Source organism: Enterobacter sp. EC_50 (genome assembly GCF_019584525.1).
In the GTDB taxonomy this organism is placed as follows: domain Bacteria; phylum Pseudomonadota; class Gammaproteobacteria; order Enterobacterales; family Enterobacteriaceae; genus Enterobacter; species Enterobacter roggenkampii.
This window is the reverse complement of record NZ_VDAF01000001.1, coordinates 287217-343040: the sequence shown is the minus strand read 5'-3', so window position 1 is coordinate 343040 and position 55824 is coordinate 287217. Positions and strand designations below refer to the sequence as shown.

Annotated in this window: 58 protein-coding genes and 1 other annotated feature (2 of these 59 running past the window's edge); of the genes, 23 read left to right on the top strand and 35 right to left on the bottom strand. The window is 54.7% G+C overall.

All coding sequences use genetic code 11. The features are described from left to right. On the bottom strand, positions 1-229 hold the 5' portion of the coding sequence (locus tag FHC48_RS01590; RefSeq protein ID WP_008502794.1) for a YciI family protein. 68 nt of this gene lie to the left of the window's left edge; 229 of the gene's 297 nt are visible here — the first part of the coding sequence; its start codon is at positions 227-229; its stop codon lies off the left edge, out of view. A 220-nt stretch (positions 230-449) separates the two neighbouring features. On the opposite strand from FHC48_RS01590, the gene tonB reads away from it, so the two are divergent. Next, positions 450-1172, top strand: coding sequence for a TonB system transport protein TonB (gene tonB, locus FHC48_RS01585; protein WP_059365068.1), 723 nt, complete (start codon positions 450-452; stop codon positions 1170-1172). Between the two features lie 38 nt (positions 1173-1210). Here the strand turns inward: tonB and yciA are convergent, their stop codons facing one another. From yciA to FHC48_RS01565, 4 genes are all read right to left on the bottom strand, one after another. Further along, on the bottom strand, positions 1211-1606 hold the full coding sequence (gene yciA / locus FHC48_RS01580) for an acyl-CoA thioester hydrolase YciA (protein WP_008502796.1): 396 nt from the start codon (positions 1604-1606) through the stop codon (positions 1211-1213). A 104-nt stretch (positions 1607-1710) separates the two neighbouring features. Continuing rightward, positions 1711-2250 (bottom strand): septation protein A, encoded by a 540-nt coding sequence (locus tag FHC48_RS01575; protein WP_059365069.1) that lies wholly within the window; start codon positions 2248-2250, stop codon positions 1711-1713. Between the two features lie 56 nt (positions 2251-2306). After that, positions 2307-3050 (bottom strand): YciC family protein, encoded by a 744-nt coding sequence (locus tag FHC48_RS01570; protein ID WP_059365070.1) that lies wholly within the window; start codon positions 3048-3050, stop codon positions 2307-2309. A 25-nt stretch (positions 3051-3075) separates the two neighbouring features. Further along, entirely contained in the window at positions 3076-3480 is a 405-nt protein-coding gene (locus FHC48_RS01565) for a YkgJ family cysteine cluster protein (RefSeq protein ID WP_021240310.1), read from the bottom strand. Positions 3481-3762: 282 nt separating this feature from the next. On the opposite strand from FHC48_RS01565, the gene ompW reads away from it, so the two are divergent. Beyond that, complete coding sequence (gene ompW / locus FHC48_RS01560) at positions 3763-4395, top strand: outer membrane protein OmpW (protein ID WP_059365071.1); 633 nt, start codon at positions 3763-3765, stop codon at positions 4393-4395. Between the two features lie 46 nt (positions 4396-4441). Here ompW and FHC48_RS01555 read toward each other — a convergent pair whose 3' ends face one another. The 9 genes from FHC48_RS01555 to trpL all read right to left on the bottom strand — a co-directional run bounded on the left by FHC48_RS01555 (position 4442) and on the right by trpL (position 13202). Further along, on the bottom strand, positions 4442-4780 hold the full coding sequence (locus FHC48_RS01555) for a hypothetical protein (RefSeq protein WP_071787681.1): 339 nt from the start codon (positions 4778-4780) through the stop codon (positions 4442-4444). A gap of 126 nt (positions 4781-4906) precedes the next feature. Then, the gene (yedF, locus tag FHC48_RS01550) at positions 4907-5140 is read right to left on the bottom strand and encodes a sulfurtransferase-like selenium metabolism protein YedF (protein WP_003856774.1); all 234 of its coding nucleotides are present in this window, start codon (positions 5138-5140) and stop codon (positions 4907-4909) included. After that, the gene (gene yedE / locus FHC48_RS01545; RefSeq protein ID WP_059365072.1) at positions 5137-6348 is read right to left on the bottom strand and encodes a selenium metabolism membrane protein YedE/FdhT; all 1212 of its coding nucleotides are present in this window, start codon (positions 6346-6348) and stop codon (positions 5137-5139) included. The genes yedF and yedE overlap by 4 nt, the downstream gene beginning before the upstream one ends. A 181-nt stretch (positions 6349-6529) precedes the next feature. Beyond that, positions 6530-7339, bottom strand: a complete 810-nt coding sequence (gene trpA / locus FHC48_RS01540) for a tryptophan synthase subunit alpha (RefSeq protein WP_023344339.1) — start codon at positions 7337-7339, stop codon at positions 6530-6532. Next, positions 7339-8532, bottom strand: coding sequence for a tryptophan synthase subunit beta (trpB, locus tag FHC48_RS01535; protein WP_008502804.1), 1194 nt, complete (start codon positions 8530-8532; stop codon positions 7339-7341). Before trpB ends, trpA begins: the two co-directional genes overlap by 1 nt. 10 nt (positions 8533-8542) lie before the next feature. Then, positions 8543-9901: a bifunctional indole-3-glycerol-phosphate synthase TrpC/phosphoribosylanthranilate isomerase TrpF gene (gene trpCF, locus FHC48_RS01530; protein ID WP_059365073.1), complete on the bottom strand. Its 1359-nt coding sequence runs from the start codon at positions 9899-9901 to the stop codon at positions 8543-8545. A gap of 3 nt (positions 9902-9904) precedes the next feature. Further along, the gene (gene trpD / locus FHC48_RS01525; RefSeq protein WP_008502806.1) at positions 9905-11500 is read right to left on the bottom strand and encodes a bifunctional anthranilate synthase glutamate amidotransferase component TrpG/anthranilate phosphoribosyltransferase TrpD; all 1596 of its coding nucleotides are present in this window, start codon (positions 11498-11500) and stop codon (positions 9905-9907) included. Continuing rightward, positions 11500-13062 (bottom strand): anthranilate synthase component 1, encoded by a 1563-nt coding sequence (locus FHC48_RS01520; RefSeq protein ID WP_008502807.1) that lies wholly within the window; start codon positions 13060-13062, stop codon positions 11500-11502. The genes trpD and FHC48_RS01520 overlap by 1 nt, the downstream gene beginning before the upstream one ends. Positions 13063-13087: 25 nt before the next feature. Next, positions 13088-13181: a sequence feature (Trp leader region), on the bottom strand. Continuing rightward, positions 13158-13202, bottom strand: coding sequence for a trp operon leader peptide (gene trpL, locus FHC48_RS23770; RefSeq protein WP_106993556.1), 45 nt, complete (start codon positions 13200-13202; stop codon positions 13158-13160). Its footprint overlaps the feature before it by 24 nt. A gap of 139 nt (positions 13203-13341) precedes the next feature. Between trpL and rnm the strand changes: the two genes are divergently transcribed. From rnm to rluB, 3 genes are all read left to right on the top strand, one after another. Then, positions 13342-14223, top strand: a complete 882-nt coding sequence (gene rnm, locus FHC48_RS01510) for an RNase RNM (RefSeq protein ID WP_025913082.1) — start codon at positions 13342-13344, stop codon at positions 14221-14223. Beyond that, entirely contained in the window at positions 14220-14840 is a 621-nt protein-coding gene (locus tag FHC48_RS01505; RefSeq protein ID WP_003856793.1) for an L-threonylcarbamoyladenylate synthase, read from the top strand. Before rnm ends, FHC48_RS01505 begins: the two co-directional genes overlap by 4 nt. Before the next feature lie 96 nt (positions 14841-14936). Continuing rightward, positions 14937-15812: a 23S rRNA pseudouridine(2605) synthase RluB gene (rluB, locus tag FHC48_RS01500; protein WP_008502809.1), complete on the top strand. Its 876-nt coding sequence runs from the start codon at positions 14937-14939 to the stop codon at positions 15810-15812. 35 nt (positions 15813-15847) lie between these two features. Here rluB and cobO read toward each other — a convergent pair whose 3' ends face one another. Together cobO and FHC48_RS01490 are read right to left on the bottom strand one after the other, a co-directional pair. Continuing rightward, positions 15848-16438, bottom strand: a complete 591-nt coding sequence (gene cobO, locus FHC48_RS01495; RefSeq protein WP_059365075.1) for a cob(I)yrinic acid a,c-diamide adenosyltransferase — start codon at positions 16436-16438, stop codon at positions 15848-15850. Next, on the bottom strand, positions 16435-17196 hold the full coding sequence (locus FHC48_RS01490; protein WP_008502811.1) for a YciK family oxidoreductase: 762 nt from the start codon (positions 17194-17196) through the stop codon (positions 16435-16437). Before FHC48_RS01490 ends, cobO begins: the two co-directional genes overlap by 4 nt. 252 nt (positions 17197-17448) lie before the next feature. Here FHC48_RS01490 and sohB point away from each other — a divergent pair, with 252 nt between their 5' ends. After that, positions 17449-18495 (top strand): protease SohB, encoded by a 1047-nt coding sequence (gene sohB / locus FHC48_RS01485; RefSeq protein ID WP_008502812.1) that lies wholly within the window; start codon positions 17449-17451, stop codon positions 18493-18495. A gap of 34 nt (positions 18496-18529) precedes the next feature. On the opposite strand, the gene FHC48_RS01480 is transcribed toward sohB, so the two are convergent. After that, positions 18530-18781, bottom strand: coding sequence for a YciN family protein (locus FHC48_RS01480; protein ID WP_003856804.1), 252 nt, complete (start codon positions 18779-18781; stop codon positions 18530-18532). A gap of 399 nt (positions 18782-19180) precedes the next feature. Here FHC48_RS01480 and topA point away from each other — a divergent pair, with 399 nt between their 5' ends. The 6 genes from topA (at position 19181) to acnA (ending at position 26663) form a co-directional block, all read left to right on the top strand. Continuing rightward, positions 19181-21778 (top strand): type I DNA topoisomerase, encoded by a 2598-nt coding sequence (gene topA / locus FHC48_RS01475; protein WP_059365098.1) that lies wholly within the window; start codon positions 19181-19183, stop codon positions 21776-21778. Between the two features lie 187 nt (positions 21779-21965). Further along, positions 21966-22940 carry an HTH-type transcriptional regulator CysB gene (gene cysB, locus FHC48_RS01470; RefSeq protein WP_008502814.1) on the top strand — a complete coding sequence of 325 codons (975 nt, stop codon included), beginning with the start codon at positions 21966-21968 and terminating at the stop codon, positions 22938-22940. A gap of 336 nt (positions 22941-23276) precedes the next feature. Then, entirely contained in the window at positions 23277-23417 is a 141-nt protein-coding gene (locus FHC48_RS01465) for a YmiA family putative membrane protein (RefSeq protein ID WP_213374860.1), read from the top strand. 2 nt (positions 23418-23419) lie between these two features. Then, entirely contained in the window at positions 23420-23590 is a 171-nt protein-coding gene (locus tag FHC48_RS01460; RefSeq protein ID WP_021240301.1) for a hypothetical protein, read from the top strand. Positions 23591-23727: 137 nt separating this feature from the next. Then, entirely contained in the window at positions 23728-23826 is a 99-nt protein-coding gene (ymiC, locus tag FHC48_RS23430; RefSeq protein ID WP_032623144.1) for a small membrane protein YmiC, read from the top strand. Positions 23827-23987: 161 nt separating this feature from the next. Further along, a complete protein-coding gene (acnA, locus tag FHC48_RS01455; RefSeq protein WP_023327633.1) occupies positions 23988-26663 on the top strand; it encodes an aconitate hydratase AcnA in 2676 nt (891 codons plus the stop codon). A 36-nt stretch (positions 26664-26699) separates the two neighbouring features. On the opposite strand, the gene ribA is transcribed toward acnA, so the two are convergent. Further along, positions 26700-27290, bottom strand: a complete 591-nt coding sequence (ribA, locus tag FHC48_RS01450) for a GTP cyclohydrolase II (RefSeq protein WP_059365097.1) — start codon at positions 27288-27290, stop codon at positions 26700-26702. 196 nt (positions 27291-27486) lie between these two features. On the opposite strand from ribA, the gene pgpB reads away from it, so the two are divergent. From pgpB to yciH, 5 genes are all read left to right on the top strand, one after another. After that, on the top strand, positions 27487-28254 hold the full coding sequence (pgpB, locus tag FHC48_RS01445; RefSeq protein ID WP_021240298.1) for a phosphatidylglycerophosphatase B: 768 nt from the start codon (positions 27487-27489) through the stop codon (positions 28252-28254). A gap of 148 nt (positions 28255-28402) precedes the next feature. Continuing rightward, the gene (locus tag FHC48_RS01440; RefSeq protein ID WP_008501212.1) at positions 28403-28711 is read left to right on the top strand and encodes a LapA family protein; all 309 of its coding nucleotides are present in this window, start codon (positions 28403-28405) and stop codon (positions 28709-28711) included. 6 nt (positions 28712-28717) lie between these two features. Next, the gene (gene lapB, locus FHC48_RS01435; protein WP_023617208.1) at positions 28718-29887 is read left to right on the top strand and encodes a lipopolysaccharide assembly protein LapB; all 1170 of its coding nucleotides are present in this window, start codon (positions 28718-28720) and stop codon (positions 29885-29887) included. A gap of 185 nt (positions 29888-30072) precedes the next feature. After that, the gene (gene pyrF / locus FHC48_RS01430) at positions 30073-30810 is read left to right on the top strand and encodes an orotidine-5'-phosphate decarboxylase (protein WP_025913077.1); all 738 of its coding nucleotides are present in this window, start codon (positions 30073-30075) and stop codon (positions 30808-30810) included. After that, positions 30810-31136, top strand: a complete 327-nt coding sequence (yciH, locus tag FHC48_RS01425) for a stress response translation initiation inhibitor YciH (RefSeq protein ID WP_023344329.1) — start codon at positions 30810-30812, stop codon at positions 31134-31136. Before pyrF ends, yciH begins: the two co-directional genes overlap by 1 nt. Positions 31137-31241: 105 nt before the next feature. Here the strand turns inward: yciH and osmB are convergent, their stop codons facing one another. From osmB to FHC48_RS01410, 3 genes are all read right to left on the bottom strand, one after another. Then, positions 31242-31460 (bottom strand): osmotically-inducible lipoprotein OsmB, encoded by a 219-nt coding sequence (osmB, locus tag FHC48_RS01420; RefSeq protein WP_008501216.1) that lies wholly within the window; start codon positions 31458-31460, stop codon positions 31242-31244. 259 nt (positions 31461-31719) lie between these two features. Next, positions 31720-32472: a DNA-binding transcriptional regulator YciT gene (locus FHC48_RS01415; protein WP_021240295.1), complete on the bottom strand. Its 753-nt coding sequence runs from the start codon at positions 32470-32472 to the stop codon at positions 31720-31722. 44 nt (positions 32473-32516) lie between these two features. Further along, on the bottom strand, positions 32517-32699 hold the full coding sequence (locus tag FHC48_RS01410; protein WP_021240294.1) for a hypothetical protein: 183 nt from the start codon (positions 32697-32699) through the stop codon (positions 32517-32519). 193 nt (positions 32700-32892) lie between these two features. Between FHC48_RS01410 and FHC48_RS01405 the strand changes: the two genes are divergently transcribed. Then, entirely contained in the window at positions 32893-33762 is an 870-nt protein-coding gene (locus FHC48_RS01405) for a crotonase/enoyl-CoA hydratase family protein (protein WP_008501218.1), read from the top strand. Here FHC48_RS01405 and pdeR read toward each other — a convergent pair. The 6 genes from pdeR to FHC48_RS01375 all read right to left on the bottom strand — a co-directional run bounded on the left by pdeR (position 33759) and on the right by FHC48_RS01375 (position 43875). After that, complete coding sequence (gene pdeR, locus FHC48_RS01400) at positions 33759-35750, bottom strand: cyclic di-GMP phosphodiesterase (RefSeq protein WP_059365096.1); 1992 nt, start codon at positions 35748-35750, stop codon at positions 33759-33761. The two genes, FHC48_RS01405 and pdeR, sit on opposite strands and share 4 nt — an antisense overlap. 323 nt (positions 35751-36073) lie before the next feature. Next, positions 36074-38008, bottom strand: coding sequence for an exoribonuclease II (locus FHC48_RS01395; RefSeq protein WP_008501220.1), 1935 nt, complete (start codon positions 38006-38008; stop codon positions 36074-36076). Positions 38009-38096: 88 nt separating this feature from the next. Then, positions 38097-39083 carry a CMD domain-containing protein gene (locus tag FHC48_RS01390; RefSeq protein WP_220418908.1) on the bottom strand — a complete coding sequence of 329 codons (987 nt, stop codon included), beginning with the start codon at positions 39081-39083 and terminating at the stop codon, positions 38097-38099. Between the two features lie 155 nt (positions 39084-39238). Then, positions 39239-40027, bottom strand: coding sequence for an enoyl-ACP reductase FabI (fabI, locus tag FHC48_RS01385; protein WP_003856831.1), 789 nt, complete (start codon positions 40025-40027; stop codon positions 39239-39241). Positions 40028-40297: 270 nt separating this feature from the next. Further along, a complete protein-coding gene (locus FHC48_RS01380; RefSeq protein ID WP_220418909.1) occupies positions 40298-43393 on the bottom strand; it encodes a multidrug efflux RND transporter permease subunit in 3096 nt (1031 codons plus the stop codon). Positions 43394-43488: 95 nt separating this feature from the next. Further along, the gene (locus tag FHC48_RS01375; RefSeq protein ID WP_059363023.1) at positions 43489-43875 is read right to left on the bottom strand and encodes a hypothetical protein; all 387 of its coding nucleotides are present in this window, start codon (positions 43873-43875) and stop codon (positions 43489-43491) included. A gap of 271 nt (positions 43876-44146) precedes the next feature. Between FHC48_RS01375 and FHC48_RS01370 the strand changes: the two genes are divergently transcribed. Both FHC48_RS01370 and FHC48_RS01365 read left to right on the top strand, forming a co-directional pair. Continuing rightward, positions 44147-44851, top strand: coding sequence for a response regulator (locus FHC48_RS01370; RefSeq protein WP_008501224.1), 705 nt, complete (start codon positions 44147-44149; stop codon positions 44849-44851). Continuing rightward, a complete protein-coding gene (locus tag FHC48_RS01365; RefSeq protein ID WP_059363021.1) occupies positions 44848-45912 on the top strand; it encodes an ATP-binding protein in 1065 nt (354 codons plus the stop codon). The genes FHC48_RS01370 and FHC48_RS01365 overlap by 4 nt, the downstream gene beginning before the upstream one ends. On the opposite strand, the gene FHC48_RS01360 is transcribed toward FHC48_RS01365, so the two are convergent. The 8 genes from FHC48_RS01360 to pspF form a co-directional block, all read right to left on the bottom strand. Next, the gene (locus FHC48_RS01360) at positions 45893-46834 is read right to left on the bottom strand and encodes an ATP-grasp fold amidoligase family protein (RefSeq protein ID WP_059363018.1); all 942 of its coding nucleotides are present in this window, start codon (positions 46832-46834) and stop codon (positions 45893-45895) included. The two genes, FHC48_RS01365 and FHC48_RS01360, sit on opposite strands and share 20 nt — an antisense overlap. A gap of 148 nt (positions 46835-46982) precedes the next feature. Beyond that, positions 46983-47789: a putrescine export ABC transporter ATP-binding protein SapF gene (gene sapF, locus FHC48_RS01355; protein WP_008501227.1), complete on the bottom strand. Its 807-nt coding sequence runs from the start codon at positions 47787-47789 to the stop codon at positions 46983-46985. Between the two features lies 1 nt (position 47790). After that, positions 47791-48783, bottom strand: coding sequence for a putrescine export ABC transporter ATP-binding protein SapD (gene sapD / locus FHC48_RS01350; protein ID WP_008501228.1), 993 nt, complete (start codon positions 48781-48783; stop codon positions 47791-47793). After that, entirely contained in the window at positions 48783-49673 is an 891-nt protein-coding gene (gene sapC, locus FHC48_RS01345; RefSeq protein ID WP_008501229.1) for a putrescine export ABC transporter permease SapC, read from the bottom strand. Before sapC ends, sapD begins: the two co-directional genes overlap by 1 nt. Continuing rightward, positions 49660-50625, bottom strand: a complete 966-nt coding sequence (sapB, locus tag FHC48_RS01340; RefSeq protein ID WP_008501230.1) for a putrescine export ABC transporter permease SapB — start codon at positions 50623-50625, stop codon at positions 49660-49662. The genes sapC and sapB overlap by 14 nt, the downstream gene beginning before the upstream one ends. Then, entirely contained in the window at positions 50622-52262 is a 1641-nt protein-coding gene (sapA, locus tag FHC48_RS01335; protein ID WP_023292256.1) for an ABC transporter substrate-binding protein SapA, read from the bottom strand. Before sapA ends, sapB begins: the two co-directional genes overlap by 4 nt. Before the next feature lie 986 nt (positions 52263-53248). Then, a complete protein-coding gene (locus FHC48_RS01330) occupies positions 53249-53524 on the bottom strand; it encodes a hypothetical protein (protein ID WP_008501233.1) in 276 nt (91 codons plus the stop codon). Positions 53525-53604: 80 nt separating this feature from the next. Further along, positions 53605-54579: a phage shock protein operon transcriptional activator gene (gene pspF / locus FHC48_RS01325; RefSeq protein WP_059362797.1), complete on the bottom strand. Its 975-nt coding sequence runs from the start codon at positions 54577-54579 to the stop codon at positions 53605-53607. 166 nt (positions 54580-54745) lie between these two features. Here pspF and pspA point away from each other — a divergent pair, with 166 nt between their 5' ends. The 3 genes in view from pspA to pspC are tightly spaced (at most 49 nt apart) and all read left to right on the top strand, a layout consistent with a single transcriptional unit that may run on beyond the window. Then, positions 54746-55414 carry a phage shock protein PspA gene (gene pspA, locus FHC48_RS01320; RefSeq protein WP_021240283.1) on the top strand — a complete coding sequence of 223 codons (669 nt, stop codon included), beginning with the start codon at positions 54746-54748 and terminating at the stop codon, positions 55412-55414. A 49-nt stretch (positions 55415-55463) separates the two neighbouring features. Continuing rightward, positions 55464-55688 carry an envelope stress response membrane protein PspB gene (pspB, locus tag FHC48_RS01315; RefSeq protein ID WP_008501236.1) on the top strand — a complete coding sequence of 75 codons (225 nt, stop codon included), beginning with the start codon at positions 55464-55466 and terminating at the stop codon, positions 55686-55688. Beyond that, positions 55688-55824 carry the 5' portion of an envelope stress response membrane protein PspC gene (pspC, locus tag FHC48_RS01310; protein WP_059362794.1) on the top strand. The gene runs 223 nt beyond the window's last position, so the window shows 137 of its 360 coding nt (coding positions 1-137); its start codon is at positions 55688-55690; its stop codon lies off the right edge, out of view. Before pspB ends, pspC begins: the two co-directional genes overlap by 1 nt.

Below are 55824 nucleotides of genomic sequence, written 5' to 3'. Positions count from 1 at the left end.
CGTCAGCCCAGGCCTGAGCGGCTTCCTGGGATTCAAACTCAGCAATGACCGTGGAGCCGGAGAAACCGGCAGCACCCGGATCGTTGCTGTCTACTGCAGGCATGGGGCCAGCGGTCAGTAATCGGCCTTCATCCTGAAGCAACTGCAAACGTGCCAGATGCGCAGGGCGCACAGACTGGCGTTTTTCGAGCGAATCAGCAACATCTTCAGAGTAAATCACGTAAAACACGGCGAAGCTCCTTAACCGGTAAAAGTGTCAGTTACGTTATGTGAAAGGGCAAACGACTGCAATGTAAAATAAAAACAATGTTAATACCCTGATCTGTATGCGCCTTTTTTGGCCTCTTGGGCGCTAAAATTGCGTCAGAGCAAAGTGTCTTATTGAATATGATTGCTATTTGCATTTAAAATCAGGGTTCGGTTTTTTAACGTTGATGACTATGACTTCGATGACCCTTGATTTACCTCGCCGCTTTCCCTGGCCGACGCTGCTTTCTGTCGTGATTCACGGTGCCGTTGTGGCGGGTCTGCTGTATACCTCGGTTCATCAGGTTATTGAAATGCCCGCGCCCGCGCAGCCGATCTCGGTGACGATGGTCTCGCCAGCGGATCTTGAACCGCCGCAGGTTGCCCCTCCGTCGCCACAGCCGGTGGCTGAACCGGAGCCAGAACCCGAGCCCGTTCCGGAGCCACCGAAGGAAGCCCCGGTGGTGATCCACAAACCTGAACCGAAGCCAAAACCTAAGCCGAAGCCAAAGCCGGTGAAGAAGGTCGAGGAGCGTCCGAAACGCGAGGAACGTCCGGTTGAACCGCCCGCGACCCAGCCAGTCGAAAATGCAGCGCCTTCACGTCCGGTGATGAACAATACGGCAACGACGTCAAAGCCAACCGTAACCGCACCAGCGGGCCCGCGCGCCGTAAGCCGCAATCAGCCTCAGTATCCGGCGCGAGCTCAGGCCTTGCGTATTGAAGGCCGCGTACGGGTGAAATTTGACGTCACTGCGGATGGCCGCGTGGATAATGTGGAAATCTTGTCTGCGCAACCTTCTAATATGTTTGAGCGCGAAGTGAAATCTGCCATGCGCAGATGGCGCTATGAGCCAGGCAAGCCGGGCAGCGGATTGATCGTCAATATTGTTTTCCGCCTGAACGGCGGGGCGCAGATGGAATAAAAAAAGCCTCCGAAAGGAGGCTTTTTTTTGCCTGTCGATCAGGCCTGTGGAAGTTGACGAGGTTTACCCTCGCTGTCCACCGCGACATAAATAAACAACGCTTCAGTGGCCTTATAGCGTTGCCCAATCGGCTCAGAAGAGACTTTCTTCACCCAGACTTCGATGTTGATGGAAATGGAGGTATTACCGCGCTTCACGCAGCGCGCGTAGCAGCAAACCACATCACCCACCGCAACCGGGCGCAGGAAGGTCATGCCGTCCACCCTCACGGTGACCACGCGCCCGTGGGCAATCTCTTTTGCCAGAATTGCGCCGCCCATATCCATCTGCGACATCAGCCAGCCGCCAAAAATATCGCCATTGGCATTGGTGTCAGCGGGCATTGCCAGTGTGCGTAAAACCAGTTCGCCCTGAGGGGCGTTAGTTGTTGTCATTGTTTTAACTCGTAACGGAAGACTTCAGGCGGGATGCTACTATGATTCGCGTGCGGAGAGAATAGACCAGAACGCCCGTCGTTGACGTTCTGGTCAGTCAGTAATCAGTGGTTGTCGTCCTGCGGCATATGACGATAGATGTATACGCCGCTTAACAGCGTGAAGATAAGCGTCAGCGCGGTCAGGCCAAAGACCTTAAAGTTGACCCAGATATCCTGCGGCAGCCAGAAGGCAATATAGATGTTAGCGAGACCGCAAAGAATAAAGAAGATTGCCCAGGCGGTATTCAGACGCGACCAGACTGCCTGCGGCAGCGTTAGTTCTTTACCTAACATGCTCTGGATAAGGGGCTTTTTCATGAACCATTGACTGAACAACAGCGCTGCTGCAAACAACGCATAAATAACAGTCACCTTCCACTTAATAAATTCAACATCATGCAAGGCAATGGTCAATCCACCGAACACCGCTACTAAAACGAACGTGATAAGCGCCATTTTTTCGACTTTGCGATAGCGAATCCAGCTGTAGATCAGCACAACGGCGGTCACAACGATTAATGCTTTTGTTGCAGCAAAAATGTCGTACAACTTATAGACAGCGAAAAACACCGCGAGCGGTAAAAAATCAAGAAACTGCTTCATTCTGTGATTCCATCTTCTGAGCGGGGCGGGAGACCAGAATGTCCCCCGCCTCGGGATTACTGACGAATTAACATATACAGGCGGAACAGATAGACGAGCAGTACCGCTGAAATGAGATTGCTCAGCGTATTCGCCACCACGGCGCCGACGTTAGGCGTTAATACCGCAAAATTCGGCGCAAACAATAACAGCAGCGTTTTGGCCAGCAGCCAGCCGATCACGGCGGGGGCCACCAGACGCATATTAGCCCATGCCAGTCTGATGCTGCTGCGCATCGCGGTAAAAATTCCCATCTTATCCTGCACAACCATCACCGGCGCAAATGCGAGCACGATAGCCAGTAAAACGCCCGGCACCACGACCAGCATAATCCCCATTTGCACCAGCAACGTGGTTAAAAAGATCAGGATAAACAGCTTAGGTAAGACCGGTGCACTCGCACCAATCGCGCGTAAGGCGCTGACGCGGTGACCCGCCGATACCAGCTGAATCATCAGCAAAACGCCGCCCGCCAGAATTGCATTACCAATCAGGCCTGAGAACGTGGACGCGGCAGAGGCGCGCAGCAGGATTTGCTGCTGCTCCGGCGTCATATTTTGCACCAGCTCAAACAACCCCACGCTACCCGCAAGATGGTCGCCCTGGCTCAGGCTGGCAATCTGTTCTTCACTCGGTGAGAAGGCATGGCCCAGCACCACCGTGATAAAGGCACAAAGCAACGCGATCAGTAAAAAGGTAATGAACTGATTGCGGAAAAAGTTTCCCGTGTCACGGTAGACAGACTTCGCCGTGATAGACATGCACTCTCCTTGAGTATTGCAGGTGTTAATTAGCCGGCAATTGTACACCGGATGCACCTGCTGTGGCAGCATCAAGGCTTGTATGGAAAAGCATATCTTTGTAAAGCGGCGGTAATCCAACCCGCGCGCGGGCGCGGTTACAGGCTTCGTTGACCTGGCCATCTTCCCCCGACATGGCAAATTCCCGGCACGGGCTGGGGCGATCCTCATAGATGGAACATCGGGTCGAGACCCCAGGCTCACCCTGTAGCGCCACACAGCGGGCCTGCTTTTGGTTCGTGCCGCTCATGCAGCGCAAAAAGGGGGTTAACGGCTCGGTAAGATGAACCGGAACGGTACCACCGCCATCGCTGGCTTCGGCCCAGTAGAAAGAGACTCGAAAATACGCACAACAGGCTCCGCACGTCATGCACGGGTTGATATCACTCATGGCACACCTGCAAAAGAAGAACGCATCAAATCAATTTGTGAGAGCGATAAATTATCCAGCCGCCAGAGGAAGAGCAAGAGGGGGAAAAGGGAAAATTTTGTAACCGCGAAATGCCAAAAATTGACATGGAAACAACTTATTGGTTTTGAGTGCGTAACAAAAAATTAATCCAGATCAATGAATGTTAAGTTACTGGTTTTAATGTGATCTGTGGCAGATCACTTATTACTCTTTTGTGAGTATATTCTCATCCGCGATTAAAACCACAACGATGGAGCGGATATGAAAAAATTAGCGGTGGCAGCCCTTGTATTAAGCAGTCTCTCTGGCGGCGCGTATGCGCATGAAGCAGGCGAATTCTTTATTCGTGCCGGTTCGGCTACGGCTCGCCCAACTGAAGGTTCGGATAACGTGCTGGGAATGGGCGGTTTTAACGTCAGTAATAACACCCAGTTAGGTTTAACCTTCACCTATATGGCGACGGATAACGTGGGCGTTGAGCTTCTGGCCGCAACGCCGTTCCGTCATCGCGTGGGCCTCGGGCCAACCGGTGATATCGCCACGGTTCACCATTTACCGCCAACGCTGATGGCGCAGTGGTACTTCGGCGACTCAAGCAGCAAGGTGCGTCCATATATTGGCGCCGGTGTGAACTACACCACCTTCTTTGATGAGAAATTCAACGATACCGGTAAAGAGGCGGGTCTGACGGATCTCAGCCTGAAAGATTCGTGGGGCATGGCGGGGCAGGTTGGCCTGGATTATCTGATTAACTGCGACTGGCTGATCAACGCCTCGGTCTGGTATATGGATATTGATACGGACGTACGCTTCAAGGCGGGCGGTCAGCAGCAAAGTATCAGCACTCGCCTGGATCCGTGGGTGTTTATGTTCTCTGCGGGTTATCGTTTCTGATTCCCCGTCAAACTGGCCACAGGGTGGCCAGTTTGCTTTGCTCACGTCAAAACGACGGATAAACCGGCCGCTCATCGAGCTTTACGCAGTGCCTCAGGATCGTTTCCCCATCATATAAGTAGCTGAAAGCGTCGCTGGACAAGGAATGGAAGAGAATATCGCCGTTGGCAAACGGGATCATTTCGGTATCACCCGCACGTTTATGCCCCGCACCGGTTTCAAAATGGCCGCGCCACCGTTCCTGAGTGTGGTCATAAACGTGCAGAATAACCTCGACAAGTCCTCTTTGCGGACAATTAAGACGCAGGAAAGTAGAAGAGAAATTCAGGGACAGCGCGTGGAAGGGAATCAATAAGGCGAAGACCAGTAAAGCTCGTAAATACATCAAACCGCGAAAACCTCCTTCAAAAGGGAAATGAGATTTTACTTAAGTCATAAATAACGTTTTTGCCGTGGATCAAGATGTCTTATAATTCAATACGATAAAGGCCCCTGACGAGGCCCTTAGCGATCATTTTTGAATCAGATAGCGAATGGTTGGGCCATCCTGCTGGATATCCAGCACCGTATACCCGTGGTTTTTCGCATCCAGCGGTATGTTGTTGATGGACTGCGGGCAGTCGCTGACCACCTCCAGAATTTCACCTTTCTTAAGCTGCGGCAGCGCTTCAAGCGTAGCCACCGCCGGATATGGACAGGGCTCGCCAACCATATCCAGACGATAATCAGGCACGATCTCTTTCATGCTGCATTCTCCTGCGTTTCTGTTTTAACGCCCGCACGGCGGAAGAAACGTCTCTCCTGTGCGACGACCAGTAAAAAAGCGACCAACAACAGGGCGTAGGTGACGAGCAGGCCGCCGAGAGGCCCGAAGGTATTCAGCAGATTAACCTTATCCCACCGGGTAGCCAGGACGGGTGACACGTCATCCCAGCAGTACGCCAGGATCGTCGAGCCAATCACATTTCCCAGACCCACCCACCAGTAGTGCACCTGGCCTTCCACGGCGCGATACATCCAGCCGGTTTCACACCCGCCAGCCAGCACGATCCCGAAGCCGAACAGCAGACCGCCAATGACCGCGTTAGGACCGGCCCACATGATTTTCGGTTCGACGCCCAGTTGGACATAGCTGAAGATGCCGATGGCGCTGACCGCCATCCCGGCGATAATCGCTTTCGCCATCATCGTGCGCCCGGTGATCCACATATCGCGAAACGCGGAGGTAAAGCAGATCTGCGCGCGTTCAATGAGCAGACCAAAACCCACACCGAACAGCATCGCCAGACCGAGCTTAGGCTGGTTCAGGGCGGTGCAGAGCGCCCATGCCGCCATGGCGAAAAAGACCAGCATTCCGAGGCGGAAACGGCGGCGGGCCTGAGAGGGCTTCTGGGTCAACGGAGACGCTGCGCTGACTTTTGTCATTTTCACTGGAATACGAAACAGCGGCAGCAGGGTGAATTTTGCGCCAAAGTAAGAGCCGATGGCCGTGGCGACGGCAAAGAACCAGGCGTGAAGCGAAAACTGCGGGATCCCGGTAAAGAAGGCGGCAAGGTTACACCCCATCGCCAGACGCGCGCCGAAACCGGCAATCATGCCGCCGACAACCGCCTGCAAAATGCGGATCCGGCTTTTGGGCATACGCAACTTAACGTTATTTGCCCACAGCGCGGCCGCGAAACAGCCGCCGAACATGCCGATAATCATCATCCCGTCGATGCGGGTAAGCGGGGTGCCGTCCAGATGAATGAGTTTAAAGTAACCCCACTCTTCGGCATGCACGCCAGCGAGTTGCAGCAATTGACCACCCCAGCGGGTGAACTCGCCGGTCACGGCCCAGAAGGTGCCGGTTATGCCAAAATAATAAGTAGAGAGAATGCCTGCCGCGATAACGGCCGGAACGGGTGACCAGAACTTAACCAGGTAAGCCTGTTTGAAGGATTGCCATGACATGAATAAGCCTCTGAACTCAGAAGGATTAAAGATAAAAAAGAAACCAGATCATACGCTTACACGACAGTTTGAAAAGCCATTCACACCGAAAATATCGATAGGATCAATTTTGATGTCATTCTTTGTTGAAGACGGGGAAGAAAAGGTAACCGTCTGGCAAGGGTGCCAGACGGTGGAGGGGTCAGGCTTTACGCGTTGCCGCCTTCATGGCGGTCACAAACGCCTTCAGCTCGGCCAGCATCTGCTCGGGCTTGTCCACGTTCTTCTCGATGATCTTCACAATCGCAGAGCCGGAAATGGCACCCGCAGCCTTCGCGTCAATCGCCGCGGTGACCTGATCCGGAGAGGAGATCCCGAAGCCCTGCAGCGGCGGCGCGGCATGGTACTCGGCCAGCTTTTCCACCAGATGATGCAGCGGCAGGGCCGCTTTATTCTCGGCACCGGTCACGCCTGCGCGGGAGAGCAGATACGTGTAACCGCGCCCGTAAGAGGCTATCTGGCGCAGCAGTGTGTCATCGGCGTTCGGCGGGCAGATGAAAATCGGGGCGACGTTGTGACGCATCGCCGCCTGGCGGAACGGCGCGGACTCCTCGACCGGCACGTCGGCGACCAGAACAGAGTCGACGCCCACGCGGGCGCACTCGGCGTAAAATTCATCGATACCGCGGTTGAACACCAGATTGGCGTACATCAGCAGGCCAATCGGGATAGTGGGGTGCTTCTGACGGATCGCTGCCAGCATTTCGAAGCACTGGGTTGGCGTCACGCCCGAAGCAAACGCGCGCAGCGTCGCATTCTGGATAGTCGGGCCATCCGCCAGCGGGTCAGAGAACGGGATCCCCAGCTCCAGCGCATCGGCACCGGATTCAATCAGGGTGTCGATGATCTTCAGCGACTGTTCAGGGCCCGGATCGCCCAGGGTGACGAAGGGAACGAACGCGCCTTCCTGGCGGGATTTCAGTTCTGCAAATACGTTATCGTAGCGTTCCATCAGATTTCCCCTCGTGCTTTCAGAATATCGTGAACGGTGAAGATATCTTTGTCACCGCGTCCGGAAAGGTTGACCACCAGCAGCTGCTCTTTTTCCGGATTGTCTTTCATCATTTTCAGCGCATGGGCCAGAGCGTGTGAAGATTCCAGCGCCGGGATGATCCCTTCGCTGCGGCACAGCGTTTTGAACGCTTCCAGCGCTTCGTCATCGGTAATGGAGACATAGTCCGCACGACCGGTGCTGTTCAGATAGGCGTGCTGCGGTCCGACGGACGGGAAGTCGAGGCCAGCGGAGATAGAGTAAGACTCTTCAATCTGGCCTTCATCGGTCTGCATCATCGGGGATTTCATGCCGAAGTAGATCCCCACGCGGCCATGCTTCAGCGGCGCGCCGTGTTCACCCGATTCAATGCCGTGACCCGCAGGCTCGACGCCAATCAGACCCACGCGGGTGTCGTCGATAAAGTCTGCGAACATGCCGATGGCGTTAGATCCGCCGCCGACGCAGGCGATGACCGCATCCGGCAGACGACCCTCTTTTTCGAGGATCTGCGCTTTGGTCTCTTCCCCGATCATGCGCTGGAATTCACGCACGATGGTCGGGAACGGGTGCGGGCCCGCCGCGGTACCGAGCATATAGTGCGCGGTTTCGTAGCTGCCAGACCAGTCGCGCAGCGCTTCGTTACAGGCATCCTTCAGCGTCGCGGAGCCGCTGTGCACCGGGATCACTTCTGCACCCATCAGACGCATACGGAAGACGTTCGGAGACTGACGCTCAACGTCTTTCGCCCCCATATAGATGCGGCATTTCAGACCGAGCAGGGCGCTGGCGAGCGCCGAGGCCACGCCGTGCTGGCCTGCGCCGGTTTCGGCGATGATTTCGGTTTTGCCCATACGCTTCGCAAGCAGCGCCTGGCCCAGCACCTGGTTAGTCTTGTGCGCGCCGCCGTGCAGCAGGTCTTCACGCTTAAGATACAGCGTGGTTTTCGTGCCTTCCGTCAGATTGCGGCATTTGGTCAGGGCCGTTGGGCGGCCTGCATAGTTTTTCAGCAGGTCGGTAAATTCCGCCTGAAATGCCGGATCCTTCTGCGCGCTCACAAACGCTTCTTCCAGCTGGCGCAGCGCGGGCATCAGGATTTGCGGGACGTACATCCCACCGAACTCACCAAAATACGGGTTAAGTAATGTCGTCATCTTCTCTTCCTTAATATGCACGCAGAGTTTTAAAAACCGAGGCCAGTTTGCTGGCATCTTTACTACCCGGCTGGGACTCTACGCCTGAATTGAAATCGAGGCCTGCGCAGCCGGTTTTCGCGGCTTCTACACAGTTGTCCGGGCTTAATCCGCCCGCCAGCAGGACGTTGTCCAGTTTTTCGCCGTTCAGCAGAGACCAGTCAAAACGCTGGCCGGTTCCGCCCTGACCGTTATCGAGGACGTATTTATCCACGTGGTTCAGGTTACGCGGGGGCAACGTATCGTCAACGCGTTGCGCTTTCCAGATCTGTACCTGCGGTGCCAGCGTGGCGCGCAGGGCATCGATATAGGCCTGATCTTCATCGCCGTGAAGCTGCACTGCGCTCAGGGATAACGCGTCGGCTTTTTCAACCACCTCGGCGATATCCGCATTGCGGAACACGCCAACATAGCTGAGTGGTGCCGCGGCGATGACCTTACGCGCCTGCTCTTCGCTGACCGCGCGAGGAGAGGAATCCACAAAAATCAGCCCGCCATAAATCGCTCCGGCTTCATACGCGGCCTGGGCGTCCTGTTCGCGGGTTAAGCCGCAGACTTTGTTTTCACCCAGCAGCACGCGACGTACTGCCGCATTGAGATCGTCATGTTCCATCATGGCGGAGCCAATCAGGAAACCGTTGGCGAAGTGGCTCAGCTCGCGCACCTGGGCGTAGCTGTTAATGCCGGATTCGCTGATCACCGTGACGCCAGAGCCCAGATGCGGCGCCAGCTGGCGCGTGCGGTTCAGGTCAATGGACAGGTCACGCAGATCGCGGTTGTTAATGCCGACCACTTTGGCTTCCAGCGCAATCGCGCGCTCCAGCTCCTCTTCATTACTCACTTCGGTCAGCACGCCCATTTTCAGGCTGTGCGCGACGGCAGAAAGCTGGCGATACTGCTCATCGTCAAGCACCGAGAGCATCAGCAGGCAGGCGTCGGCCTGGTAAAAGCGCGCCAGCCAGATCTGATACGGGTCGATAATAAAGTCTTTGCACAGGATCGGCTGCGGCGCGATGCCGCTGACGATCGGCAGAAAATCGAAGCTGCCCTGAAAATATTTCTCATCCGTCAGCACGGAGATGGCTGAGGCATGATGCTTATAAATGCCGGCAATGCGTGCCGGGTCGAAATCGTCACGGATAACGCCTTTAGACGGAGACGCTTTTTTGCACTCAAGAATAAACGCGGTGCGCGCACCCTGCAGGGCGTCATAGAAACGACGGCTGCTCGGGACGACGTCGTTCTGGAAACTGGCAAGCGGCTGCTGTTGCTTGCGGGCTTCCACCCAGATGGCCTTATCGGCAACGATTTTCGCTAAAACGGTCTGCATTCTTTACCCTCTTGCCGCAAGTGCGGTAACGCGATCGTAAGCTGCACCGGAGCGCAGTACATCCAGAACTTTTTGAACGTTGGCCTTAAGGTCTTCCTCACCGTGCAAACGCATCAGCATGGCGACGTTGGCGGCCACGGCGGCCTCATGGGCGACCTCTCCCTTACCTTGTAATAAGCGCGTCAGAATGTCACGGTTTTCTTCCGGGGTACCGCCTGCCAGCGCTTCCTGGTGATACGGAGTTAAACCAAAGTCAGCGGCTTCGAGCTGGTAGCTCAGGATTTCACCGTCGCGCAGTTCGGCTACCAGCGTCGGCGCATGCAGTGACACTTCGTCCATTCCGCCGCTGTGCACCACGGCGGCACGCTGGTAACCCAGCACGCGCAAGGTCTCGGCAATCGGCAGGACCAGTTCCGGACTGTAGACACCGATTAGCGCCAGCGGCGGATGGGCCGGGTTGATCAGCGGGCCGAGCACGTTAAACAGCGTGCGGGTTTTCAGCTGCTGACGAACCGGCATTGCGTGGCGGAAACCGGTGTGATACTTCGGCGCAAACAGGAAGCAGACGCCCAGGTCATCCAGCGCTTCACGGGAACGTTCGGCGTTCATATCGAGATTAATGCCGAAAGCCGCGAGCAAATCAGACGAGCCCGACCGGCTGGACACGCTGCGGTTACCGTGCTTCGCCACCTTCAGGCCACACGCTGCGGCCACAAAGGCGCTGGCGGTTGAAATATTGATACTGTTGCTGCCGTCACCGCCGGTGCCGACGATATCGGCAAACGGATAGTCCGGGCGCGGGAACGGGGCGGCATTTTCCAGCAGTGCCGTGGCGGCACCGGCGATCTCCTGCGGGCTTTCACCGCGGACCTTCATGCTCACCAGCGCGGCTGCGAGCTGTTCTGGCTTCAGCTCACCTCGAACCACGGCGGAGAAGAGCTGGTGGCTCTCCTGCTGGCTCAGGGTTTGTGCCTGGTACAGTTTTTCCAGAATCGGCTGCAGGGTGTTGGTCTGCTCCAGCTTCTGTAACGCCCAGTCCAGGGTTTGTTCCAGCAGGCGGGCGCCGTGGGAGGTCAGGATGGATTCCGGATGGAACTGCATCCCGCAGACGCGATCCGCGTCGTGACGTACCGCCATCACCATCCCTTCAAACGAGGCGTTGATCGTCAGCCCGGCGGGAATGTTGCTGCCGACCAGCGAGTGGTAGCGCGCGACCGGAAGCGGATTCGGCAGCCCGGCAAACATTGCCTGGCCGTCATGTTCAATGCTGGAGGCTTTACCGTGCAGGATCTCGCCCGCCTGGCCGACGTAACCGCCGTAGGCTTCCACGATTGCCTGGTGACCAAGGCAGATACCGATAATCGGCAGCTTGCCGCGCATGCGGGTTAGCAGTTCGGGCATACAGCCCGCTTCGCTCGGCGCGCCCGGCCCCGGGGAGAGCATCAGCACCGGGTTTTGCATGGTCGCCAGACGGTCAATCAGGGTCTGCGCCGGGACGTGGTTGCGGTAGATAACGACGTTGTGACCATTCGCACGCAGCTGATCTGCCAGGTTATAGGTAAAGGAGTCGATGTTATCGAGCAGCAGAATGTCAGCCATCAGAAAATCTCCTGTGCGTGGTGTGCGGTAGCGATGGCGCGCAATACCGCGCGTGCTTTACTGCGGGTTTCGTCAGCTTCAGACTGCGGAACAGAGTCAAGAACAATCCCGGCGCCGGCCTGAACGGTGGCAATACCGTCTTCGACATAGGCGGAGCGGATCACGATGCAGGTATCGAGGTCACCGTGGGCCGTAAAATAGCCCACCGCGCCGCCGTAGCTGCCGCGACGGCGTCCTTCGGCGGCGGCAATCAGCTGCATGGCGCGCACTTTCGGCGCACCGCTCAGGGTGCCCATGTTCATGCAGGCGCGGTAGGCGTGCAGCACGTCGAGGTCGTGGCGCAGCTCGCCCACCACGCGGGAGACCAGGTGCATCACGAACGAATAGCGGTCGACTTTAGTCAGGTCCGCCACGTAGCGGCTGCCCGGGGTGCAAATACGGGCCAGATCGTTACGCGCCAGGTCAACCAGCATCAGGTGCTCGGAGAGCTCTTTATGGTCGGTGCGCATTTCCAGCTCGATGCGGCTGTCGAGATCGCGATCCAGCGAGCCGTCGGCGCGACGTCCGCGCGGACGGGTTCCGGCGATCGGGTAGATCTCAATCTGGCGGCTGGTGGCGTCATATTTCAGCGAGCTTTCCGGCGAGGCGCCGAACAGCGTGAAGTCGTTGTCCTGCATAAAGAACATGTACGGGCTTGGGTTGCTCTTTTTCAGCACGTCGTAAGCGGCCAGCGGGGACGGGCAGGGCAGAGAGAAGCGACGGGACGGTACAACCTGGAAAATTTCCCCGGCGCGAATCGCCTTTTGCATCTGGCGAACCACGGCACCGTATTGATCGTCGGTCTGGTTCACATCGCAGGTCATCTTCTCGACGCGCTGCACCGGTAGCGCAGGCGGTGCTTCCGTCATTTGCTGCTGCAGTTGGGCAATGCGGTGCTCCAGACGGGTTTTCTCAGCGCCAGAAGGCGTGAACAGGCTGGCCTGGATACGGGTGTACTGTTTCTGATGGTCGATCACCAGCAGGGTTTCGGCCAGATAGAAACAGTAGTCCGGGCAGCGATTGCCCTGCTCGGTTTCCGGCAAATCTTCAAATCCCGCGACCAGGTCGTAAGCAAACAGCCCGCCAAAGAACATCGCTTCACGCTCATCGTGCGGAACGGTGACCAGGTTTTGCAGCAGGCGGAAGGCATCAAAGACGGACAGGGAACAGAGGCGCGCGTCTTCATCTAACAGTTGGCTAACCGGCGGGAAATGCAGAATGCGCATTTCTGGATGACGTTCGTTTTCGATGCCTGAAGGCAGGGCGGCATCAAGCAGCGGCAGAAGCGATGCGCCATTGTCTGACAAAGCCTTAATAGTGACAGTGTCACCTAAGGCGGTAATGCGCAACGCGCTGTCGACCAGCAGAAGGCTTTTCAGATCGTCCTTGCTGTCGATGTCCGCAGATTCCAGCAGCAGCGTTGCCGGGCGTGCCCCGCACACCTGATGAAACAGCGCGGTCGGGTTGTGGCGATAGGCCGCCTCGCAGGTCAGCAATTCGAGATGGGGTTTGGCTGTTTGCATGTTGGTGTTCTCATTTATTCTGTTCAAAAAAAAGCCCGCTGAGTAGCGGGCGGGTATCTGTTTGCATTTCGCAGACGCGTGACACTGCCCGAAGATCAGGAAGTACGCCACCAGCCGTGCAGAGTGAAATGTGCTGTCATTTTCAGATACCTTTCTCGTGTGAACTTGCGTACTAGTTAACTAGTTCGATGGCGTGTTGTCAACCCTTGATTTCAGAATTTCACGTTAAGTCGGTATCATGGCGGTTTCGGATGTCTTCAACCTGTTATGGGAAGTGCTTTGAGCGATACCACCTACGCGATTATTTATGATTTACACAGCCATACTCAGGCCTCTGATGGCCTGCTGACACCCGAAGCCCTGGTTCATCGTGCCGTTGAAATGCGCATCGGCACGCTGGCGATAACCGATCACGATACGACGGATGCCATTCCGGCTGCGCGCGCCGAGATTGCCCGCTGCGAGCTGGCACTCAATCTGGTGTCCGGCGTCGAGATTTCGACCGTCTGGGAAAACCATGAGATTCATATCGTTGGCCTGAACATCGATATAGACCATCCGGCACTTATTGAGTTTTTGCAAGAACAAAAAACGCGCCGCAACCAGCGCGCAGAGATGATCGGCGAGCGTCTGGAAAAGGCACATATTCCTGGCGCGCTGGAAGGTGCGCAAAAGCTGGCGAACGGCGGGGCGGTTACGCGCGGTCATTTCGCCCGTTTTCTGGTAGAGGCGGGGAAAGCCACGACGATGGCGGATGTCTTTAAAAAGTATCTGGCGCGCGGGAAAACCGGATACGTTCCGCCACAGTGGTGTACAATAAAACAAGCTATTGATGTGATTCATCATTCTGGCGGTAAGGCCGTGCTGGCCCATCCGGGGCGGTATAATCTTTCTGCTAAATGGCTGAAAAGGCTGCTGGCGCACTTTGCCGAAAACGGTGGTGAGGCGATGGAAGTCGCCCAGTGTCAGCAGGCACCCAACGAGCGCGCGCAGCTCGCGACCTATGCCCGACAGTACGGCCTGCTTGGCTCACAGGGTTCTGATTTCCATCAGCCCTGCGCCTGGATCGAACTGGGGCGCAAGCTCTGGCTGCCCGCTGGCGTTGAGCCGGTCTGGCAGCTCTGGGAACAGCCGCAGCAAATTGAAGAGAGGGAAGTATGAGTCAGTTTTTCTATATCCATCCGGATAACCCGCAGCCACGCCTGATTAACCAGGCCGTGGAGATCGTCCGCAAAGGCGGCGTGATTGTCTACCCGACCGATTCCGGCTACGCGCTGGGCTGCAAAATTGAAGATAAAGGGGCGATGGAACGCATTTGCCGCATTCGCCAGTTGCCGGACGGCCATAACTTTACCCTGATGTGCCGCGATCTCTCTGAGCTGTCCACCTATGCTTATGTGGATAACGTGGCGTTTCGCCTGATTAAGAACAACACGCCGGGCAACTACACCTTCATCCTGAAAGGAACGAAAGAGGTGCCGCGCCGTCTGCTGCAGGAAAAACGCAAGACTATCGGCATGCGCGTGCCGTCGAACCCGATTGCGCAGGCGCTGCTGGAAACCCTCGGTGAACCGATGCTGTCTACCTCGCTGATGCTGCCCGGCAGCGAGTTTACCGAGTCCGATCCGGAAGAGATCAAAGATCGTCTGGAGAAGGTGGTCGAGCTGATTATTCACGGCGGTTATCTCGGCCAGCAGCCGACCACCGTGGTCGACTTAACCGAAGATGCACCGGAAGTGATTCGTGAAGGCGTGGGCGATGTAAAGCCTTTCTTGTAATGGTATAAGCAGATATACTACGCGGCCATCAAAGCAGGGCTCGGCCCTCTTTTGACCTGATTCGACGCCTGTGAAGGCGACACCTGAGGAAGCTCAATGAGCGAGAAGTTACAGAAAGTGCTGGCGCGTGCCGGCCACGGTTCACGCCGTGAAATCGAAGCCATTATTGAAGCGGGCCGCGTGAGTGTGGACGGTAAAATCGCCACGCTGGGTGACCGCGTAGAAATCGTACCGGGGCTGAAGATCCGTATCGACGGTCATCTTATCTCCGTGAAAGAGTCCGCTGAGCAGATCTGCCGCGTGCTGGCTTACTACAAGCCGGAAGGCGAGCTGTGTACCCGCAATGACCCGGAAGGTCGCCCGACGGTGTTTGACCGTCTGCCTAAACTGCGTGGCGCTCGCTGGATTGCCGTTGGCCGTCTGGACGTGAACACCTGCGGTCTGCTGCTGTTTACCACCGATGGTGAACTGGCAAACCGTCTGATGCATCCAAGCCGTGAAGTGGAACGAGAATACGCGGTGCGCGTGTTCGGCCAGGTTGACGAGAATAAACTGCGCGATCTGTCGCGTGGCGTTCAGCTGGAAGACGGTCCTGCGGCGTTCAAAACCATCAAATTTACCGGTGGGGAAGGCATCAACCAGTGGTATAACGTGACCCTGACCGAAGGCCGCAACCGCGAGGTGCGTCGTCTCTGGGAAGCGGTAGGCGTGCAGGTTAGCCGCCTGATCCGTGTCCGTTACGGCGACATCCTGCTGCCAAAAGGCCTGCCGCGTGGGGGATATACCGAACTGGATCTGACCCAGACCAACTACCTGCGCGAGCTGGTCGGCCTGACGCCGGAAACCACCTCTAAAGTGGCGGTGGAGAAAGATCGTCGCCGCATGAAGGCGAACCAGATTCGCCGTGCGGTGAAGCGTCACAGCCAGGTGAGCAGCAACCGCCGCTCTGGCAGCCGTAATAACAACGGTTAATGTAAAAGCCCGGTGAAGACACCGGGCTTTTTTCTTTAGTAATCAATCCCCATCTGCGCTTTGATGCCCGCATCAAACGCATGTTTAACCGGACGCAGCTCGCTGACGGTATCTGCCAGTTCCAGAATATCCCGATGACACCCGCGGCCCGTAATGATAACTGTCTGATGGGCGGGACGGTTTTTCAGTGCGTCCAGCACGGCTTCCAGCGGCAGGTAGTCGTAGGCGACCATATAGGTGATCTCATCCAGCAGAACCATATTCAGCGAGGGATCGGCCAGCATTCTTTTGGCGTGCTCCCAGACGGCCAGACAGGCTGCGGTATCGGTTTCGCGGTTCTGGGTGTCCCACGTGAACCCGGTCGCCATCACCTGAAACTCAACGCCGTGAGGCTCAAGCAGATTACGCTCGCCGTTAGGCCACTCACCTTTAATAAACTGGATAACGCCGACCTTCTGCCCGTGGCCGACGGCGCGTGTCGCCGTGCCGAATGCGGCCGTGGTTTTCCCTTTGCCGTTGCCGGTAAAGACGATGACGATCCCGCGCTCGTCCTGAGCGGCCGCGACGCGCGCATCAACCTGTTCCTTCAGACGCTGCTGGCGCTGCTGATGACGTTCTTCACTCATTGCGAGATTCCTGGTTTACGGCCCGGCTGGGCGTCAAAGGTCATCCCGGTTTTGCGGCGGCTGTCGTCGCCCATCAGCCAGAGATAGAGCGGCATAATGTCTGCCGGCGTTTTCAGCTTCTGCGGGTCTTCCGTCGGGAAGGCGCTGGCGCGCATTTTGGTGCGCGTACCGCCCGGGTTAATGCAGTTTACGCGCAGATGGCGACTCTGGTACTCCTCTGCCAACACCTGCATCATGCCCTCGGTTGCGAATTTTGATACGGCATAGGCACCCCAGTTTGCGCGCCCCTCACGGCCTACGCTGGAGGAGGTGAACACCAGTGAACCCGAATCCGATTTGAGTAATAAAGGAAGGAGTGCCTGGGTCAGGAAAAACGTCCCGTTGACGTTGACCTGCATGACCTCCTGCCAGATCTCGGGATCCTGTTCATCCATCGGGCGAACTTCGCCAAGCAAGCCGGCATTATGCAGTACGCCGTCCAGGCGCGGGTAATGGGTGCTGATGCGGTGAGCAAGCTCCTGACATGACGCGGGCGTGCAGGTGAGCAGATCGAGCGTGTACCAGCGAGCAGGAATCCCACCTGCGGCTTCAATCTCCTGCGCCACCCCTTTAAGTTTTTCTTCGTTGCGGCCGGTCAGGATGACGCTCGCGCCATACTCAGCGTAGGTCAGCGCCGCTTCACGGCCAATCCCGTCGCTGGCCCCAGTGACAAGAATGATGCGGTTCTGCAGCAGATTTTTTTGCGGTTGATAATGCAAGGTGACTCCTCGGCGCACGGTGACTTAAACACGCCTTCTTTTGTGACTTTTCGGCTTTATGCCCGAATTCGCCTGATAATTCAATCAGTCTACAGGACGCATTGCTGTAAAATTAACAATTTGCAAATATTTAAACGCCAGACCGGGGATTCCTGAAGGCGCCTCGCAGAGGTAGTGTCACGAGCGAGACGCATGGGCAGGGGGTGTTGTACACTGCCGTGAAAGATTCGTGGTTAAATCAAGGTGGAACGCGTGGAATTACTTTCTCAATATGGGTTATTTTTGGCGAAAATCGCGACGGTGGTGATTGCCATTGCGGTGGTTGCCGTTCTGATTGTCAACCTGACGCAGCGCAAGCGTCAGCGTGGAGAGTTACGCATCACCCGCCTGAGCGAGCAGTATAAAGAGATGCAGGAAGAGATGTCTCTGGCCCTGCTTGATAGTCATCAACAGAAGCTGTGGCTCAAAGCGCAGAAGAAAAAGCATAAGCAGGAAGCCAAAGCGGCAAAGGCAAAGGCGAAGCTCAATACGCCACAGGATAAGGTCACGCCACGGGTTTACGTGCTCGATTTTAAAGGCAGCATGGATGCGCATGAAGTCGCGTCTTTGCGCGAAGAGGTCACTGCCGTGCTGGCCGTGGCGACGCCGCAGGACCAGGTCGTTGTACGCCTTGAAAGCCCGGGGGGCGTTGTGCACGGCTACGGCCTGGCGGCCTCTCAGCTACAGCGCCTGCGTGAAAAACAGATCCCGCTGACCGTGGCCGTAGATAAAGTGGCGGCGAGTGGTGGCTACATGATGGCCTGCGTGGCGGACAAAATTGTGGCCGCACCGTTCTCGATTATTGGCTCGATCGGCGTGGTCGCACAGATCCCGAACTTTAACCGCTTCCTGAAAAATAAAGAGATTGATATCGAGCTTCACACTGCGGGTCAGTACAAACGCACCCTGACGCTGCTGGGGGAAAACACGGAAGAAGGGCGCCAAAAATTCCGTGAGGATCTCAACGAAACGCATCATCTCTTTAAAGACTTTGTGCACCGTATGCGCCCGACGCTGGACATTGAGCAGGTCGCAACGGGTGAGCACTGGTACGGCGTTCAGGCGCAGGAGAAAGGGCTGGTGGATGAAGTCGGAACCAGCGACGATCTACTGCTCAACCTGATGGAAGGCCGGGAACTGGTGGGCGTCCGCTTTGCCCAGCGCAAGCGACTCCTTGACCGCTTTACCAACAGTGCGGCAGAAAGCGCGGACCGCCTGCTGCTCCGCTGGCTACAGCGTGGACAAAAACCGCTGCTGTAAACAAAAACGCGAGGCTTATGCCTCGCGTTTTGCGTTAATCGACCAGGTGATATTTCTCGGAAAGCGTATGTGCCAGGTATTTAAACATGTTAAACACGGCGGTGCTTTTCGGGGTCGGTAAGCCCTGTTCATCAAGGAAGTATTCGCCGCTGAAAACCAGCACGCCATTACGCTGCTCAACGCCGGTGGCTTCAATGCCTGCCAGCGTATCTTCATGGTCACGAATAAGCTTGTTTGCTTCGATAAGCAGAGAGGCTCGGTCAATAGGTTGGGTCGTATTCTGCATAATCCACTCCTTAAACAGTGACAATAGTCTACGCCGAGGGCGCTTCGGGGGCAAATTTTCCCTGTAATGTGAGGGGATAAGGTGCAGGTGCCTGGCTGGCAGGATTTGCTTTTGCATGCTAATAAAGTTGCGTAACGAATTTTATCAGGTAGAGTGTGCGCTTTCGTCATTCTGGCAACAGAATTGCTTGACATTCAACCGGGAATTCGTCACGAATTACACGAGATGTGAGAAAAATACCCGAGAACTCAATCACCTGGGCGTCTTTTCTTTAACGCCCGGTAAGACAAAGGGGTTGATATCTCCTGACGCAGTCGCAATATCATTGGCTCGTCGTCAGCGGAAGGGAAATCAACGTGCGGCGTATTCCTGGAAGAATTAAATTAGGTAAAGGTGAATATGGGTAAAGCTCTCGTCATCGTTGAGTCCCCGGCAAAAGCCAAAACGATCAATAAGTATCTGGGTAATGACTACGTGGTTAAGTCCAGCGTTGGTCATATCCGCGATTTGCCGACCAGTGGCTCAGCCAGCAAAAAGAGCGCAGACTCTACCTCCACCAAAGGGGCTAAAAAGCCTAAAAAGGATGAACGTAGCGCGCTTGTCAACCGCATGGGTGTTAACCCATGGCATAACTGGGATGCACAATATGAAGTGCTTCCAGGGAAAGAAAAAGTCGTTAACGAGCTGAAGCAGCTGGCTGAAAAAGCAGACCACATCTATCTCGCAACCGACCTTGACCGCGAAGGGGAAGCCATTGCGTGGCACCTGCGGGAAGTGATCGGGGGTGATGACAAACGCTACAGCCGCGTAGTGTTTAACGAAATTACGAAGAATGCGATTCGTCAGGCGTTTGAGAAGCCGGGCGAGCTAAACATCGACCGTGTTAACGCCCAGCAGGCGCGTCGCTTTATGGACCGCGTTGTGGGCTACATGGTTTCTCCACTGCTATGGAAAAAGATTGCCCGTGGCCTGTCCGCAGGTCGTGTGCAATCCGTCGCCGTGCGTCTGGTCGTTGAGCGCGAGCGCGAAATTAAAGCCTTCGTGCCGGAAGAGTTCTGGGAAGTCGATGCCAATGTGACCACGCCGGGCGGTGACGCTCTGCCGCTGCAGGTAAGCCACCAGAACGATAAGCCTTTCCGCCCGGAAAACCGCGACCAGACCATGGCCGCCGTGGCGCTGCTGGAAAAGGCACGCTATCAGGTGCTGGAACGTGAAGACAAGCCGACCAGCAGCAAGCCTGGTGCGCCGTTTATCACCTCCACCCTGCAACAGGCGGCGAGCACCCGTCTGGGTTACGGAGTGAAGAAGACCATGATGATGGCCCAGCGCTTGTATGAAGCAGGTTACATCACCTACATGCGTACCGACTCAACTAACCTGAGTCAGGACGCGGTCAACATGGTGCGTGGCTACATCAGCGACAACTTCGGTAAGAAATACCTGCCGGAAAGCGCTAACCAGTTCGCCAGCAAAGAGAATTCTCAGGAAGCGCACGAAGCGATTCGTCCTTCTGACGTCTCTGTGCTGGCTGAATCGCTGAAAGATATGGAAGCCGACGCGCAGAAGCTGTATCAGCTGATCTGGCGTCAGTTCGTGGCGTGCCAGATGACCCCAGCCCAGTACGACTCCACCACGCTGACCGTTGGCGCGGGTGATTTCCGTCTCAAGGCGCGCGGTCGTATTCTGCGTTTCGACGGCTGGACAAAAGTGATGCCTGCGCTGCGTAAAGGTGATGAAGACCGAACGCTGCCTGCGGTGAACAAAGGTGATGAACTGTCTCTGGTTGAGCTGATCCCGGCTCAGCACTTCACCAAGCCACCGGCACGCTTCAGTGAAGCATCTCTGGTAAAAGAGCTGGAAAAACGCGGTATTGGCCGTCCGTCGACCTACGCGTCAATTATCTCGACGATTCAGGATCGCGGTTACGTCCGTGTTGAAAACCGTCGTTTCTATGCGGAAAAAATGGGTGAGATCGTCACCGATCGTCTGGAAGCCAACTTCCGCGAGCTGATGAACTACGATTTCACCGCGCAAATGGAAGACAGTCTCGACCAGGTTGCCAGCCACCAGGCGGAATGGAAAAAGGTCCTCGACAGCTTCTTCAGCGATTTCACCGACCAGCTTGAAAAGGCGGAGAAAGACCCTGAAGAGGGCGGCATGCTGCCTAATCAGATGGTACTGACCAGCATCGACTGCCCAACCTGTGGCCGCAAGATGGGGATCCGTACTGCCACCACGGGCGTGTTCCTGGGCTGCTCCGGCTATGCGCTGTCGCCAAAAGAGCGCTGCAAAACCACCATCAACCTGGTGCCGGAGAACGAAGTTCTCAACGTGCTGGAAGGTGATGATGCGGAAACGAACGCTCTGCGTGCCAAGCGCCGCTGCAAAAAATGCGGCACGGCAATGGACAGCTACCTGATCGATCCAAAACGCAAGCTGCACGTGTGTGGTAATAACCCAACGTGTGACGGGTATGAGATCGAAGAGGGCGAGTTCCGCATTAAAGGCTATGACGGCCCGATTGTGGAGTGCGAGAAGTGTGGTTCTGAAATGCACCTGAAAATGGGACGTTTCGGTAAGTACATGGCCTGCACCAACGACGAATGTAAAAACACGCGCAAAATTCTGCGTAACGGTGAAGTGGCCCCGCCGAAGGAAGATCCGGTTCCGCTGCCAGAACTGCCGTGCGAGAAATCCGACGCGTACTTCGTGCTGCGTGACGGCGCTGCGGGTGTCTTCCTGGCCGCCAACACCTTCCCGAAATCGCGTGAAACGCGCGCGCCGCTGGTGGAAGAACTGCATCGCTTCCGCGATCGTCTGCCTGAGAAACTGCGCTATCTGGCCGATGCGCCACAGCAGGATCCGGAAGGCAACAAAACCGTGGTACGGTTTAGCCGTAAAACCAAGCAGCAGTATGTTGCGGCCGAGAAAGAGGGTAAAGCGACCGGATGGTCAGCTTTCTTTGTCGATGGCAAATGGGTTGAAGGCAAGAAATAATCTTCCCTTACCGTAACTTACCTGTAAAAGGGCCGGATTTCCGGCCCTTTTTTATTGCCTTGTTATTATTTTTTGTTCCGTACTATACAGTCAGGCTATAAATGATATAGTGGTTATAGTTAACCTGTTTCTTATTATTAAATCGTCTTAAGCGATTGACCGCATGCGCTAAATCGGATGGTCTGGCATGAAATTACAGCAGCTTCGTTATATCGTTGAGGTGGTGAATCATAACCTTAACGTCTCTTCTACCGCCGAGGGGCTATATACCTCGCAACCGGGCATCAGCAAACAAGTTCGTATGCTGGAGGATGAGTTAGGCATTCAGATCTTCGCCCGCAGCGGTAAGCATCTCACTCAGGTGACGCCTGCAGGGCAGGAAATCATCCGCATTGCGCGTGAAGTCCTCTCTAAAGTCGATGCGATCAAGTCTGTGGCGGGGGAGCATACCTGGCCGGATAAAGGCTCGCTGTATATTGCCACGACGCATACTCAGGCGCGCTATGCGCTGCCAGGCGTGATCAAAGGCTTTATCGAGCGTTATCCTCGCGTCTCGTTGCATATGCACCAGGGCTCGCCAACGCAAATCGCTGAAGCCGTCTCTAAGGGGAATGCAGACTTTGCCATCGCCACCGAAGCGCTTCACCTGTATGACGATCTGGTGATGCTCCCGTGCTACCACTGGAACCGTTCTATTGTGGTGACCCCCGATCACCCCCTGGCGGGTAAAGGGTCGGTCACTATCGAAGAGTTGGCCCAGTATCCTCTGGTGACCTATACGTTTGGCTTTACCGGCCGGTCCGAGCTTGATACGGCATTTAACCGGGCAGGGTTAACGCCGCGCATTGTCTTTACCGCGACCGATGCCGACGTGATTAAGACCTATGTCCGGCTTGGATTGGGCGTGGGCGTCATCGCCAGCATGGCGGTCGATCCGGTGTCAGACCCTGACCTGGTGCGTCTTGATGCGCACGACGTTTTCAGCCATAGCACCACAAAAATTGGGTTCCGCCGCAGCACCTTCCTGCGCAGCTATATGTATGATTTTATTCAGCGCTTTGCCCCTCATTTAACGCGTGACGTGGTGGATACCGCCGTGGCATTACGCTCAAATGAAGATATTGAAGAGATGTTTAAAGACATCAAACTCCCCGAAAAATAATCACACCCGGTATCTTTCCCCCAGGGAAAGATACCGAAATAACGCCTCAAAGCTAAATTAGAATTATCATCATCTGCTTTCCCTGCCATATAATGTCATTAGCCATTTGCTTTGTAAGGTTTTAATGTCGTGAATTGGCGACAAAAGTAGAAACTAATTTACGCCTCCGCAAATTTTTCTTTTCAATAATTTATTTCTGGTCAAAAGATTGAATATTTCATACCTCCCGGTGCGTAAATTCACTGGCTTTTCGGCTAAAGTTTCTTTAGGATTTATCTCAACAGATGATTAATTGTACCAATTGTTTGGTCCTAAATGATAAGCGATGTCGATTGTATGAGGTTAGCAATGCCTTCAGGAAGTGAAGAACCGCAAAGGGATCCTGCGCTCAAGCGTAAAGCCTGGCTGGCGGTCTTTCTCGTCTCCGCCTTGTTTTGGGTGGCTGTTGCTCTCCTGGCCTGGAGATATTGGGGTTAAATATGGCAGTGACGGTACGTACCGCTTCGGTAAAACAGATGTGTCAGCATCGTGACAACGGCCACAGAGGGCGTAAAGCACCTGCAACTGTTGTACCTGCGTCCTGGAAACTGACGCCGCAGCAGCAAGCGTTTATTGATGTGTTCGCAGAAGACGAACCCAAAAAACAATAATTTAGTTTATTGCGTAATGATGCAAATAGTCTGAATATCGACTCTGCACTTTTGTACTCTTTAATAAATACACATCAGCAATATAGCACTGAGGAACAACCTCGGAATTTTTATAAATAATGCCTGGTGTCCCTATGATGAATAACATGACGTCTCACAAATACTGGTCGTGGATCGGCGTTTTTACCGTGTCGATTCTGTTCTGGAGTCAGCTCATCTGGCTGGCGCTCCACTAAATTGTAAAACCTCGCTACGGCGGGGTTTTTTGTTTCCCCCTTGTGGACCAATCCGAAATTTATCAATTTGGGTTGTTATCAAAACGTTACGACATCTTTGTGTTATCTTTAATTACAGCCCTGATGATTGTCGGGACATCTCTGTGATTAAGGAGGAGCTTATGTCGTTAACCCTACGCGAAGCCAGTAAGGACACATTACAGGCAGAAAATAAAACCTGGCATTACTACAGCCTGCCGCTGGCTGCCAGAACGCTTGGGGACATTTCGCGTTTACCCAAGTCCTTGAAAGTTTTACTTGAAAATCTCTTGCGCTGGCAGGACGGTGAATCCGTCACGCTCGATGATATCCAGGCGCTGGCAGGGTGGCTTGAGAAGGCCCATGCCGACAGAGAAATCGCCTACCGCCCGGCAAGGGTGCTGATGCAGGACTTTACCGGTGTTCCGGCCGTGGTTGATTTAGCCGCGATGCGCGAAGCCGTGAAGCGTCTCGGCGGAGATACGGCAAAGGTTAACCCGCTTTCCCCCGTTGACCTCGTCATTGACCACTCCGTGACCGTTGACCACTTCGGTGATGACGATGCCTTTGGTGAAAACGTTCGTCTCGAGATGGAGCGTAACCACGAGCGCTACGTCTTCCTGAAGTGGGGACAGCAGGCGTTCAGCCGGTTTAGCGTGGTCCCGCCAGGCACCGGCATTTGTCACCAGGTAAACCTTGAATATCTGGGTAAAGCCGTCTGGAGCGAATTGCAGGATAAAGAGTGGGTCGCCTATCCGGACACGCTGGTGGGTACGGACTCCCATACCACCATGATTAACGGTCTGGGCGTGCTGGGCTGGGGCGTCGGCGGTATTGAAGCGGAAGCCGCCATGCTCGGCCAGCCGGTATCCATGCTTATTCCGGATGTGGTGGGCTTCAAGCTGACCGGAAAACTGTCTGAAGGCATTACCGCCACCGACCTGGTGCTGACCGTCACCCAGATGCTGCGCAAGCATGGCGTGGTAGGCAAGTTTGTCGAATTCTACGGTGACGGACTGGATTCGCTGCCGCTGGCCGACCGCGCCACCATTGCCAATATGGCGCCGGAATACGGTGCCACCTGCGGCTTTTTCCCCATTGACGACGTCACGCTGGAGTACATGCGCCTCAGCGGCCGCAGCGAAGAGCAGGTCGCGCTGGTGGAAGCGTATACCAAAGCGCAGGGCATGTGGCGCAATCCGGGCGATGAGCCTGTTTTCACCAGCACGCTTGAACTCGATATGGGAAGCGTCGAAGCGAGCCTCGCGGGGCCGAAACGCCCGCAGGACAGGGTTGCGCTGACAGACGTGCCGAAAGCGTTTGCCGACAGCAATGCCCTTGAAGTGAACGTGGCGCAGAAAGACCATCGTCCCGTCGACTATGTTCTGAACGGACATCAGTATCAGCTTCCGGACGGCGCGGTTGTGATTGCCGCGATTACCTCCTGCACCAACACGTCCAACCCCAGCGTATTAATGGCGGCCGGTCTGCTGGCTAAGAAAGCGGTAGAGCTTGGGCTAAAACCTCAACCGTGGGTTAAGGCCTCGCTGGCACCGGGCTCCAAAGTGGTGTCGGATTACCTGGCTCAGGCCAAACTGACGCCGTACCTGGACGAGCTGGGCTTTAACCTCGTGGGCTACGGCTGTACGACCTGTATTGGTAACTCCGGGCCACTGCCTGAACCCATCGAAACGGCGATCAAGCAGGGTGACCTGACGGTCGGCGCCGTTCTTTCCGGTAACCGAAACTTTGAAGGGCGCATTCACCCGCTGGTAAAAACCAACTGGCTTGCTTCGCCGCCGCTGGTGGTGGCATACGCTCTCGCAGGGAACATGAATATCAACCTGGTGACCGATCCGATTGGTCACGATCGTAAGAATGATCCTGTCTATCTGAAAGATATTTGGCCTTCTTCACGTGAAATCGCGCTGGCCGTTGAGAAGGTCTCTACCGAGATGTTCCGCAAAGAGTACGCGGAAGTCTTTGAAGGCACGCCGGAATGGAAAGCCATCAATGTTGCAGGTTCGGATACCTATGGCTGGCAGGATGACTCGACCTATATTCGTCTGTCGCCGTTCTTTGATGAGATGCTGGCCGAGCCGGCGCCGCTTAAGGATATCCATGGCGCGCGTATCCTGGCCATGCTGGGGGATTCTGTCACGACGGATCATATCTCTCCGGCGGGGAGCATCAAAGCCGATAGCCCGGCAGGCCGTTACCTGCAAAGTCGGGGTGTCGAACGCCGCGATTTTAACTCCTACGGCTCGCGCCGCGGTAACCATGAAGTCATGATGCGCGGGACCTTTGCCAACATCCGCATTCGTAACGAAATGGTGCCGGGCGTGGAAGGGGGCATGACGCGCCATCTGCCGGGGACGGAAGTCGTGTCGATTTATGATGCGGCGGTCAAATACCAACAGGAAGGGACGCCGCTGGCGGTGATTGCCGGGAAAGAGTACGGTTCCGGCTCCAGCCGCGACTGGGCGGCGAAAGGCCCGCGCCTGCTTGGCGTTCGGGTGGTCATCGCCGAATCGTTCGAACGTATTCACCGTTCGAATCTGATCGGCATGGGGATCCTGCCGCTTGAGTTCCCGCAGGGCGTGACGCGTAAAACGCTGGGCCTGACCGGGGAAGAGCAGATTGATATTAGCGGCCTGCAAAACCTGCAGCCGGGTAAAACGGTGCCGGTAACGTTAACGCGGGCAGACGGGAAAACCGAGGTGCTGGATTGTCGGTGCCGTATTGACACGGCAACCGAGCTGACCTACTACCAGAACGACGGCATTTTACATTACGTGATTCGTAAGATGCTGGATTGATGAAACGAGCCCGGCACGCCTGCCGGGCTTTTTATATCACTCTTTCAGCAGATGGCCCATTTTGGCGGCTTTGGTATCAAGGTAGTGGGCATTTTTCGGGTTACGGCCGACAATCAGCGGTACACGTTCAACGATGTTGATCCCGGCTTCGGTCAGGATTTCCACTTTTTTCGGGTTATTGGTCAGCAGACGAACTTCGTCTACGCCCAGCAGCTTGAACATATCGGCGCATAAGGTGAAATCACGTTCGTCAGCGGCAAAACCGAGCTGATGGTTGGCTTCAACCGTATCGTAGCCCTGGTCCTGAAGCGCGTAGGCGCGAATTTTATTCAGCAAACCAATGTTACGCCCTTCCTGACGGTGATAAAGCAGCACGCCGCGGCCTTCTTCAGCAATGTGAGAAAGGGCCGCTTCCAGCTGGAAACCGCAATCACAGCGCAGGCTAAACAGCGCGTCGCCGGTGAGACACTCTGAATGGACGCGGGACAGCACCGGCGTCTGCCCTGAAATGTCGCCATACACCAATGCGACATGATCCTGTCCGGTTGCCAGTTCTTCAAAACCCACCATCATGAAATCGCCCCATGGGGTTGGCAGTTTGGCTTCTGCCACACGTTTAAGCTGCATGTGATTCTCCAGAGTAGGCTGACACGTTTCGTGCCTGTGCCCTGTTTTGCTTTCTGTATCAGTTTATTTTGCCACAAGCTCAGCAGGTTCGCCTAATGGGCACCATGCGATATGACCGTTAAAAGCACGATCCGACATCTCCACCCAGCGAACAAATTTCAGTTATGATTGTGACGCTTAGCAAAAAGGAGAAGACATGCATTCAATCGCCAGACGTACGGCAGCAGGTGCGGCCATTTTACTGATTATGCCTTTGGCCGTATGGCTTTCAGGGTGGATGTGGCAGCCCGGTCAGAACGCCACGTGGCTGAAAACGTTATACTGGATTACGGAAACGGTCACCCAGCCCTGGGGAATTATCACCCACGTCCTCCTGTGCGCCTGGTTTCTGTGGTGCCTGCGCTTTCGTCTGCGCGCGGCGCTAATGCTCTTTGCGATCCTCGGCGGCGCTATCCTTATCGGTCAGGGCGTAAAATCCTGGGTGAAAGATCGCGTTCAGGAGCCGCGTCCTTTTGTCGTCTGGCTGGAAAAAACGCACCATGTTCCGGTGGATGAGTTCTACACTTTAAAGCGTAAAGATCGTGGCGCACTGGTGAAAGAACAGCTTGCGGAACAGCAGGATATCCCGAAATTCTTGCGTAAACACTGGCAGAAAGAGACCGGGTTCGCGTTTCCCTCCGGCCACACCATGTTTGCGGCCAGCTGGGCGCTGCTGGGGGTTGGGCTGCTTTGGCCTAGACGTCGAACGGTCACCATCGTGATTTTACTGGTCTGGGCGACGGGAGTGATGGGCAGCCGCTTACTGCTGGGGATGCACTGGCCACGGGACCTGGTCGTCGCCACGCTCATCTCGTGGATGCTGGTGATGCTGGCGACCTGGCTGGCTGAACGATTCTGCGGCCCGCTAACGCCACCGCCGGAAGAGAAAGAAGAAATAGCCGAAAGGGACCAAACGGACGCCTGAAGGTTGATATTGCGCATTTTGCCCATAGATCCATGACTGGCGCGTCACTTTTTCCATTTCGCGCCCGTCACTAAAATGGTAGTTTATAAGGCTGATTGCGGTAAGTTGAACATACTTTATTCGCTTGAACCACATAACGGGAAGTAATGTGAAATATTTACTCATTTTCTTACTGGTATTGGCGATTTTTGTCATTTCAGTCACATTGGGTGCACAAAACGATCAGCAGGTGACGTTTAACTATCTGCTGGCTCAGGGCGAGTATCGCGTGTCGAGCCTGCTCGCGGTCTTATTTGCTGCAGGCTTTGCCATTGGCTGGCTGGTTTGCGGTTTGTTCTGGTTAAAAGTCCGTGTTTCGCTTGCGCGCGCTGAACGTAAAATCAAACGACTCGAACATCACATTGCGCCTGCGTCCGACATGCCGGAAAGCTCTGGCGTGCCGGTCGTGAAGGAATAATCGACGATGCTGGAGTTGTTGTTTCTGCTTTTGCCTGTCGCCGCAGCCTATGGCTGGTATATGGGCCGCAGAAGTGCGCAACAAACAAAACAGGATGAGGCCAACCGGCTCTCCCGCGACTACGTTGCGGGGGTGAACTTCCTCCTGAGCAATCAGCAGGACAAAGCGGTAGACCTGTTCCTCGACATGCTGAAAGAGGATACGGGGACCGTTGAAGCCCATCTTACCCTGGGGAACCTGTTCCGCTCGCGCGGCGAGGTTGACCGCGCCATTCGTATTCACCAGACCCTGATGGAAAGCGCCTCGCTGACCTACGATCAACGACTGCTGGCCGTACAGCAGTTGGGACGAGATTACATGGCTGCGGGGCTGTACGATCGCGCGGAAGATATGTTTGCGCAGCTGGTGGATGAAACAGATTTCCGCATCGGCGCGCTGCAGCAGCTCCTGCAGATTTATCAGGCCACCAGCGACTGGCAGAAAGCCATTGATACGGCTGAACGTCTGGTGAAGCTGGGTAAAGATAAGCAGCGCGTTGAGATCGCCCATTTCTACTGTGAGCTTGCCCTTCAGCAGATGGGCAATGACGACATGGACAAAGCCATGGCGCTGCTGAAGAAAGGTGCCGCCGCGGACCGCAACAGCGCCCGTATCTCCATCATGATGGGGCGCGTTTTTATGGCGAATGGCGACTACGCCAAAGCCGTTGAAAGCCTGCTGCGGGTTATCGACCAGGACAAAGAGCTGGTCAGTGAAACGCTGGAAATGCTGCAAACCTGCTATCAACAGCTGGACAAGCGGGAAGAGTGGGTGGCATTTCTGCGTCGCTGCGTGGAAGAGAATACCGGCGCAACCGCGGAACTGATGCTTGCTGACGTTGTTGAGCAGTATGAGGGGGGCGACACCGCGCAGGTCTATATCACCCGACAGCTTCAGCGTCATCCGACCATGCGGGTCTTCCATAAGCTGATGGATTACCACCTGAACGATGCGGAAGAAGGGCGCGCGAAAGAGAGCCTGATGGTGCTGCGCGACATGGTTGGCGAGCAGGTGCGCAGCAAACCGCGCTACCGTTGCCAGAAGTGTGGTTTTACCGCCTACACGCTCTACTGGCATTGTCCGTCCTGCCGGGCCTGGTCCACCATCAAGCCCATCCGCGGCCTGGACGGGCAGTAATTTTTTAAAAGCCTTCATTTTAGTTACAACATACTGATGGTATTTAACGCTTTCTGAGCACCGTGCGGTTTGCCGGCCTGGCAGGCAGATAAATGGATTCTGTCAATTTGCGGCGTCGGCAGGTAGAATGCTGGCCGTTTATCTGTTCCGCGCCGCTGCGCGCCCATAGACGAAAAGGGCTGGTCATGACGTCTGTTACATCCTCCACTTCCCGCGTAATTACGGATTCTCCTGTTGTTGTTGCGCTTGATTACAATAAGCGTGACGCTGCACTGGCGTTTGTCGACGGTATCGACCCTCGCGATTGCCGCCTGAAAGTTGGCAAAGAGATGTTCACGCTGTTTGGACCGCAAATCGTTCGCGATCTGCAACAGCGCGGCTTTGACGTTTTCCTCGACCTCAAATTCCATGATATTCCGAACACCACGGCCCACGCCGTTGCTGCAGCCGCCGAGCTGGGCGTATGGATGGTCAACGTCCATGCGTCGGGTGGGGCAAGAATGATGACCGCTGCCCGTGAGGCGCTCCTGCCGTTCGGTAACGACGCGCCGCTGCTTATCGCCGTCACCGTGCTGACCAGTATGGACGAAAATGATTTACGCGACCTTGGCGTGACGTTGTCACCTGCGGAACATGCCGAACGTCTCGCGCGTCTGACGCAGCAGTGCGGCCTGGATGGCGTAGTCTGCTCCGCGCAGGAAGCGGTACGTTTCAAATCAGCGCTGGGCCAGGATTTTAAACTCGTTACGCCGGGGATCCGTCCTGCGGGCAGCGACGTGGGCGATCAGCGTCGCATCATGACGCCTGAGCAGGCGCTGGCGGCGGGCGTTGACTATATGGTCATTGGACGTCCGGTTACGCAGTCTGCAAACCCGGCAGAGACGCTTAAGGCTATCAACGCATCGCTGAACAAGGGGGCATAATGACCGATTCCAACAGCCGTCTGGTCTACTCAACCGAGAGCGGGCGTATCGACGAACCGAAAGCCAAAGTGGAACGTCCGAAGGGGGACGGTATCGTGCGCATTCAGCGTCAGACCAGCGGACGTAAGGGGAAAGGGGTCTGCCTTATTTCCGGTATTGATCTGGATGATGCTGAACTGACAAAGCTGGCTGCCGAACTGAAAAAGAAATGTGGATGCGGCGGGGCCGTGAAGGACGGCATTATCGAAATCCAGGGTGATAAACGTGATTTAATTAAATCACTGCTCGAAGCCAAAGGAATGAAAGTCAAACTGGCAGGCGGCTAAAATAAATGAGCCACGACAAATGCCGTGGCTCGTGTTATATACGTGCGTATGTCAGACCTGAAATGCGTTTAAATATCGCAATATCGAGGAAGGCTTAGATAATAGTTATTTGCCAACCTGGTGACCGATAATACCACCGACAGCAGCGCCACCTAATGTACCCAGCGTACTACCATCCGTTAATACTGCACCACCGAGAGCGCCGGCACCGGCACCAATCGCGGTGTTACGGTCACGTTTAGACCAGTTAGAGCATGCGCTCAGGGACATAGCGACAGTGATTGCCAGAACAGCGGCGGCTAATTTTTTGCTGGTTAAGGTCATAATACTTTCTCCTGAATTATCGATTCACGGAAAGATGTACACGTTAAGTATAGACTAATCGAATACTTAATTCTTTTCCCCGTGAAAGCTGGTCGCGCAGGCGTTACTTCATCACGCAGGTGATAGTCACTTCCTGTTATATCGCTAATAGTAATTTTACGACTTTAGGGCAGGTTAAACAGGTAAAAACTCTTAAAGCAGGGTTAAGAATCATCTCAGAGAAAGACGTGTGCGCCCGAAATACGGGCGCGGAGGGAAATCAGGCGCTGGCTTTAATAATATTGACGATCAAACCGCTCTCTTCGAGTTTATTGCGATGCGCTTCGCTCAAACGGTCATCGGTAATCACGCGGCTAAAGCGTGAAGCGGGACCCATCGTGTAAGGGTGAACGGCACCAAATTTAGAGCTGTCGGTGAGCACAATGGCTTCGCACTCTTTTTCCAGTACGGCATTCACCACGTCAGAGCGCATCATATCCCGGCCGGTAAAGCCTGTCTCCGGCTGCCAGCCGTCAATCCCGATAAAGGCCTTACTGAAATGAACCTGCTGGACGTACTGACGGGTCAGCGGGCCAACCATGCTTTCACTTTTTTTCTGATAGATGCCGCCCAGCAGAATCACCTCGCAGCGCGTCTCTTTAAGTAAATGCGCGATATAGCTGCTGACGGTGATAATGGTAACGTCTTTTTGATCGGCAAGCGTTCGCGCCAGAAGGGCATTACTGCTGCCGTTTTCAATAAAGACGGTCTCGCCGTTGTTCACCAGGGACGCAGCAAATTCCGCCAGTTCACGTTTGAGCGCGTAGTTGTTCATCATGCGCGTCTCAACGTCATCACTGTCCAGCGGGACCGCATAGCCGTGCGCGCGACGCAGGTAGCTCTGTTTTTCCAGCAGATTAAGATCCTGACGGATGGTGACTTCAGAAACGCCAGTGGTTTTAGCGAGATCGACTACGCTTACGCGTCCCTGATCGATGACCATCTGCAAAATGAGTTGTTGTCGGGAATTCATAGCATCCATTTAATAAAGCGAAACGAGGTCGGAAACGGTGGGGGTTAAACTTCCCACGGCGCTTTTGGCTGTCTGTTTTCGGGCGCATCGTCAGCGCCATTCTGAGCAAGAAGTTCAGACTTCAGGATCTCAAGATTACGGATAGCAGAGTGATAATCGCCCGCCACCAGGATATCCAGCACGGTATCAATTCGTTGTGCTACAGCTTGTGCGTCAATAGTTGACATAATCTCACCCCAGGCGCGAAAAGTTAATATTTTCAATGATGCAGAAATTGGCTTCAAAAGAGAAGGGAAAAAATGCAATAACCAAATTACATAAACGGAAGTGATAAAATTATTCCCCCTCATGCTGCGGGCTTATTGAGTGGATTAGTCTAAAACTGCGCGCAACGCGCTTTTTTATAAGAGGAATTAGACTATGACAGTTATCAATCAGCCTACCTGCACACTGTTTACCGATACTGAACGGTTCACCCAGCTGTCAGGCTATTACGAGGCAGAGCGACATACAGTCTGGATGATGTTGCGGGCTCAGCCACGTCCTTGCTTCAACCATGCGTTAATAGAGGAGATCATGAACCTTTCATGGCTCGTCCGCCAGTCTGGTTTTGCGGTCGATTTTTGGGTGACCGGATCGCTGGTGCCTGAGATGTACAATGTGGGCGGTGACCTGCAGTTTTTCGTCGAGTGCATTCAGCACGGTCGACGTGAAGCGTTACGGGCCTATGCGCGCGCCTGTGTCGATTGCGTGCATGCGGCCTCCCGGGGGTTTGATACGGGGGCCATCTCGCTGGCCATGGTCGAAGGCAGCGCGTTAGGGGGCGGGTTTGAGGCCGCTCTTGCGCACCATTTCGTTCTGGCGCAGCGCGATGCACGTTTAGGTTTTCCCGAGATTGCTTTTAACCTGTTCCCGGGCATGGGGGGATATTCCCTGGTAGCTCGCCGTTCAGGAATGAAGCTGGCGGAGGAACTCATTTACAAGGGGGAATCCCATACGGCGGAATGGTACGAACAGCATGGCCTCGTGGATCTCTTGTTTGAACCCGGACAAAGCTATGTCTCCACACGAACCTTCATCGACACGCTACGGCCAAAACTGAATGGCGTAAGAGCGATGCTGCGCGCCCGTACGCGCGTTCTGCAATTGCCGCGCAGTGAATTAATGGACATCACGGAAGACTGGGTAGACGCGGCTTTCTGTCTGGAACCGAAAGATATCGCCTACATGGAGCGTCTGGTGATGCTGCAAAACCGCCATCACGCGGCGGGCTTGCGTAAAGCCAGTTAATGCTGTTTTCGCGCCTGATATCGTTTTAGCCATCGCTCGAATGCGGCAGCGGGCATCGGCTTAGCAAACAGAAAACCCTGCCGTTCGTTGACGCCGTTCTTGGTCAGAAAGGCGTCTTCTTTTGCATTTTCGACCCCTTCGGCAATCACCTGCAGGTTTAACGCCTGCGCCACCGCGACGATGGCGCGCACCAGAGACTGGGAGATGGACTGCTTATGAATATCCCTGACGAACGATTGATCGAGTTTTATGGCGTCAATAGGGAAGCGGGCCAGCTGAGAAAGGGAGGAGTAGCCGGTACCAAAATCGTCGAGATGAATTTGCGCCCCCAGCCTGCTGAACTGCTGGATCACGGAGAGCGCCAGCTCTTCGTTCTCGATGAGACAGCTTTCGGTTAATTCGACGTCCACCGGGCAGTATTCAAAATTTAGATCCTTCAGCGCCTGCTTTAAGTCGCTAAAGATAGTCTGGTCGGCCAGCTGACGCGCAGAGACGTTCACGGCCACGCGCAGGTTAATTCCCTTATCGCGCCATTTCGCCACCTGGCGAACCACATCCAGCATCACCCAGCGGCCCAGCGGCACAATCAACCCTGACTCCTCGGCATAAGAGATAAACTCCAGCGGTGGGATCAACCCGCGTTCGGGCGATTGCCAGCGGACCAACGCTTCAAGACTTCTGACCTCTCCGCGCCAGGTTATTTTAGGCTGGTAGTGGATCAGGAGCTGGTCGTTATCCAGCGCCTTACGCAGGTTGGTATCCAGCCAGAGATACTCAAACACGCGCTGGTTCATCTCGGGCGAGAAGACGCAGAACTTGCCCCGGCCGTTCTCTTTAGCGGTGTACATGGCGGTATCGGCGTTACGAATGACGCTTTCCCGGTCGTTACCGTGCTGCGGGGCGAGGGCGATGCCCAGGGAACAGCCGGTGTAAATTTCGATCAGGCCGATTCGGAACGGCTGGCGCAGGCGGGTTAAAATGCGCGACGCCATCGCTTCCAGAGAGCCCTGAGAGGTATGGGTGGCCATGACGATAAACTCATCTCCGCCAAGTCGTGCCAGCACCTGTCCCTCATCCAGACAGCTCAAAATGGCGAGCGCCACAGCCTGTAACAGCTGATCGCCAAACATATGCCCGTAAGCGTCGTTGACCTTTTTAAAGTTATCCAGGTCGAGATACACCACGCCAACCTGCGTGTCGCCGCGGTGACTGATGGCGTCAGAGATCAGGTCGTGGATCGCATTGCGGTTTGGTAAGCCGGTGATGGTATCGGTATTGGCCAGCACGCGCAGCCGTTCCTGAGCGCGGCGTTCCTCGGTAATATCGGTACCGGAACAGATAAGGAAAATTTCATTTTTACCGCTGCCGCTGTGAACGAATTTGTTTCTGAACAGAAACAGTCGTTGCCCTTTACGCGTTTTGATCCAGCGTTCGACTTCGTAGGAGCTGCCGTTGCGGAAGAAACCGGTAATATTGCGCTTTGAGGCAGCCGCTTCGCTGCGGCTCATAAAGAGCTTAAACACGTTTTGGCCAATCACTTCTTGCTCTTTGAGGCCGGTATACTCTTCGCTCAGCCGGTTAAAACGCTGAATATTGCCGTTCTGATCGAGAATAACAATCACGGAGTTAGCCTCTGACACCACCTGTTCCGCAAAAGAGAGTCCCTGAGCCAGGTCGCGCGCCACGGAGGGCGTATCGTTCCAGGCGGAAGCCGTACCGGCCCACTCGTTACGGGTAATTTTACGGCCCACAAGGTGAACCGGGACATCTTCCCCGAATAACGAGAGCGTCATGGAAATGCTGGAGGTAATAACGGTTAAATGACGGATAAGATCGGCCTGATCGTCGTCCAGCGCAATCACATGAGTGACATCGGCATTTTCACTGGCGGCAAGGTGCAGAGCGTTGCTGTCAGCTGACAAGCGCCACCATGGGCTGTGGGTTCCCATGTAGCGAAACAGCAAATTCTGCTCCAGATCGTACATCATGTTTTCTCCCGCAGCTGTTCAGTCGCGCACCAATTATTCATTTGCAGCCGACTCTTCCGTTGAGAAGCAGCGGCAAAACCGAAGTGAGCTTATTGTTTTTCCCTGAATTCTTATAATAAAACGAGTCAGATTTAAAAGGATACTGAGCGTATAAAAATTCACGTAACCGAATATAACAACACTCTTTTACTGTAGATAATTATGGCGAATTTGGGCGAGGGGAGGCTGAAAATAGTAAGAAAAAATAATGATTTTGTGGCGGGGATAAAAAGAAAAATTGTCGGCCTTTCCGGAAAGGAAATGACCGACAATTGAACAGGTTATCAGGCGACAGGACGCGCGATAATACTGCGGGTTTCCATACGGACTTCAGCGATAGTGACGTCAATCACGTCGGTGACTTTGTAAACTGTTTCACCTTTAATTTGCACCGTACCGTTTTCCTGACTACAGACCATTTCATCACGAACAGCATGCAGGAATGGCGCCGGAATAAACGCGACAGCACCGTTATCGACCAGACGGACGCGCATTCCTCCGCGGCTGATATCAATGATCTCGGCGGCGAAACGGGTATCCGTACCGGCTTTATCCTGCAGGAAGCGTGCGTACAGCCAGTCGCCAACGTCACGTTCTGCCATGCGGTTCAGACGGCGACGATCGGCCATCTGCAGCGTGGTCTCCTCCTGAGGGCGGGCAACGGTTTCGCCTTTGATAATTGCTTTCAGCAGACGGTGGTTAACCATATCGCCATACTTACGGATCGGTGACGTCCAGGTCGCATAGGCTTCGAGGCCGAGACCAAAGTGCGGGCCAGGCTCGGTGCTGATTTCAGCGAAGGACTGGAAGCGACGAATGCGGCTGTCCAGGAAGCCCGAGGGCTGCGCGTCCAGTTCGCGGCGAAGCTTGCAGAAGCCCGGCAGGGTCAGCACTTCTTCCGGATCGACGTGCACGTCGTGATTCTTCAGCAGGGCCGCCAGCGCTTCGGTATTCGCAGGATCGAAGCCGGTATGGACGTTGTAAATACCAAAGCCCAGCTTGTCGCGCAGCACGCGTGCGGCACAGATGTTGGCGGAAATCATCGCTTCTTCAACGATGCGGTTCGCAATGCGTCGCGGCTCGGCCACGATATCCAGCACTTCGCCTTTCTCACCCAGAACAAAGCGATAATCCGGGCGATCTTTGAACACCAGCGCATGGGTTTGACGCCACTCGCCGCGGTTCAGACAGATGCGATGCAGCAGACGGATCTGCGCGGCAATGGCGTCTGATTCTGGTTTCCAGCTACCGGTATTTTCCAGCCAGTCGGAGACGTTATCGTAGGCCAGCTTGGCTTTCGACTCGATGGTGGCGGCAAAGAACTCGATATCGTCTTCAATCGCGCCATCTGCGGCAATGGTCATGCGGCAGGCAAGGACCGGACGCACTTCATTTGGGCGCAGCGAGCAGAGATCGTCTGACAGTTCACGCGGCAGCATTGGGATGTTGAAGCCTGGCAGGTAGTTCGTGAACGCACGGATTTTCGCCGTTTCGTCAAGCTTGCTGCCTTCAACAATCCAGGCGGTAGGATCGGCAATGGCAACGGTGAGGTGCAGTTTGCCGTCGGCGCTCTCTTCAGCGTAGAGCGCATCGTCCATATCTTCGGTGCTGGCGCTGTCGATGGTGACAAACTCCAGCGCGGTGAGATCGCGACGCGTCAGACCTTCGTCCTGCATCTCGGTTGCCACGCCGTTCGGCGCTTCTTTTTCAAGATTGTGGCGTGCCAGCGTAACCCACCATGGCACGAAATGATCGGCGCCAAAGGTAATGAACTGGGTCAGTTCCGCATAAAAACCGCGATCGCCCTTCAGAGGATGACGGCGCATTTCTGCTACGGCCCAGTCACCTTCTTTAAAATCATGCTCAACGCCACGGGCGGCGCGGCAGGGAATGGCATCTTTCAGCAGAGGATGATCCGGCACGATAGAAAGACGATCGTCTTTTCGCTGCACCTTGCCCACAAAGCGGGTCAGGAACGGTTCGATCAGTTCTTCCGGCTCGGCGGACTCACGTTCCTTTTCGGTATGAATGACGGCCATGACGCGGTCGCCATGCATCACTTTCTTCATCTGCGGTGGCGGAATGAAGTAGCTTTTCTGCGCGTCAACTTCAAGGAAGCCAAAGCCCTTTTCCGTGGCTTTTACGACCCCTTCTGCACGCGGCGTCTGGGAATGCAGTTGCTGTTTAAGCTGCGCTAGCAGCGGGTTGTCCTGAAACATAATGTTCTATTTTCGTAGCCATTGAGCGGCTGACAGTTTTACGCGATTCTCACTGTCTCAGCAAGCGGTCTTTGGGTAATGAGTGGGGTTATTCCTCTTTACCAAACGCCACTTTCAGACGATTAAGCCAGCCAACAAACGCACTTTGGGTAAGCAGCGTGATGGCATATTCGCCCTGGAATCCTTGATCCGTGAGCGGGGTAAACTGCGCGGCGCTGAAGCGGTCTGGCGAGCGGGTCAGCAGTTCGACCGCTGCCGAAAGTGCGGGTGACGTCTGCGGGATCTCCGCGCGGCTGTTTAACAGGATTTCTCCGGTCAGGTCGAGCAGCGTCGGCTCATGACAAAGCACCGGCGTCAACGCCTCGAGCGCGGGTTCGGCCTGCCAGCGGGAGAGGGACTCCAGCTGATGCGCATTCGCGTAGCGCAGCTCGACGACGGGTAAAAGCGGCATCCACGCATCGTGGCTCGCGGGAAGCGTGTGCGGCTGAATATGGTGCCCCGGCAACCAGCGAACAGGGTGTCCCAACAGCGCCTGAAAAATCGCGACCACGCGCGCCTGAAAACCGATAAAGCCGATAATCTGGTTAATCACCACGATGTCGTACGTGGACAGGCCCACCTCATCAAGCTGGTTCCGGGCTTTATCATCAATGACATCAGGCGAGCTGGCGAGCTGGCGGGCATACTGGGTGATTTGCGCCAGGCGGCGATTGCTTTCGCGCGAGGAGTCCGGGCCGGGAAGCGGGGCGAGGAGGGCGGCGTAGTGGTTACAGAGCCGCTGAACGCCGCAGGCCTGTGCGACCGTCAGCGCGGTACTGAGCCGATCGTAAGCGCTGAGCGTATGCAGGCGGTTCACAGGAATTGAGAGCGGAAACAGCTGGTGGCATAAGGCTCTGGCAGGGGTAAGCCAGCCAGAACAGGCGGCGACAATCTCATCAGGCAGGGCTAAATCGAGCAAAAAACGATCGTCGACGCTAGCGGCTTCGGGCACCAGGGGCAGAACATCCGTCTGCGCGTGGTTTGACTGGGTTTCATGATACCAGTGGCCTTTGCCGGAAAAACGGCGTTGTTCCATGTGCGTTCCTTGATCTCAAAATGGCGATCAATATCCTGGCGTAACGCAGATAAAGGGAAAAATATTGTTAGGTGATAACAAATAGCAGAACGGAATAACGAAGGGGTGACGCGGGGGGGAAATACTCTCTTCCCGGGCGGGAAGAGAGTCACAGCTTATTTAATTTCCAGCTCGTTCATTGCAGCGATGTTGAAGCCGCCGTCAACGTGAACCACTTCGCCGGAGATACCCGCGGAAAGGTCAGAGCACAGGAATGCTGCAGAGTTACCCACATCTTCAATGGTAACAGTACGACGAATCGGGGTAACCGCTTCGCAGTGTGCCAGCATTTTACGGAAATCTTTAATACCGGAAGCGGCCAGGGTGCGAATTGGACCCGCAGAGATGGCGTTAACGCGCACGCCTTCAGGACCCATTGCGTTCGCCATATAGCGTACGTTGGCTTCCAGAGACGCCTTAGCCAGACCCATTACGTTGTAGTTAGGGATCGCACGTTCTGCGCCCAGGTAGGACAGGGTCAGCAGGGCTGCGCCCGGGTTCAGCATCGCGCGGCAGGATTTCGCCATCGCAACGAAGCTGTAGGAGCTGATGTCGTGCGCGATTTTGAAGCCATCACGGGTTACCGCGTTCACGTAGTCGCCGTCCAGCTGGTCACCAGGCGCGAAGCCGATGGAGTGAACGAAACCGTCGAATTTCGGCCATGCTTTTGCCAGTTCAGCAAACATGCCGTCGATGCTTTCGTCTTGTGCAACGTCACATTCCAGAACAATGCTGGAACCCAGCTGCGCGGCAAACTCTTCAACACGGCCTTTCAGCTTGTCGTTCTGGTAGGTGAACGCCAGCTCAGCGCCTTCGCGATGCATTGCCTGTGCGATGCCGTATGCGATGGACAGTTTGCTGGCAACGCCAGTCACCAGAATGCGCTTACCGGAAAGAAAACCCATAGCTTTAATCCTTATATTCATTGCTTATTTTGCCTTGTAATTCATAGCGTTACAGGCAGTATTTCAAAATCATTCGAAATTAGCTCGAAATTATAGCCCACTCACGGCCCTTTGTGTCACGATATTTCTCGCACTTCTCCGAAGTCGCATGCCCCGAAGAATGCGCCGCGGACTCGCGGGGGCGCGAAATTTCAGCATTTGTCCAGTATATCACCCGGCAACAGCTTCGCCTCATCCAACCAGCGAGGAGGCGCGATCCCGCAAGGGTGTTCACGCTTTCCTGATGTTGCCGATGAAGCGCGCAATAACGATAAAGAAAACCGGTACGAAGAAGATCGCGAGAAGCGTACCGCTAATCATGCCGCCAAATACGCCGGTACCGATGGCATGCTGCGTACTGTCGCTTGCACCACTGGCCAGCATCAGAGGAACAACCCCTAAGGTAAAGGCTGACGATGTCATCAGAATGGGGCGCAGGCGCTGACTGGCGGCATGAATGGTCGCCGCCAGCAGGGGTTGCCCTTCGCGATGCAGCTGCCTGGCAAATTCCACAATCAGAATGGCGTTCTTGGCCGACAGGCCGATGAGCGTAATCAGACCGACCTTAAAGAACACGTCATTGGTCATGCCGGCAACAAACACCGCTATCACCGCGCCGATAAGGCCCAGTGGAACAACCAGCATGACCGCAAAAGGAATAGACCAGCTCTCATACAGGGCGGCGAGCACCATAAACACGACCAGTATCGACAGGGCGATCAGGCCCGGAAGCTGCGATTCCGATTTTATCTCCTGTAGCGAACTCCCGGCCCACTCACCCGCCATGCCCTGAGGCAGGCTCCTGGACAAGCCCTCCATGGCCTTCATAGCGGTGCCGCTGGATACGCCTGACGCCGCACTTCCGGTAATCCGTATAGCAGAATAACCCTGGTAGCGCGTCAACTGCTGCGGCGCAACGTTCCAGGAGATCGTCGCAAACGATGATACTGGCACCATCTCACCCATCCGGTTTTTCACTGATAGTTTCAGTATCTGCTCGGGCTGCATTCGATAGGGGGCATCGGCCTGCATAATCACCTGTTGAACGCGGCCGTTGTTGGTATAGTCGTTGACGTAATTTGAGCCCAGGGTGACGGAGAGCGTCTGGTTGATTTCATCGAATGAGACGCCCATCGCTTCCACCTTTTCCCGGTCAACCAGGAGCGCAAGGCTGGTTCCTTCCGGCAGACCGTCTATATAGACATCGCTGAGTTCAGGGCGTTGATTAGCCTGCTGAACCAGCGCGTCGGCGGCCCTCTTTAGAGCGTCATAGCCCGCTCCCGCTCTGTCCTGAACGTACCATGTGAAGCCCGAGGAGGTGCCCATATCCGAAATGGTCGGCGGGAGCAGGCTCATTGTGACGGCATCAGTGACGTTCGTCATGCTGGCCTGTATGTGGTCGGCTTCATCCTGAGCCGTCGAGCCCTGCCGATTTTTCCAGTCCTTCAGCGTGGTGAAGGCCATAGCTGAATTCGGTCCTGAACCTGAAAAGCCAAACCCCAGGATCATAATGTTGCTTTCAATGTCCGGCCGGACCGCAATTTCCGCTTCAAATTTTTTAACCACGTTGAGGGTGCGCTGCATCGTGGCATCAGAAGGCAGCTGGATAGAGGACATAAAGTAGCCCTGATCTTCATCCGGCAGAAAGGACGACGGTAGCGAAGACAATCCAACAAACAGCGCCGTGCAGAGCGCAACGTACAGGAGCAGCATACGCCCGGTTCGCTTCAGAACGGCACCCAGCCCGGCTTCGTAACAGACGGTGAGCAAACGGAAGCGCGCGTTAAACCTGGCCGCGAACCTTCCACTTCCGCTCTTTCCTGCCTTGTGCGGCTTGAGTAACGTTGCGCACAGGGCAGGCGTCAGCGTCAGGGCCAGAAACGCGGACAGCAGTATGGAGACCGCCATAGAAATACAAAATTGTCGATAGATAATCCCGACCGAACCCTCAGCAAACCCCATGGGGATAAAGACGGCTGTGAGCACCAGCGTGATCCCGATAATCGCCGGGGCGATCTCCTGCATGGCCTGTCGGGTAGCGTCCCGTGGGGAGAGGCTTTTTTCCGCCATCAGTCGTTCGACGTTCTCTACTACCACAATGGCATCATCAACGATAATCCCTATCGCCAGCACCATGCCGAACATCGTCAGAATATTGATGGAGTATCCGCTCAATAACATCACCGTGAGGGTGCCAAGAAGTGCGACGGGAGCAACAATCGCCGGGATAAGCGTACAGCGTATCTTGTGCAGAAACAGAAGCATCACCAGGAAGACCAGGACCATCGCTTCGACAAATGTCTGAACCACCTTCATGATAGACAGTTTCACAAACGGCGCGGTATCGAAGGGAACCGTAAACGCCATTCCTTCCGGTAACACCTGGGAAAGCTCGTCGATGCTCGCGCGTACGCCTGAAGCTGTACTCATTGCGTTGGCACCCGGTGACAGCTGGATTGCCGCCGCCGTTGCGGGCACGCCATTTTCGCGGATACTGAAAGCGTAACTTTGCAGGCCGGACTCAACGCGCGCGACGTCGGACAGTTTCAGCCTCGCGCCCGATGCATCTGATTTCAGGGTAATGTTTCTGAACGCCTCTACCGAAGTGAGTTGCCCCTTCACGGTGATGGGATACGTTACGCCTTGTCCCGCAGATGCTGGCTCATCTCCCGTTTTGCCGGGCGAAACCAGGGCATTTTGCTGGCCAACAGCGGTGAGAACATCGCTCACCGAGAGGCCGTAGCTGTGGAGCTTCATCGGATCCAGCCAGATACGCAGCGCTTTTTCGCCGCCAAACAGCTGAACTTTCCCTACGCCGGGCACGCGACGAAGCTCGTCACTGACGTTTCGGGCAAAATAGTCGCTTAAGTCGGCTTCCTCGAATTGACCGCTGGTGGACTTCAGCCCCACCATCATTAAAAATCCAGAATTAGCGGCCTCGACGTTAATGCCGTTTTGTCTTACCGCCTGAGGAAGACGAGGCTCGACGATCTTAATCTGGTTCTGCAGATCCATCTGTGCCAGCTTGATGTCCGTGCCGGGTTTAAACGTGACGGTAATAGACGCCGAACCGGTAGTGTCGCTGGATGATTCGAAGTAGAGCAAATTATCTACGCCAGAGATTTCGCGCTCGATTAACGATACCACCGACGTATTCATGATATCGGGGCTGGCCCCCGGGTAACTAACGGAAATAATGATGCCCGGCGGAGCCACCGCCGGATACTGCGCAACCGGCAAACGAGGAATAGACAGGAGACCCGTCAGGACGATAAACAGCGCCACAACCCAGGCGAAAATGGGACGGTCAATAAAAAAATGAGGCATTGGGTTATTTTTGTGCAAAAGAGTGAGGCAGAGACTCTACCGCGCACCTGTTTAGCGGAAGTGGGCGGTTTATGGAGGATGTGTGGAGCAAGGGCTCAGATCATTCTCATAATGAGGTACAGCGGTGCTCCACCAAAAAAAATGATCAAATAACACTCATAGTAAAAGATCAGATCCTCAATATCGGGCATCGCGTTTAACAGCACGGTGAACGTAATAATGAGATAAACAAAAATCACCACCATCCAGAAGGCGATGATAAGAAGCTCAATGAACGCGCCGGCTTTATTTTGTATGACCAGAGAAACCACTGACAATGCGATGCAGCCATAGATAAGGGGTGAAGAGAGCAGCGTCGAGGCGACTTTCTCATCCATTCTGTGTACCAGCACCAGCCAGGTATAAAGTAATCCCCACGACAGCAGCAGAAACAGAGAATATATGCCCAGTTTTTTAGGGGAAAAATATTTAGAAAATTCCATGTTCATTATTTCAGCCAACTTCATAAAATCTTTAAGAAACAGTGGTAATTTGCAGCGCGCAATGCACAACGCGTTATGCCTCATTAGCGATTTTGAACGGACATTGTCGAGTCTTTATTGACTGAATGTGTAGGCTGTGTGGAGAAATAACCGGGCATTTAAATCAACCGGGAAATTTTCGTGACTACGGCACTTTTTCCCGGAGGCTGTGTCTTATTGTGCTCAAGATATCTGATAGCGTGCTTAAAGGGATTTCACCCGCGGAGATAATATGAACAAAAATACGCTGATCCTTGTTGTTGAAGATGAAGACGAAATTGCCGATATACTGATGAGCTACTTAGAGCGTTCGGGAATGAAAACGCTCAGGGCCAGGCAGGGCGAGCAGGCGATAACGCTCAATCGCCTCCATAAACCGGATCTCATCTTGCTGGACATTCACCTGCCCGTGTGTGACGGCTGGAGCGTGCTTACCACGCTTCGCCATGAAAGCGCTGTCCCCGTCATTATGGTTTCCGCTCTCGATCAGGACGTCGATAAACTTATGGGTCTGAGGCTCGGCGCGGATGATTACGTCATCAAACCCTTCAACCCTTCGGAAGTTGTCGCACGGGTTGAGGCGGTGCTGCGTAGAACAAAGCCTGCGCTTCAGCAGGCGGGGGCCCTGCCGCTCAGAACGCCATTCATTACGGTCTATCCGGATGATTTCTACGTGGAGGTTACTGCGGGGCCCGAGGTTATCTCCCCGGTCTTAACGACGACCGAATTTAAGTTGCTTTCTTACCTGGTGCGGTATCCGCGCAAGGTCTGTTCCCGTGAAGAGTTGCTCAACGCGTGTTTGCCGGAAGGCGATACGCTCGACAGAACCGTCGACAGCCATATGAGCAAGCTGCGAAAAAAACTGGAGCTGGCCGGTCTTTATGGCGTTCCCGAGAGCATCAGGGGCATGGGTTACCGGCTTGGGGAAAAGAAATGAATAAAGAGTCTGTCCTGAGTCGTCAGATCTTAACGTATATGCTATTGCTGACGTTTACGATAATTGCCATCGCCATACTGGGCTCCTGGTTTTTTTACTCCTTTATTCTGGGTCATCTTCCCGGCGGCCCTGCTGCGGGCGATGACGAGCAGATGACGATGTGGGACTGGGTATGGATTGGGACCGCGACGACGATTAGCCTGATCATTGCCGTATTCTTTACGGTCAAACTTTCATCGCGAATACTCACCCCGCTAAACGCGGTCGCGTCCAGCCTGAAAAAAATTTCTCAGGGCGATCTGGACGCCAGGGCATTCTGTGCCAGTTCCCGGCTGGGAGAGATCAATCACCTGGTTACGGATTTCAATGAAATGGCAGAAAAGCTGCAAACGCTGGATATCCAGCGGAAATCCTGGAATGCTGCGATTGCGCATGAACTCAGGACCCCGGTCACCATTTTACGCGGAAGGCTTCAGGGGTTGGTTGACGGGGTGTTTACCCCGGATCCGGTGCTGTTTACTAACCTCCTTAAACAGACGGAAGGATTAACCCGTCTGATTGAAGATCTCCGGGTTATCAGTTCGGATGGCGGGGCAGGATACACGTTATACCAGGCCAGAACGGATCTGAAAGGGACAATACAGGACGCGCTCGATACCTTCATGCCCGAGTTCAACCGTAAGGCATTTACCGTCCATACTGAACTGAGGGAGCAGCAGTGCGTATTCGATCCCTTACGCATCAATCAGTGTCTGACCGTTTTATTTGACAATGCCTTACACTATTCAACTTCGCGCAAGCTCACGGTTAAAAATGGTGTTTCGGATAAAGGCAATTTTATCCTGATTCAGGATGGGGGACCGGGTATTCCCAGGGAGTTTCATGACTTCCTGTTTCAGCCCTTTCAGCGCGATAACGGCGCCAGACAGTTGAACCCGGAAGGCTGTGGTTTGGGCTTGTCGGTGGTAAAAGCCATCATGCTGGCGCATGGTGGCGATGTTACCTATACCTTATCAACGCAAAACCATTCGATATTTAAACTCACCTGGCCCGACTCGTGAGCGTCAGCGGCAGGTCAAATGTGCCTGCCGGCGGTAAATGCCATATTTTTCCTAGCTTAGCATCCCATTCCTGCGGGGTAATAGACAGTTTACCGCGTCTCGGGCTTAAGGTTATTTCACTGAAATAGATTTCATCTTTTTTTAGCATGAGGTCAACGCGGCAGTAGTCAATGCCATCCGCCAGCTCCTGGGATGCCAGCAACGCTTGTCGGAACAAGGCCGGTTCGCCTGGCGCCAACGGTGTATTCGGATATTCCATCTGAAAGGGTTGTAAGTTCCAGTACCTGTCGTAAACGTTGATGAAACCTTTGCCGCTGTCATCCGTAAAATCCGCTTCAACATAGTGGGCAACGCCATGAAAGCAATGGATCCTTAGCATTTCGGGCGCTGTGTTCCTGTCTGCATCATCGAAGAGATCGACATACGGTTCGCAAAGTATTTTTGGCGTAATGTTTTTGTACTGCCATTCGCGCGTGGTGTAGTACATATTTTTCTTTAACGCGAGACTGAGTTTTTTACACGCTTCCCTGACGTTAAATTGCGCTTTGTTCGTACATATTATTGTGCTGCCACTGTCATGGTTGCACTTAAGGACAAATTTTTCAGGGAGCGTCGAAAAGTTAATCTGGGATACCTTGCTGTACACGCCAAGTAATGGCACCGTTTTCGCACGCGTTGTTCTGGAAGTAACGTATTCCCGAACGGCGAGTTTATCGGCAAGCAGGGTATAGACGTTATTATGGTCATAGACCAGACGATGACATATTTTTTCACTCAACGTCGTGGGTGATTTAATGTCAGGGTGCTTCCCCGATGTTTTCTTGAGCCTCACAGTATGAAAATACAGGTCCGTCATTAAAAATGAACGACATTTTCTGATGAGGTACTCGATATATTTGAGAACGTAAGTGGCGTTGTTCATTTCTTCTCCTTCGTAATGTCCGGATATTCTGGAGAAGAACTGTTGATGTATTTTGCTGAGAATATGGAGCAGCTATGGAGATGAAAAAGTTAAGGATTAAACAGCGTATTAAGGCTATTTAATCCTTATTAAGCGGTGCAACGTTTGTTTACCGATCTTTGCGCCACGCATCGGCCGTCAGTGCTTCACCGAAATGACCGGCTATCAGCCGTTTTGTCAGCTCGTGAAGCGGGGAGGCCATCACATCCGCCGTGCTGCCGCGTTCAACCACTTCACCCTGGTGCATAACCATCACCTGATCGCTGATGTGCTTCATCATCCCCAGATGCTGGGTGACGTAGATATACGAGATGCCCTGTTTTTCCTGCAGCTCCAGCATCAGGTTAATCAGCTGCGAACGCATCGACATATCCAGCGAGGCAAGCGCTTCGTCAGCAATAATCACTTTCGGGCGCAAAATCAACGCACGCGCCAGACCCAGACGCTGTTTCTGGCCGGGGGCCAGCATGTGCGGGTAGTAGCTTTCGTGATCCGGTAACAGCCCAACCATGCGCAGGGTTTCGAAGATACGCTTACGGCGCGCCTCGGGCTCCAGGTCGGTGTTCAGACGCAGCGGAAAATCGAGGATCTGCGAAATGCGCTGGCGCGGGTTGAGCGAGGTCGACGGATCCTGGAAGATCATGCGGATGCGCTGGCTGCGGAAAGAGTAATCCCCGAACGTGAGAGGGTGATCGTCAATCAATACTTCGCCTGCAGTCGGTTCAACCATACCGGCGAGCATTTTCGCAAGGGTGGATTTCCCGGAACCGTTCTCGCCGATGATTGCCAGGGTCTGTTTTTCACGCAGGGTAAAGCTGAGCGGTTTTACCGCGTCGACAGTTTGACGATGAAACAGCCCCGTGCGGTAGCGAAAGGTCTTACTCAGGTTGCGGACTTCCAGCAAGGTTTCGACCATTTCACTCTCTCTCCATGTTCAGCGGGAAATGACAGGCGTAAAGATGATTTTTGGCCCCGGTCAGGCGTGGCGTCTCGATACATTTACGCTGCGCATACGGGCAACGCGGCCCCAGACGACAGCCTATCGGCAACGATTCCAGCAGCGGAATCGCCCCGGGCAGGGTATTCAGGCGGCTCTTATGCGGCATGGCGCTGCCAAAATCGGGAATAGCGCGGATTAGCGCCTGCGTATAGGGATGGTGCGGCGCGGTGATCAGGTCTTCACTCGGCGCGGTTTCGACCGTTTGTCCGCAGTACATCACGTCAATCTTATCCGCCCATTTGCTGAGCATTTGCAGGTCATGGCTGATCAGCAAAATGGTGGTGTTGTTGTTCTGGTTAAGACGCGACAGCAGGCGGAAGATTTGCGCCTGCGTGGTGGGTTCCATCGCGTTCGTCGGTTCATCTGCAATCAGCAAACGCGGCTGATTGGCCAGCGCGATGGCAATCATCACTTTCTGACATTCACCGTCGGTCAACTCGTACGGGAAGCTGCGCATCGCATCTTTGTGATCTTTGATCCCGACGCGGTGTAAAAGCTCAATGGCGCGACGCTTGCGCCAGCCCACGCGTTGCCACCAGCGGCCTTTATAGGTCCAGCCGGGGATGTTCTGCATCAGCTGTTTGCCCACGCGCTCGGACGGGTCGAGACAGGACTGCGGCTCCTGGAAAATCATGGAGACGTTGTGCCCGACCAGTTTACGCCGCTCGCGGGGAGAGAGGCGCAGCAGGTCGATATCATCAAACCGCATACGGTCTGCGGTGACGCGCCAGTTATCTTTCGCCACGCCGCAGATGGCTTTGGCGATCAGGCTTTTGCCTGAGCCGGATTCCCCCACCAGCCCGCGAATTTCACCCTCCGCGAGGGTGATGCTGATGCGATCGACGGCTTTAACCCAGCCTTCACCGGTTTTGAATTCAATGGTGAGGTTGCGAATATCAAGAAGCGGCATTATTGCACCCCCGCGTTAATTGCACGGCGAATACCGTCGCCCAGCAGGTTGATCAGCAGCACGCTCACCATAATGGCCGCACCCGGCAGCATAACCGTCCACGGTGCCACGTAAATTAACTCCAGCGCGTCACCGAGCATCGCACCCCATTCAGGCGACGGCAGCTGCGCGCCGAGGTCGAGGAAGCCGAGCGCCGCGATGTCCAGAATCGCCATCGACAAGGCGCGGGTGATCTCGGTGACCAGCCCGGACGCGATGTTAGGCAGCACGGCAAACCACAGGATATTGAAGGTGGTCGCGCCGTCCAGACGCGCAGCGACGACATACTCTTTTTCCAGCTCGTCATGCACCATGCTGTAAACCGAGCGCACGATGCGGGGCAGGATAGCCAGCCAGACGGCGAACATGGCATGCGACAGGTGCGGACCGGCAAAGGCAACCACAACGATCGCCAGCAGTAGAGACGGAATCGACAGCAGCGTATCCAGAATGTGGTTAAGCACCGCCGAGCGCAGGCCATGCGTGGATCCCGCAAAAATACCCAGCGCCAGCCCGCAGATCGTGGCCGCGAACGTCACCACAAACGCGCCGCCCACCGTCGGGGCTGCACCGCTCAGCAGGCGGCTCAACACGTCACGTCCGAGGTCGTCCGTTCCCAGGAAGAAGGAGACCTCTCCGTAGCGCGACCAGGACGGCGGCAGCAGCTGATAGCCAAGGAACTGCTGGTCAATGCCGTACGGCGCAAACCAGGAGCCAAAGACGCAGAGCAACACCAGACCGGCGCAGCCATAAAGGCCGATCATCGCCGTGGTATCACCATAGAATTTACGCCACACGGTACGCAGCACACCGGGCGTGCGCTTTTCACTGTATACGTTATCGTAGGGCATACCATTCCTTATGCTTCAACGGGTTAGCCATGGCACCCAGAATATCGGACAACACGTTAACAATAATCACCAGCGAACCAATCACCATCACCCCTGCGGAAATCGCGGCGTAGTCCTGCTGGCGGATAGCGTTAATCAACCACCGCCCGAGGCCAGGCCAGCTAAAGACCATCTCGGTGATCATGGCCAGCGTGAGCATGGTGGAAAACTGTAATCCCAGACGCGGAATAACCGGCGGCAGCGCGTTGTGCAGGACATTGCGGCGCAGGATGGTCAGGCGCGACAGTCCGCGCGTGGCGGCGGCTTTGACATAATTCTGGTCAAACACTTCGATGGTGCTCAGGCGCATCAGGCGGATCACTTCGGTTGTTGGCGCAACCGCCAGCGTCAGCACCGGCAGCACCATATGGCGCAGGGCGCTGACAATCATCTCATGCCGCCACACGGAATCGGACAGCCACGCGTCGATAATGGCAAAGCCCGTCACCGATTTAACCGTATAGAGCAGGTCAAAACGTCCCGAAACCGGGAGCCAGCCCATCGTCAGCGAGAAGAAAAGCGTCAGCAGCAGCGCCAGCCAGAAGACCGGGATGGAGAAGCCGAGCAGGGCGAGGGCGCTAATAAACTTATCCTGCCATTTGTTGCGATATATCCCGGCCAGCATGCCCACGGGGATCCCGACCATCAGGGCAAACCCGAAGGCCAGAATGCACAGCTCCATCGTGGCCGGGAAAACCTCTTTCAACTGCTCGGAAATCAGCTGCCCGTTAATGCTGGACACGCCGAAATCCCAGTGCAGCAGGCCGTTAAACCAGAAGAGCCAGGCATCCCACAGCGACGATCCCTGGAGTGGGGCGTGGGGCGTGAAATAGCTCAGACTAAAGCCGACAAAGTTCAGGAAAAAGAGCGTCACCAGCAGCAAAAGGAGCCGACGCAAGGTAAAAATAATCATGGTTTTTTCACCTCTTGTTCTTTTTCACGCGACACGCCAGCGAACGAGGCGTTGCCAAACGGGCTCAGCACCAGGCCTTTAATATCATAGCGATACGCCTGAAGGCGCAGGGAAGAGGCCAGCGGCAGCACCGGCAGTTCCTGGGCAAGGATTTTCTGCGCTTCATCATAGGCGTCGATGCGCGAGGCCAGCTGTTGGGAAGCCAGCGCTTTTTGCAGCACGGCGTCAAACTCCCGGTTACACCAGTGCGCATAGTTGGTCTGCGAGTTTATCGCCGCACAGCTCAGCAGTGGCCGGAAGAAGCTGTCCGGGTCGTTGCTGTCGGTGGCCCAGCCGGTGAGGGTTAAATCATGATTCATATCCATCAGGCGCGCCTCCTGGAAACGGCCCTCTACCGGTACGATGATCACTTTCACGCCCACCTGCGCCATATCCGCCTGCAGCAGTTCGGCGGTCTTGAGCGGGCTGGGGTTCCACGCCTGGGAGCTGGTTGGCACCCAAAGCTGCAGCGTGAGGTTTTCCGCCCCCAGCGCTTTCAGCTGTTCACGCGCTTTTGCCGGATTGTATTCCGTAATTTTAGCCTCACCGTCGTAGGCCCACGAGGCGCGCGGTAAAATTGAGGCGGCGGTTTCCGCCGTACCGTAATAAATCGACTGCATCAGGCGCTGGTTGTTGATGGCCAGCGCAAGGGCGTGACGAACGGCAGGGTTATTCAACGGCGGCTTATCGGTGTTAAAGGCCAGATACGCGATGTTCATCCCCGGACGTAGCGTCAGACGCAGGCGCGGATCGTCGCGCAAAATCGTGAGCTGGCTGGCCGCGGGCCAGGCAAGCACGTCACATTCCCCGGTGAGCAGTTTTGACAGACGTCCCGTCCCGCCAGAGCCGAGATCGACCACCACCTGCGGCATCAGCGGCGTACCCCGCCAGAAATGCTCGTGGCGCTGCAGACGAATATATTGCCCGGCGCGGTATTCGGCCAGCTGGAACGGACCGGTGCCGACCGGCTGACGATCGAGCAGTTCCTGACGATCTTTTTTCGTCAGCTTCGCCGCGTATTCGGCCGACATGACGGACGCATAGTGGGTTGCCAGGTGCCACAGGAATGAGGCATCCGGGCGCGTCAGCGTGAACTCAACAGTGCGGTTGTCCAGCTTGCGCACGCTTTTCACGGTGTCGGCAAACTGCAGGCTGTCGAAATAGGGGAAATTGCTGCCGTTAACGTTATGCCACGGGTGATTGCGGTTGAAGATACGCTGGAAGGTGAAGACCACGTCATCCGCATTCAGCTTGCGCGAGGGGGTAAACCACGGCGTGCGCTGAAACGCAACATCATCGCGCAGGTGAAAACGGTAGGTTGCGCCGTTATCCAGCACTTCCCAGCTTTCCGCAAGCTCGGGCACGAGACGGTAAGTGTACGGGTCTACATCCAGCAGACGATCGTAAAGCTGCGCGGCAAGGGTATCCACAATCAGGCCGCTGCCCGCTTTTTGCGGGTTGAAGGTATCCACCTGGCCGCTTACGCAATAGACGAAGCCGCTGTCACGAATGTCAGGCTGCGGCGTTTGCCCGGGCGCGGCAAAAGCCAGGCTGCTAAACAGACCAAGTGCAAAAAAGGACGATAAAACCAGACGCATAATTTTTAAGGTATTAAATATGAAGTGGCTATCCTACTAATTTTAAACGACATTATCCAGTATCGTTTAAGCCTGAGGGCATAATGGGGCAGTAACGTTTGCAGTCGGTCACTCAGCGTCACAACCCGATGCACGTTCATACCTGCAATCCACTTTGAATATACCTCATGGACTATCTTAGCATTTTCGTGGCGTATCTGACTCGCTATAAACGAAGGATTTAACCCGGCAGACAGGGTTTCGCAAAGTCGGTCGGTATAGTTACGTCTTCGCTGGGTAAAATGACAGGAATGCAGGGTACATTCCAGGTGCGATATCATTTTAATTGTAATATGTGTCTGATATATTATGATTTTTTACTAAAGTAAAACAAATTATGGCATTCAGACTACCCGCCAAACGCGAAGTGTTTGCATACTTTTGCCTGGGATTATGGTTTTACGGGATGTGTCGGCTTGACATCTATACAAGCGATGCGTACTTGATAGAACCAGGTTCTGTTTATTGGTGAATTATCTTGATTTCAGTCGCTATAGGTGCCTTTGCATCATGGCGCGTTTCGTCACGCGTCAAAAGCAAAGAGGGTAAACTGGAGCGCGTTAAGTTTTCCTGGCTTGTTTTGTGTTTGTAGTGGGTGTCGTATCTTTCACACTCTGGGAAAGCACTGAAGCAATCATCGTTTCAAGTGCAACGCAAACAGTTAGCGGAACTTACCCTTTCAGGATGAACTACCCAGGACCTTCATGCGGAAAACATTGCCGTTGCAAGGCTGGGGTTGTCTATTATGACGAATTCTTAAAGCGTGAAATTGAATTCTGCCAGTGGGATGACGCTTCGTTTTTTTTCTACACAGACTCTATTCGTGTGGTCAAAAAAGTCAATGCTCACGGCGGTAAAATAATAAGCCATGAGGCAATTCACTAATTCAAAAGAGTGTCCTGAGATAGCTACATAATGAATAATAAGAGTGCCCAGAAGCAAGCGCATCACTGGAATAGTGAGCTTAGTGTCTTGAAAATAAAGTTTTTTTGATCAAGTGAAATGATGCCGACAGCTAAAAGTAACGAACCACCGCTCGCCATGGTTAAAAGGTTAAAATAGAATTTCCAGGGGTGTTTAGAGCAATAAACATAATACTTCTCATAGGTTCCGTTGAGCCAGCCAATAAAAACTCCTGTCCTCAGAGCTTTACTTGTATGCCAGATGTAGAAAATACCGCCTAAGCAGAATGCGAGAGAAATCAAAAAATCTAAAATAGCCATCTTAATAATATCCTTATTCTTCTTGATTCATCTATTGTTTTTTTTCATAAAATAAGTGAATTTTAAAGTGATAGACACTGTCATCGCATTTGATGCTTTTTAAGCAATGCCCTTAACTGATGGTAGGTCAGACCCAGCAGTTCAGCCGCCCGTTTCTGGTTGTATTTCGCCATCTTCAGGCTTTGCTCCAGCAGCTGTTTCTCCTGGTCGTGCTGGAACTGGCGCAAATCAAAGGGAAGAGCAGGGGCGTCGCCTGGAGACGTTGGTGCGGACGACGGCGCGCTGCGCTGAAAAGGATCGATAATGATGTTGTCCAGCTCCGTCTCGCTGCTGCCGTGGCGATAGACGGAACGCTCCACGACGTTTTTCAGCTCGCGGATATTGCCCGGCCAGTGGTACGCGAGCAGCGTCTCCCGAGCATAATCGCTGAAGCCGGGGAACAGCGGCAGTCCGAGCTCGCGGCACATCTGAATCGCAAACTGGTCTGCCAGCAGCATAATGTCGCTTCTTCGCTCGCGCAGCGGAGGAAGCTGCACGACGTCAAAGGCCAGGCGGTCAAGCAGGTCGGCACGGAATGTTTCCTCTGCCACCCTCTCCGGCAGGTTGGCGTTAGTGGCGCACACCAGGCGCACGTTGACTTGCAGCGGCTGACTACCGCCGACGCGCTCCAGTTCGCCGTATTCAATCACGCGCAGCAGTTTCTCCTGCACCAGCATGGGCGCGGTGGCCAGCTCATCAAGAAACAGCGTACCGCCGTCGGCGCGCTCAAAGCGTCCGGGATGGCGTTTCTGGGCGCCGGTAAACGCGCCCGCCTCATGGCCGAAGAGCTCGGTATCGAGCAGGTTTTCATTCAGCGCCGCGCAGTTAAGGGAAATGAAGGGGCCGTCCCAGCGCCCGGATAAGTAGTGCAGACGGTTGGCGATGAGTTCCTTACCCGTACCCCGCTCGCCGATAATCAGCACCGGTTTGTTGAGCGGCGCCAGGCGAGACACCTGTTCCAGCACCTCCAGAAAGCTGTTTGCTTCGCCGAGTAAATTGTCTTTGTATCCGGGCATGATGAAATTAACCACTCCTTAGCGATATTCACCAGGTAAGAATAGTTCTTTGCTGCATAAAAATCAATCAGTTCTTGTTAAATCAATAAGATAAAAAATTGGCACGGGAATTGTATTATCCATACAGCAGGGCATTGCCCGATAACAGAACTATGAGGAGTCAATTATGGGTATTTTTTCTCGTTTTGCCGACATCGTGAACGCCAACATCAACTCACTGCTGGAGAAAGCGGAAGATCCGCAGAAGCTGGTGCGTCTGATGATTCAGGAGATGGAAGACACGCTGGTTGAAGTCCGCTCTACCTCCGCCCGCGCGCTGGCTGAGAAAAAACAGCTTACGCGTCGTATTGAACAGGCCACCGCTCAGCTGAACGAATGGCAGGAAAAAGCTGAACTCGCGCTGCGCAAAGACAAAGAGGATCTGGCCCGTGCGGCGCTGATCGAAAAACAGAAGCTGGCAGAGTTGGTCGCTACGCTCGAGCATGAAGTGACCCTGGTGGATGACACGCTCACCCGCATGAAGAAAGAGATTGGCGAGCTGGAAAACAAGCTGAGCGAAACCCGCGCGCGTCAGCAGGCGCTGACCCTGCGTCACCAGGCGGCAAGCTCCTCCCGCGACGTGCGTCGCCAGCTTGACAGCGGTAAGCTGGATGAAGCGATGGCCCGTTTTGAATCGTTTGAGCGTCGTATCGACCAGATGGAAGCGGAAGCCGAAAGCCACGGCATCGGTAAGCAGAAGTCACTGGATCAACAGTTCGCTGATCTCAAGGCCGATGATGAAATCAGCGAGCAGCTGGCGGCACTGAAAGCCAAAATGAAGCAAGACAACCAATAATAATGCCTGCGGCACCTGAACGTGCCGCATCGTAAGACAAGGAGTACACATGAGCGCGCTTTTTCTGGCTATTCCCCTGACGATTTTCGTGCTGTTCGTTTTGCCGATTTGGTTATGGCTGCACTACAGCAACCGTTCCTCACGGGGCGAACTTTCCCAGAGTGAACAACAGCGTCTGATACAGCTCTCCGATGAGGCGAACAAAATGCGTGAACGCATTCAGGCGCTGGAAGCCATCCTGGATGCTGAACATCCAAACTGGAGGGACCGTTAATGTCTGGACTGAATTTGAACAAAAAGCTGTGGCGAATTCCACAGCAGGGCATGGTGCGCGGCGTCTGCGCCGGGCTGGCTCACTATCTTGACGTCCCGGTTAAGCTGGTACGCGTGGTGACGGTGCTGTCGATCTT

Excerpts from the sequence above, each read along its gene's own strand:
- sapC (WP_008501229.1), bottom strand. The coding sequence starts at position 49,673 with ATGCCCTACGATAACGTATACAGTGAAAAGCGCACGCCCGGTGTGCTG.
- tonB (WP_059365068.1), top strand. The coding sequence starts at position 450 with ATGACCCTTGATTTACCTCGCCGCTTTCCCTGGCCGACGCTGCTTTCT.
- FHC48_RS01370 (WP_008501224.1), top strand. The coding sequence starts at position 44,147 with ATGAACAAAAATACGCTGATCCTTGTTGTTGAAGATGAAGACGAAATT.
- FHC48_RS01465 (WP_213374860.1), top strand. The coding sequence starts at position 23,277 with ATGAGGTTAGCAATGCCTTCAGGAAGTGAAGAACCGCAAAGGGATCCT.
- osmB (WP_008501216.1), bottom strand. The coding sequence starts at position 31,460 with ATGACCTTAACCAGCAAAAAATTAGCCGCCGCTGTTCTGGCAATCACT.
- trpA (WP_023344339.1), bottom strand. The coding sequence starts at position 7,339 with ATGGAACGCTACGATAACGTATTTGCAGAACTGAAATCCCGCCAGGAA.
- FHC48_RS01575 (WP_059365069.1), bottom strand. The coding sequence starts at position 2,250 with ATGAAGCAGTTTCTTGATTTTTTACCGCTCGCGGTGTTTTTCGCTGTC.
- trpCF (WP_059365073.1), bottom strand. The coding sequence starts at position 9,901 with ATGCAGACCGTTTTAGCGAAAATCGTTGCCGATAAGGCCATCTGGGTG.
- pspB (WP_008501236.1), top strand. The coding sequence starts at position 55,464 with ATGAGCGCGCTTTTTCTGGCTATTCCCCTGACGATTTTCGTGCTGTTC.
- acnA (WP_023327633.1), top strand. The coding sequence starts at position 23,988 with ATGTCGTTAACCCTACGCGAAGCCAGTAAGGACACATTACAGGCAGAA.
- FHC48_RS01520 (WP_008502807.1), bottom strand. The coding sequence starts at position 13,062 with ATGCAAACAGCCAAACCCCATCTCGAATTGCTGACCTGCGAGGCGGCC.
- cobO (WP_059365075.1), bottom strand. The coding sequence starts at position 16,438 with ATGAGTGAAGAACGTCATCAGCAGCGCCAGCAGCGTCTGAAGGAACAG.
- FHC48_RS01480 (WP_003856804.1), bottom strand. The coding sequence starts at position 18,781 with ATGCAGAATACGACCCAACCTATTGACCGAGCCTCTCTGCTTATCGAA.
- fabI (WP_003856831.1), bottom strand. The coding sequence starts at position 40,027 with ATGGGTTTTCTTTCCGGTAAGCGCATTCTGGTGACTGGCGTTGCCAGC.
- cysB (WP_008502814.1), top strand. The coding sequence starts at position 21,966 with ATGAAATTACAGCAGCTTCGTTATATCGTTGAGGTGGTGAATCATAAC.
- FHC48_RS01330 (WP_008501233.1), bottom strand. The coding sequence starts at position 53,524 with ATGGCTATTTTAGATTTTTTGATTTCTCTCGCATTCTGCTTAGGCGGT.
- FHC48_RS01415 (WP_021240295.1), bottom strand. The coding sequence starts at position 32,472 with ATGAATTCCCGACAACAACTCATTTTGCAGATGGTCATCGATCAGGGA.
- sapD (WP_008501228.1), bottom strand. The coding sequence starts at position 48,783 with ATGCCGCTTCTTGATATTCGCAACCTCACCATTGAATTCAAAACCGGT.
- topA (WP_059365098.1), top strand. The coding sequence starts at position 19,181 with ATGGGTAAAGCTCTCGTCATCGTTGAGTCCCCGGCAAAAGCCAAAACG.
- yciA (WP_008502796.1), bottom strand. The coding sequence starts at position 1,606 with ATGACAACAACTAACGCCCCTCAGGGCGAACTGGTTTTACGCACACTG.
- pyrF (WP_025913077.1), top strand. The coding sequence starts at position 30,073 with ATGACGTCTGTTACATCCTCCACTTCCCGCGTAATTACGGATTCTCCT.
- pspF (WP_059362797.1), bottom strand. The coding sequence starts at position 54,579 with ATGCCCGGATACAAAGACAATTTACTCGGCGAAGCAAACAGCTTTCTG.
- ymiC (WP_032623144.1), top strand. The coding sequence starts at position 23,728 with ATGAATAACATGACGTCTCACAAATACTGGTCGTGGATCGGCGTTTTT.
- yedE (WP_059365072.1), bottom strand. The coding sequence starts at position 6,348 with ATGTCATGGCAATCCTTCAAACAGGCTTACCTGGTTAAGTTCTGGTCA.
- FHC48_RS01360 (WP_059363018.1), bottom strand. The coding sequence starts at position 46,834 with ATGAACAACGCCACTTACGTTCTCAAATATATCGAGTACCTCATCAGA.
- FHC48_RS01570 (WP_059365070.1), bottom strand. The coding sequence starts at position 3,050 with ATGTCTATCACGGCGAAGTCTGTCTACCGTGACACGGGAAACTTTTTC.
- FHC48_RS01365 (WP_059363021.1), top strand. The coding sequence starts at position 44,848 with ATGAATAAAGAGTCTGTCCTGAGTCGTCAGATCTTAACGTATATGCTA.
- pspA (WP_021240283.1), top strand. The coding sequence starts at position 54,746 with ATGGGTATTTTTTCTCGTTTTGCCGACATCGTGAACGCCAACATCAAC.
- sapB (WP_008501230.1), bottom strand. The coding sequence starts at position 50,625 with ATGATTATTTTTACCTTGCGTCGGCTCCTTTTGCTGCTGGTGACGCTC.
- FHC48_RS01565 (WP_021240310.1), bottom strand. The coding sequence starts at position 3,480 with ATGAGTGATATCAACCCGTGCATGACGTGCGGAGCCTGTTGTGCGTAT.
- FHC48_RS01390 (WP_220418908.1), bottom strand. The coding sequence starts at position 39,083 with ATGGAACAACGCCGTTTTTCCGGCAAAGGCCACTGGTATCATGAAACC.
- FHC48_RS01405 (WP_008501218.1), top strand. The coding sequence starts at position 32,893 with ATGACAGTTATCAATCAGCCTACCTGCACACTGTTTACCGATACTGAA.
- FHC48_RS01410 (WP_021240294.1), bottom strand. The coding sequence starts at position 32,699 with ATGTCAACTATTGACGCACAAGCTGTAGCACAACGAATTGATACCGTG.
- FHC48_RS01555 (WP_071787681.1), bottom strand. The coding sequence starts at position 4,780 with ATGTATTTACGAGCTTTACTGGTCTTCGCCTTATTGATTCCCTTCCAC.
- FHC48_RS01460 (WP_021240301.1), top strand. The coding sequence starts at position 23,420 with ATGGCAGTGACGGTACGTACCGCTTCGGTAAAACAGATGTGTCAGCAT.
- ribA (WP_059365097.1), bottom strand. The coding sequence starts at position 27,290 with ATGCAGCTTAAACGTGTGGCAGAAGCCAAACTGCCAACCCCATGGGGC.
- pgpB (WP_021240298.1), top strand. The coding sequence starts at position 27,487 with ATGCATTCAATCGCCAGACGTACGGCAGCAGGTGCGGCCATTTTACTG.
- ompW (WP_059365071.1), top strand. The coding sequence starts at position 3,763 with ATGAAAAAATTAGCGGTGGCAGCCCTTGTATTAAGCAGTCTCTCTGGC.
- sapA (WP_023292256.1), bottom strand. The coding sequence starts at position 52,262 with ATGCGTCTGGTTTTATCGTCCTTTTTTGCACTTGGTCTGTTTAGCAGC.
- pdeR (WP_059365096.1), bottom strand. The coding sequence starts at position 35,750 with ATGATGTACGATCTGGAGCAGAATTTGCTGTTTCGCTACATGGGAACC.
- trpB (WP_008502804.1), bottom strand. The coding sequence starts at position 8,532 with ATGACGACATTACTTAACCCGTATTTTGGTGAGTTCGGTGGGATGTAC.
- FHC48_RS01505 (WP_003856793.1), top strand. The coding sequence starts at position 14,220 with ATGAGTCAGTTTTTCTATATCCATCCGGATAACCCGCAGCCACGCCTG.
- rluB (WP_008502809.1), top strand. The coding sequence starts at position 14,937 with ATGAGCGAGAAGTTACAGAAAGTGCTGGCGCGTGCCGGCCACGGTTCA.
- trpD (WP_008502806.1), bottom strand. The coding sequence starts at position 11,500 with ATGGCTGACATTCTGCTGCTCGATAACATCGACTCCTTTACCTATAAC.
- FHC48_RS01375 (WP_059363023.1), bottom strand. The coding sequence starts at position 43,875 with ATGGAATTTTCTAAATATTTTTCCCCTAAAAAACTGGGCATATATTCT.
- yedF (WP_003856774.1), bottom strand. The coding sequence starts at position 5,140 with ATGAAAGAGATCGTGCCTGATTATCGTCTGGATATGGTTGGCGAGCCC.
- lapB (WP_023617208.1), top strand. The coding sequence starts at position 28,718 with ATGCTGGAGTTGTTGTTTCTGCTTTTGCCTGTCGCCGCAGCCTATGGC.
- sapF (WP_008501227.1), bottom strand. The coding sequence starts at position 47,789 with ATGGTCGAAACCTTGCTGGAAGTCCGCAACCTGAGTAAGACCTTTCGC.
- yciH (WP_023344329.1), top strand. The coding sequence starts at position 30,810 with ATGACCGATTCCAACAGCCGTCTGGTCTACTCAACCGAGAGCGGGCGT.
- FHC48_RS01380 (WP_220418909.1), bottom strand. The coding sequence starts at position 43,393 with ATGCCTCATTTTTTTATTGACCGTCCCATTTTCGCCTGGGTTGTGGCG.
- FHC48_RS01395 (WP_008501220.1), bottom strand. The coding sequence starts at position 38,008 with ATGTTTCAGGACAACCCGCTGCTAGCGCAGCTTAAACAGCAACTGCAT.